General features: G+C 42.0%; 70 protein-coding genes and 1 tRNA gene (1 of these 71 cut by a window edge). 9 read left to right on the forward strand and 62 right to left on the reverse strand.

From position 1 onward, the window contains the following. Positions 1-195 precede the first annotated feature (195 nt). From KSZ58_RS10330 to KSZ58_RS10500, 35 genes are all read right to left on the reverse strand, one after another. On the reverse strand, positions 196-945 hold the full coding sequence (locus KSZ58_RS10330; RefSeq protein WP_118002526.1) for a phage terminase small subunit-related protein: 750 nt from the start codon (positions 943-945) through the stop codon (positions 196-198). Between the two features lie 466 nt (positions 946-1,411). Beyond that, positions 1,412-1,789: a hypothetical protein gene (locus KSZ58_RS10335; protein WP_118002525.1), complete on the reverse strand. Its 378-nt coding sequence runs from the start codon at positions 1,787-1,789 to the stop codon at positions 1,412-1,414. 3 nt (positions 1,790-1,792) lie between these two features. Beyond that, entirely contained in the window at positions 1,793-2,038 is a 246-nt protein-coding gene (locus tag KSZ58_RS10340) for a hypothetical protein (RefSeq protein ID WP_217752698.1), read from the reverse strand. A gap of 45 nt (positions 2,039-2,083) precedes the next feature. Further along, entirely contained in the window at positions 2,084-2,344 is a 261-nt protein-coding gene (locus KSZ58_RS10345; protein WP_118002523.1) for a DUF6618 family protein, read from the reverse strand. A gap of 10 nt (positions 2,345-2,354) precedes the next feature. Beyond that, positions 2,355-2,588, reverse strand: coding sequence for a hypothetical protein (locus KSZ58_RS10350; protein WP_118002522.1), 234 nt, complete (start codon positions 2,586-2,588; stop codon positions 2,355-2,357). Positions 2,589-2,615: 27 nt separating this feature from the next. Then, a complete protein-coding gene (locus tag KSZ58_RS10355; protein WP_217752699.1) occupies positions 2,616-3,125 on the reverse strand; it encodes a hypothetical protein in 510 nt (169 codons plus the stop codon). Positions 3,126-3,267: 142 nt separating this feature from the next. Further along, positions 3,268-3,468, reverse strand: a complete 201-nt coding sequence (locus KSZ58_RS10360) for a hypothetical protein (protein ID WP_118002520.1) — start codon at positions 3,466-3,468, stop codon at positions 3,268-3,270. A gap of 529 nt (positions 3,469-3,997) precedes the next feature. After that, positions 3,998-4,456: a hypothetical protein gene (locus KSZ58_RS10365; protein ID WP_217752700.1), complete on the reverse strand. Its 459-nt coding sequence runs from the start codon at positions 4,454-4,456 to the stop codon at positions 3,998-4,000. A gap of 86 nt (positions 4,457-4,542) precedes the next feature. Then, the gene (locus KSZ58_RS10370; protein ID WP_217752701.1) at positions 4,543-4,896 is read right to left on the reverse strand and encodes a hypothetical protein; all 354 of its coding nucleotides are present in this window, start codon (positions 4,894-4,896) and stop codon (positions 4,543-4,545) included. Next, the gene (locus KSZ58_RS10375; RefSeq protein WP_142419619.1) at positions 4,874-5,719 is read right to left on the reverse strand and encodes a hypothetical protein; all 846 of its coding nucleotides are present in this window, start codon (positions 5,717-5,719) and stop codon (positions 4,874-4,876) included. The genes KSZ58_RS10370 and KSZ58_RS10375 overlap by 23 nt, the downstream gene beginning before the upstream one ends. Continuing rightward, complete coding sequence (locus KSZ58_RS10380; RefSeq protein WP_055201022.1) at positions 5,716-5,907, reverse strand: hypothetical protein; 192 nt, start codon at positions 5,905-5,907, stop codon at positions 5,716-5,718. Before KSZ58_RS10380 ends, KSZ58_RS10375 begins: the two co-directional genes overlap by 4 nt. Then, complete coding sequence (locus tag KSZ58_RS10385; protein ID WP_065531528.1) at positions 5,901-6,221, reverse strand: hypothetical protein; 321 nt, start codon at positions 6,219-6,221, stop codon at positions 5,901-5,903. The genes KSZ58_RS10380 and KSZ58_RS10385 overlap by 7 nt, the downstream gene beginning before the upstream one ends. A 99-nt stretch (positions 6,222-6,320) precedes the next feature. After that, positions 6,321-6,482, reverse strand: coding sequence for a hypothetical protein (locus KSZ58_RS10390; protein WP_217752702.1), 162 nt, complete (start codon positions 6,480-6,482; stop codon positions 6,321-6,323). Next, complete coding sequence (locus KSZ58_RS10395; RefSeq protein ID WP_217752703.1) at positions 6,475-6,834, reverse strand: hypothetical protein; 360 nt, start codon at positions 6,832-6,834, stop codon at positions 6,475-6,477. Before KSZ58_RS10395 ends, KSZ58_RS10390 begins: the two co-directional genes overlap by 8 nt. Further along, the gene (locus KSZ58_RS10400; protein WP_217752704.1) at positions 6,827-7,132 is read right to left on the reverse strand and encodes a hypothetical protein; all 306 of its coding nucleotides are present in this window, start codon (positions 7,130-7,132) and stop codon (positions 6,827-6,829) included. The genes KSZ58_RS10395 and KSZ58_RS10400 overlap by 8 nt, the downstream gene beginning before the upstream one ends. A 45-nt stretch (positions 7,133-7,177) precedes the next feature. Further along, positions 7,178-7,666 (reverse strand): single-stranded DNA-binding protein, encoded by a 489-nt coding sequence (locus tag KSZ58_RS10405; protein ID WP_217752705.1) that lies wholly within the window; start codon positions 7,664-7,666, stop codon positions 7,178-7,180. Further along, positions 7,659-8,327, reverse strand: a complete 669-nt coding sequence (locus tag KSZ58_RS10410; RefSeq protein WP_217752706.1) for a hypothetical protein — start codon at positions 8,325-8,327, stop codon at positions 7,659-7,661. The genes KSZ58_RS10405 and KSZ58_RS10410 overlap by 8 nt, the downstream gene beginning before the upstream one ends. Then, positions 8,324-8,869: a hypothetical protein gene (locus KSZ58_RS10415; protein WP_217752707.1), complete on the reverse strand. Its 546-nt coding sequence runs from the start codon at positions 8,867-8,869 to the stop codon at positions 8,324-8,326. Before KSZ58_RS10415 ends, KSZ58_RS10410 begins: the two co-directional genes overlap by 4 nt. A gap of 114 nt (positions 8,870-8,983) precedes the next feature. Continuing rightward, the gene (locus KSZ58_RS10420; RefSeq protein WP_217752708.1) at positions 8,984-9,955 is read right to left on the reverse strand and encodes a DNA cytosine methyltransferase; all 972 of its coding nucleotides are present in this window, start codon (positions 9,953-9,955) and stop codon (positions 8,984-8,986) included. Next, positions 9,952-10,416: a hypothetical protein gene (locus KSZ58_RS10425; protein ID WP_217752709.1), complete on the reverse strand. Its 465-nt coding sequence runs from the start codon at positions 10,414-10,416 to the stop codon at positions 9,952-9,954. The genes KSZ58_RS10420 and KSZ58_RS10425 overlap by 4 nt, the downstream gene beginning before the upstream one ends. 197 nt (positions 10,417-10,613) lie before the next feature. Then, entirely contained in the window at positions 10,614-11,825 is a 1,212-nt protein-coding gene (locus KSZ58_RS10430; protein WP_217752710.1) for a DnaB-like helicase C-terminal domain-containing protein, read from the reverse strand. Continuing rightward, on the reverse strand, positions 11,812-12,648 hold the full coding sequence (locus KSZ58_RS10435) for a helix-turn-helix domain-containing protein (RefSeq protein WP_217752711.1): 837 nt from the start codon (positions 12,646-12,648) through the stop codon (positions 11,812-11,814). The genes KSZ58_RS10430 and KSZ58_RS10435 overlap by 14 nt, the downstream gene beginning before the upstream one ends. 3 nt (positions 12,649-12,651) lie before the next feature. Then, positions 12,652-13,182: a hypothetical protein gene (locus KSZ58_RS10440; protein ID WP_217752712.1), complete on the reverse strand. Its 531-nt coding sequence runs from the start codon at positions 13,180-13,182 to the stop codon at positions 12,652-12,654. Further along, positions 13,169-13,519: a hypothetical protein gene (locus tag KSZ58_RS10445; RefSeq protein ID WP_217752713.1), complete on the reverse strand. Its 351-nt coding sequence runs from the start codon at positions 13,517-13,519 to the stop codon at positions 13,169-13,171. Before KSZ58_RS10445 ends, KSZ58_RS10440 begins: the two co-directional genes overlap by 14 nt. After that, a complete protein-coding gene (locus KSZ58_RS10450; RefSeq protein WP_142419605.1) occupies positions 13,509-13,934 on the reverse strand; it encodes a RusA family crossover junction endodeoxyribonuclease in 426 nt (141 codons plus the stop codon). Before KSZ58_RS10450 ends, KSZ58_RS10445 begins: the two co-directional genes overlap by 11 nt. Then, positions 13,934-14,665: a hypothetical protein gene (locus tag KSZ58_RS10455; RefSeq protein WP_217752714.1), complete on the reverse strand. Its 732-nt coding sequence runs from the start codon at positions 14,663-14,665 to the stop codon at positions 13,934-13,936. Before KSZ58_RS10455 ends, KSZ58_RS10450 begins: the two co-directional genes overlap by 1 nt. After that, complete coding sequence (locus KSZ58_RS10460; RefSeq protein ID WP_055201048.1) at positions 14,659-15,090, reverse strand: hypothetical protein; 432 nt, start codon at positions 15,088-15,090, stop codon at positions 14,659-14,661. Before KSZ58_RS10460 ends, KSZ58_RS10455 begins: the two co-directional genes overlap by 7 nt. 18 nt (positions 15,091-15,108) lie before the next feature. Continuing rightward, the gene (locus KSZ58_RS10465; RefSeq protein WP_217752715.1) at positions 15,109-15,360 is read right to left on the reverse strand and encodes a hypothetical protein; all 252 of its coding nucleotides are present in this window, start codon (positions 15,358-15,360) and stop codon (positions 15,109-15,111) included. A 17-nt stretch (positions 15,361-15,377) separates the two neighbouring features. Further along, positions 15,378-16,247 carry a recombinase RecT gene (locus KSZ58_RS10470; protein WP_217752716.1) on the reverse strand — a complete coding sequence of 290 codons (870 nt, stop codon included), beginning with the start codon at positions 16,245-16,247 and terminating at the stop codon, positions 15,378-15,380. Further along, positions 16,234-17,175: a YqaJ viral recombinase family protein gene (locus KSZ58_RS10475; RefSeq protein WP_217752717.1), complete on the reverse strand. Its 942-nt coding sequence runs from the start codon at positions 17,173-17,175 to the stop codon at positions 16,234-16,236. Before KSZ58_RS10475 ends, KSZ58_RS10470 begins: the two co-directional genes overlap by 14 nt. After that, positions 17,175-17,450 (reverse strand): hypothetical protein, encoded by a 276-nt coding sequence (locus tag KSZ58_RS10480; RefSeq protein WP_217752718.1) that lies wholly within the window; start codon positions 17,448-17,450, stop codon positions 17,175-17,177. The genes KSZ58_RS10475 and KSZ58_RS10480 overlap by 1 nt, the downstream gene beginning before the upstream one ends. Beyond that, positions 17,437-17,901, reverse strand: coding sequence for a hypothetical protein (locus KSZ58_RS10485; RefSeq protein WP_217752719.1), 465 nt, complete (start codon positions 17,899-17,901; stop codon positions 17,437-17,439). Before KSZ58_RS10485 ends, KSZ58_RS10480 begins: the two co-directional genes overlap by 14 nt. A 10-nt stretch (positions 17,902-17,911) precedes the next feature. Next, the gene (locus tag KSZ58_RS23480) at positions 17,912-18,136 is read right to left on the reverse strand and encodes a 3D domain-containing protein (RefSeq protein WP_217752732.1); all 225 of its coding nucleotides are present in this window, start codon (positions 18,134-18,136) and stop codon (positions 17,912-17,914) included. Between the two features lie 63 nt (positions 18,137-18,199). Continuing rightward, complete coding sequence (locus KSZ58_RS10495) at positions 18,200-18,472, reverse strand: hypothetical protein (RefSeq protein WP_217752720.1); 273 nt, start codon at positions 18,470-18,472, stop codon at positions 18,200-18,202. A gap of 147 nt (positions 18,473-18,619) precedes the next feature. Beyond that, on the reverse strand, positions 18,620-18,826 hold the full coding sequence (locus KSZ58_RS10500) for a hypothetical protein (RefSeq protein ID WP_217752721.1): 207 nt from the start codon (positions 18,824-18,826) through the stop codon (positions 18,620-18,622). A gap of 76 nt (positions 18,827-18,902) precedes the next feature. On the opposite strand from KSZ58_RS10500, the gene KSZ58_RS10505 reads away from it, so the two are divergent. Next, on the forward strand, positions 18,903-19,469 hold the full coding sequence (locus KSZ58_RS10505; RefSeq protein WP_217752722.1) for a hypothetical protein: 567 nt from the start codon (positions 18,903-18,905) through the stop codon (positions 19,467-19,469). On the opposite strand, the gene KSZ58_RS10510 is transcribed toward KSZ58_RS10505, so the two are convergent. The 5 genes from KSZ58_RS10510 to KSZ58_RS10530 are packed head-to-tail and all read right to left on the reverse strand — an operon-like array spanning position 19,447 to position 21,324. Next, on the reverse strand, positions 19,447-19,671 hold the full coding sequence (locus tag KSZ58_RS10510; RefSeq protein WP_217752723.1) for a hypothetical protein: 225 nt from the start codon (positions 19,669-19,671) through the stop codon (positions 19,447-19,449). The two genes, KSZ58_RS10505 and KSZ58_RS10510, sit on opposite strands and share 23 nt — an antisense overlap. 53 nt (positions 19,672-19,724) lie before the next feature. Continuing rightward, positions 19,725-20,057: a MarR family transcriptional regulator gene (locus tag KSZ58_RS10515; protein WP_233104371.1), complete on the reverse strand. Its 333-nt coding sequence runs from the start codon at positions 20,055-20,057 to the stop codon at positions 19,725-19,727. Further along, positions 20,050-20,271, reverse strand: a complete 222-nt coding sequence (locus KSZ58_RS10520) for a hypothetical protein (RefSeq protein ID WP_065531542.1) — start codon at positions 20,269-20,271, stop codon at positions 20,050-20,052. Before KSZ58_RS10520 ends, KSZ58_RS10515 begins: the two co-directional genes overlap by 8 nt. A gap of 12 nt (positions 20,272-20,283) precedes the next feature. Then, positions 20,284-21,057 carry an antA/AntB antirepressor family protein gene (locus KSZ58_RS10525; protein WP_118003290.1) on the reverse strand — a complete coding sequence of 258 codons (774 nt, stop codon included), beginning with the start codon at positions 21,055-21,057 and terminating at the stop codon, positions 20,284-20,286. A gap of 54 nt (positions 21,058-21,111) precedes the next feature. Continuing rightward, entirely contained in the window at positions 21,112-21,324 is a 213-nt protein-coding gene (locus KSZ58_RS10530; protein WP_065531544.1) for a helix-turn-helix transcriptional regulator, read from the reverse strand. Between the two features lie 128 nt (positions 21,325-21,452). Between KSZ58_RS10530 and KSZ58_RS10535 the strand changes: the two genes are divergently transcribed. The 5 genes from KSZ58_RS10535 to KSZ58_RS10555 all read left to right on the forward strand — a co-directional run bounded on the left by KSZ58_RS10535 (position 21,453) and on the right by KSZ58_RS10555 (position 26,758). Further along, a complete protein-coding gene (locus KSZ58_RS10535) occupies positions 21,453-22,295 on the forward strand; it encodes an XRE family transcriptional regulator (RefSeq protein WP_217752724.1) in 843 nt (280 codons plus the stop codon). A 166-nt stretch (positions 22,296-22,461) separates the two neighbouring features. Beyond that, entirely contained in the window at positions 22,462-23,691 is a 1,230-nt protein-coding gene (locus tag KSZ58_RS10540) for a tyrosine-type recombinase/integrase (RefSeq protein WP_217752725.1), read from the forward strand. Between the two features lie 233 nt (positions 23,692-23,924). Beyond that, positions 23,925-25,592, forward strand: a complete 1,668-nt coding sequence (locus tag KSZ58_RS10545) for a Na/Pi cotransporter family protein (RefSeq protein ID WP_009269444.1) — start codon at positions 23,925-23,927, stop codon at positions 25,590-25,592. Positions 25,593-25,872: 280 nt separating this feature from the next. Continuing rightward, on the forward strand, positions 25,873-26,346 hold the full coding sequence (locus tag KSZ58_RS10550; RefSeq protein ID WP_008819023.1) for an ARMT1-like domain-containing protein: 474 nt from the start codon (positions 25,873-25,875) through the stop codon (positions 26,344-26,346). Then, positions 26,282-26,758 carry an ARMT1-like domain-containing protein gene (locus KSZ58_RS10555; protein ID WP_009587856.1) on the forward strand — a complete coding sequence of 159 codons (477 nt, stop codon included), beginning with the start codon at positions 26,282-26,284 and terminating at the stop codon, positions 26,756-26,758. The genes KSZ58_RS10550 and KSZ58_RS10555 overlap by 65 nt, the downstream gene beginning before the upstream one ends. Before the next feature lie 193 nt (positions 26,759-26,951). Here KSZ58_RS10555 and KSZ58_RS10560 read toward each other — a convergent pair whose 3' ends face one another. The 3 genes from KSZ58_RS10560 to nadE form a co-directional block, all read right to left on the reverse strand. After that, on the reverse strand, positions 26,952-27,476 hold the full coding sequence (locus tag KSZ58_RS10560) for a GNAT family N-acetyltransferase (RefSeq protein WP_008819025.1): 525 nt from the start codon (positions 27,474-27,476) through the stop codon (positions 26,952-26,954). A gap of 55 nt (positions 27,477-27,531) precedes the next feature. After that, the gene (locus tag KSZ58_RS10565; RefSeq protein ID WP_002608352.1) at positions 27,532-28,734 is read right to left on the reverse strand and encodes an AI-2E family transporter; all 1,203 of its coding nucleotides are present in this window, start codon (positions 28,732-28,734) and stop codon (positions 27,532-27,534) included. A gap of 69 nt (positions 28,735-28,803) precedes the next feature. After that, positions 28,804-30,453: an NAD(+) synthase gene (nadE, locus tag KSZ58_RS10570; protein WP_009269447.1), complete on the reverse strand. Its 1,650-nt coding sequence runs from the start codon at positions 30,451-30,453 to the stop codon at positions 28,804-28,806. Between the two features lie 123 nt (positions 30,454-30,576). Here nadE and KSZ58_RS10575 point away from each other — a divergent pair, with 123 nt between their 5' ends. Further along, positions 30,577-31,308, forward strand: a complete 732-nt coding sequence (locus tag KSZ58_RS10575) for an RNA methyltransferase (RefSeq protein WP_008819028.1) — start codon at positions 30,577-30,579, stop codon at positions 31,306-31,308. Between the two features lie 166 nt (positions 31,309-31,474). Here KSZ58_RS10575 and KSZ58_RS10580 read toward each other — a convergent pair whose 3' ends face one another. From KSZ58_RS10580 to KSZ58_RS10600, 5 genes are all read right to left on the reverse strand, one after another. After that, the gene (locus KSZ58_RS10580) at positions 31,475-32,215 is read right to left on the reverse strand and encodes a tyrosine-protein phosphatase (protein ID WP_009269448.1); all 741 of its coding nucleotides are present in this window, start codon (positions 32,213-32,215) and stop codon (positions 31,475-31,477) included. Further along, positions 32,212-32,538, reverse strand: a complete 327-nt coding sequence (locus tag KSZ58_RS10585; protein ID WP_002608348.1) for a rhodanese-like domain-containing protein — start codon at positions 32,536-32,538, stop codon at positions 32,212-32,214. Before KSZ58_RS10585 ends, KSZ58_RS10580 begins: the two co-directional genes overlap by 4 nt. A gap of 9 nt (positions 32,539-32,547) precedes the next feature. Beyond that, the gene (locus tag KSZ58_RS10590; RefSeq protein WP_002608347.1) at positions 32,548-32,892 is read right to left on the reverse strand and encodes a hypothetical protein; all 345 of its coding nucleotides are present in this window, start codon (positions 32,890-32,892) and stop codon (positions 32,548-32,550) included. 1 nt (position 32,893) lies between these two features. Further along, positions 32,894-33,331, reverse strand: coding sequence for a peptidylprolyl isomerase (locus tag KSZ58_RS10595; RefSeq protein ID WP_008819030.1), 438 nt, complete (start codon positions 33,329-33,331; stop codon positions 32,894-32,896). A gap of 151 nt (positions 33,332-33,482) precedes the next feature. Continuing rightward, positions 33,483-34,448: a retropepsin-like aspartic protease gene (locus tag KSZ58_RS10600; protein ID WP_009269449.1), complete on the reverse strand. Its 966-nt coding sequence runs from the start codon at positions 34,446-34,448 to the stop codon at positions 33,483-33,485. A 277-nt stretch (positions 34,449-34,725) separates the two neighbouring features. Here KSZ58_RS10600 and KSZ58_RS10605 point away from each other — a divergent pair, with 277 nt between their 5' ends. Then, the gene (locus KSZ58_RS10605; protein WP_009269450.1) at positions 34,726-35,586 is read left to right on the forward strand and encodes a DUF4438 domain-containing protein; all 861 of its coding nucleotides are present in this window, start codon (positions 34,726-34,728) and stop codon (positions 35,584-35,586) included. Between the two features lie 278 nt (positions 35,587-35,864). Here KSZ58_RS10605 and KSZ58_RS10610 read toward each other — a convergent pair whose 3' ends face one another. The 11 genes from KSZ58_RS10610 to KSZ58_RS10660 all read right to left on the reverse strand — a co-directional run bounded on the left by KSZ58_RS10610 (position 35,865) and on the right by KSZ58_RS10660 (position 49,017). After that, entirely contained in the window at positions 35,865-36,566 is a 702-nt protein-coding gene (locus KSZ58_RS10610; RefSeq protein ID WP_008819033.1) for a Bax inhibitor-1/YccA family protein, read from the reverse strand. A gap of 76 nt (positions 36,567-36,642) precedes the next feature. After that, positions 36,643-37,395 carry an N-acetylmuramoyl-L-alanine amidase gene (locus KSZ58_RS10615; RefSeq protein WP_009269451.1) on the reverse strand — a complete coding sequence of 251 codons (753 nt, stop codon included), beginning with the start codon at positions 37,393-37,395 and terminating at the stop codon, positions 36,643-36,645. A 14-nt stretch (positions 37,396-37,409) separates the two neighbouring features. Then, positions 37,410-38,237, reverse strand: a complete 828-nt coding sequence (locus KSZ58_RS10620; protein WP_009269452.1) for a hypothetical protein — start codon at positions 38,235-38,237, stop codon at positions 37,410-37,412. Between the two features lie 451 nt (positions 38,238-38,688). Then, positions 38,689-39,135 carry a DUF188 domain-containing protein gene (locus KSZ58_RS10625; RefSeq protein WP_009269453.1) on the reverse strand — a complete coding sequence of 149 codons (447 nt, stop codon included), beginning with the start codon at positions 39,133-39,135 and terminating at the stop codon, positions 38,689-38,691. Continuing rightward, positions 39,128-40,327 (reverse strand): threonine ammonia-lyase, encoded by a 1,200-nt coding sequence (gene ilvA / locus KSZ58_RS10630; RefSeq protein WP_009269454.1) that lies wholly within the window; start codon positions 40,325-40,327, stop codon positions 39,128-39,130. The genes KSZ58_RS10625 and ilvA overlap by 8 nt, the downstream gene beginning before the upstream one ends. Before the next feature lie 307 nt (positions 40,328-40,634). Beyond that, entirely contained in the window at positions 40,635-42,335 is a 1,701-nt protein-coding gene (locus tag KSZ58_RS10635; RefSeq protein ID WP_002608338.1) for a hypothetical protein, read from the reverse strand. Between the two features lie 529 nt (positions 42,336-42,864). Further along, complete coding sequence (locus KSZ58_RS10640) at positions 42,865-44,559, reverse strand: proline--tRNA ligase (RefSeq protein WP_008819039.1); 1,695 nt, start codon at positions 44,557-44,559, stop codon at positions 42,865-42,867. 93 nt (positions 44,560-44,652) lie between these two features. Beyond that, a complete protein-coding gene (locus KSZ58_RS10645) occupies positions 44,653-45,882 on the reverse strand; it encodes a U32 family peptidase (RefSeq protein ID WP_002608336.1) in 1,230 nt (409 codons plus the stop codon). A gap of 8 nt (positions 45,883-45,890) precedes the next feature. Then, a complete protein-coding gene (locus KSZ58_RS10650; protein ID WP_008819041.1) occupies positions 45,891-46,784 on the reverse strand; it encodes a peptidase U32 family protein in 894 nt (297 codons plus the stop codon). A 513-nt stretch (positions 46,785-47,297) separates the two neighbouring features. Next, positions 47,298-47,373 (reverse strand) — tRNA-Glu (locus tag KSZ58_RS10655). A 285-nt stretch (positions 47,374-47,658) separates the two neighbouring features. Then, on the reverse strand, positions 47,659-49,017 hold the full coding sequence (locus KSZ58_RS10660; RefSeq protein WP_009269455.1) for a hypothetical protein: 1,359 nt from the start codon (positions 49,015-49,017) through the stop codon (positions 47,659-47,661). Positions 49,018-49,330: 313 nt separating this feature from the next. Here KSZ58_RS10660 and KSZ58_RS10665 point away from each other — a divergent pair, with 313 nt between their 5' ends. After that, positions 49,331-50,626 (forward strand): S1C family serine protease, encoded by a 1,296-nt coding sequence (locus tag KSZ58_RS10665; RefSeq protein WP_002608333.1) that lies wholly within the window; start codon positions 49,331-49,333, stop codon positions 50,624-50,626. Between the two features lie 281 nt (positions 50,627-50,907). Here the strand turns inward: KSZ58_RS10665 and malQ are convergent, their stop codons facing one another. The 3 genes from malQ to KSZ58_RS10680 form a co-directional block, all read right to left on the reverse strand. After that, positions 50,908-52,380 carry a 4-alpha-glucanotransferase gene (gene malQ / locus KSZ58_RS10670; RefSeq protein ID WP_008819098.1) on the reverse strand — a complete coding sequence of 491 codons (1,473 nt, stop codon included), beginning with the start codon at positions 52,378-52,380 and terminating at the stop codon, positions 50,908-50,910. An 8-nt stretch (positions 52,381-52,388) separates the two neighbouring features. Then, the gene (glgP, locus tag KSZ58_RS10675; RefSeq protein ID WP_008819099.1) at positions 52,389-54,647 is read right to left on the reverse strand and encodes a glycogen/starch/alpha-glucan family phosphorylase; all 2,259 of its coding nucleotides are present in this window, start codon (positions 54,645-54,647) and stop codon (positions 52,389-52,391) included. Positions 54,648-54,830: 183 nt separating this feature from the next. Beyond that, on the reverse strand, positions 54,831-55,330 hold the 3' portion of the coding sequence (locus KSZ58_RS10680; protein ID WP_009269456.1) for a TetR/AcrR family transcriptional regulator. 112 nt of this gene lie beyond the right edge of the window; 500 of the gene's 612 nt are visible here — the last part of the coding sequence; its start codon lies beyond the right edge, outside the window; it ends in the stop codon at positions 54,831-54,833.

Raw genomic sequence — 55,330 nt, forward strand, 5'->3', positions numbered from 1 at the left:
GACAAGATCCTTAATCTGCTTTGTCGAAATAAAAGATGTGTTCATAGTATTTTTCCTCCTGTAAGTATGTTTCGTATCTACATTCTTACCCGCTTTTTACTATTTACACATCTTTTGCTATATTCCCTATAAAGCCTTTATTTATCGTGTTTTGTGTTAAGGATGTATTAACATTTGGCTCTTTATAGCCATTTATCAGCCATCATCAGGCAGATTGTCAGCTTGCTCTGCTATCCGGTTGGCTATCTCGTTTTTGTCTGCTGTACTGCCCAGAACATTGTTGTGCGTTACTACGGTGTCCACCTGGTCTTTCATGTCCTGCCGGTTCTTGGATATGAACATGTATAAAACCTTGTCCATACGCCCCGCAATTGCTAGCTGTGTGTTGAACTCGTGAATACAAAGTTTTGCATTTTGTAATAGCTCCGCACGAACTGTTCCCGATTTTCCGTTGCACCAATCATAAAAACAAGTCTGACCAATACCTAAACATAGCCATAAACCTTCCATTGTTGGTATATAACCATCACGAATACATGTTTTAAAATACTCTACTATACGCAACTGACATTCATAATCTGTAGTAGCTTTAGATACTCCTAGACTACGTACTGAATTAGTTAATGTCTGTTGTACAAACAGCTTGAAGTCATCATCGTGCGGTGATTCTGCTAACATGTCGTTAAGAGTCTTCTTGCCTTGGTCTTCTTCTACAGCTTCCCATCTTGGCACTGGCTCCACGTTACCTTTCCCCTTAAGGAATCCTCTGGCTTTTTCCAGATCCACCGATCCATCCTCTGCCCTACAGCAGTTACGTTTATCAACCCAGTGGTATCTGGTCATCCAGCTCTTTACAGTGCCCTCAGTAGTGTTTAAGTCTTTGGCAATGTCCTTCAGTGCCCGACCTTTGCAATACTGGTAAAATCCTTTGTAATGTGGCTTCATGTTCTCACCTCACTTTTTTTCTTTTGTGTTATTTTCTTTTTTTAAATCTTTTAGTCTTTTAAAGATCTTTTAAAGCTTTTAAAAGACTACTAGCCTAGGTAGTAGCTATATACTCTACACATCACTGTTTTTAAAGCTATCTAAGAGCTGTTTAACCAGTGTAATGGTGTCTTTACGAGTGTAGTTATACAGCCTTGAAACAAGCTAGAAATCAACCAGAGAGTAATAAAAAAAGCAGCACTCACAAGAGCACTGCCTTTTATAACTTAGCCAAAGAATAACACAATTTTGAAGATTTGTCAACTTGATGAGTCAAGTGGAAAACTCAGTAAAATCAGGTGGAAAACCAAAAGAAAGCCGACCAGATCAGGCCGACTATTTGTAAGATTTTAAGACCCATTGCAGCATGCCAACGGCGATTGCTACAGGTGCCAAGATGCACCATCCCATTATTTTAAAAATTACTTTAATCATTTTTAACATCCCATCCCAAAATTGCTAATAACTCAATTTTTAATTTATCCCATGCCATATCGTAATGGTAGGATACGTAATCCATCATATCATTGATTTTATCAAATATAGATAAATCCCTAATATCACATGTTATTATTTCACCCCAGTTATCTTCTTTGCTTGCATCAACAACCGCAGGATAGCAGCAGTTTTCCCCACCTGTGTAAGTGAGATCATTACGGTTATATTCGTGGCAGAATATCCTATCACCTTGGCAGTAGTAATATGTATAACTGCCGATATACAGGCCGTCGTTATACCTATCACGCTCAAATAGTTTTACACCATTACTTTTTAAACTCTTGCATGTCATCACTTTATTATCCATTTATTATTCCTCTTTCTGCCCTGTTTCGGGGTCGTATGCGTGCACATTGCCATCAATAGACATATAAACCCATGCAGTACTATTACGCTCCTCGTAGGTCACAATAGCGTTGTTAATAATGCGCTCACGCTGTACATATAATCCAGCTGCAAAGCTGAGAACCGCCACAACGACGATTCCGGCAGCCAATAACATTTTATCTTTCATTTCCTCTGTTCCTCCGTCCCTGCCTCCCACAATAGGCGGCATACTCTGTAAAATACATAGATAAATATGATATTTTGTAAAGGCATGTTACACCTCCGCAAACGCTGCAATAGCAAGCGCCAGAACCTTTCCGGTATCATAATTTTTAACAGCATTGCCAATACTCTCCGCGTTGTAGCCAACATCCTTAAGTCCTGCCAGATCCCCACAAACACCATGATTTATTATCGCAAAATATCCGCCGTTTACATGCTCACCAAATACGATTAGATAATTAAATCCGTTGTAATCAATGGATATTTCTTTCGCTGAGGCATCGTAAACGCCTAATATGTTAGATTTCTTCATATTCTTTTCCTCATTCCCAAAATGGGTCATAAGCGAGCGGAATAATATACCATGTATCAAATGGTGGTATATTAGAGTTTACTGTGTTGATTAACAGCCTGCTCAAGGGGATATTAGAATCAGTGCAAAAGTCCCTTATAACTTGTTTACTTGCATCACTTAATCGTACATATAGATCAAATCTGTGATGACTAATATCCTCTGGTTTAATAACCTCGACAATCCGTTGATATAAAGTTTTCATGCTGTTGCCTCCTTTTTTCTCTGTGCTTTAATTGATTTCTCGCAATTCTTCCATTTGCTCTTCGGTAAAAATTCGCTCAAGCTGTTTATATTCCTTGATTACCGTAATATAAATTCTGTCGGCTGTTTTGCTATCTTCGTCATATCCAAATTCACAGCAAAATTCTTCAAAATTTCCAGGGTCATGTTTATTTAAACAAACTAAAATGTCATACTCTGTAGGTTTTGCGGCGGCTTTCTTTTCTTTTAACTCTTTTCTTGCTTTTGCTTTATCAGTAGATGCCAAGTAGTCATATTGACATTTAAAACGCTTCTTTGCATATTCGGAATGTGTCATTTTAGAAATTTCTGTATTATGGATAGAATCCCAAAATACAAACGACATCGAACCACGAGGAGAAGAAAGAACTATATTATAAAAATTTCTGTATTCCTTCTCTTTCCAGTTTGGGTTGGTGGTGCATCCGCCAAATTCAATATTACAAGTAGCCTTTGCTTTCTTTAAAAAATCTAAAGCCTGCTGTGTGTATTCATCCATTTTCATTTTCCTCCTGCTTTCGCTTTTGTCATTGTCTTCCTGCCGCACTAGGCTTAACACCTGTTTATACTCATCTAGTCGAGCAAACATCAATTTCAAACTTTTCTAGTGTTTTAAGTGTTATCGCTTCACTTTCTCTTAATTATCTTAATACCAATTCTATGTATTTTAGTAATGAACATCCATCTAATAATACTTCATTACCGTCATTATTTACTTTTGTATAAAACCCTAAATATCTTCCTGTTGTAACATCAATATCAACAATATTGAAATAATGTTGCATAGGAATTGAAGTTAATTCTAATTTTTTATAAATTTTATATTCATTTGCTTTTTTCATTTTGTTTTCCTCCTTGCCAACCTTAGCAATATGGTTTAAAATAGACCCAGAAGGCGGCTGTCGTGGGTTAGCCTTCTTTTTTTATTGTCTGGATCAATCTAGCTATAGCATTGATCAGCAGCCGCAGCTCTTTAATAAGCTGTGTCATGGCACCACCTCCTTGTATAATGTCCGCACGTCCCGGGATTTTGTAACGGCTTTATACTAAGGATTTCCTGCCACCTTCTGGATGATGCAAGACAGGTTAATGATTCGTGGTCATTGATTTGGTATCTCCTGCCTTGCACCTACATTATGCTATCCAGTCAACAACTTTTCACGGAATTTCGAATTTTTGGAAGGACGAAAAACGCCTTAAATAAAGGGTTTTCGTAAAATATGTGTGTACCCCCTATGCGCTAGGGAAAAGGGGGTGTAATAGGTAAAAACTGTTCCGGCCTGCCACGCAACAGCGAAAATTTCCTGAAAAATTTGTACAAGAAAGCAGACCAGTCACCTAGCCTACTTTCTCTATTGAGATTATGATTTTCTATTCTACATTCAGCATATGCCGGATTGCTGTATTGATACGATCATGATATGCCTGAGTGCTTATTCCAGCCTTCTCTGCAAGCTTGTACACGCTGATACCACGGCAGTATACGTTCAGCAGGGTTTCTTTCTGGTCTTTTGGAAGCCGGTTAAGGCGGTAATTTATCTTGTGTGTCTTGTCCAGACCTTTAAACTTCTGCATCCAGCGTTTAGCCTCAACATCATGAGTTGCGATTTCGATACTCAATTGTTGCAAATATGAGCCTTCTGGGAAGCTCACTGAACATCCATTGCCATAGCTATCATAAGACATACCAGACACTTTGCATTCCTGTTCAAGCAGCATTTGAAGTTCAAGAGCACTATGTAATTCTTTCTGTTGCTGATCCTGTGCAAAGTAATAGCACTCTAAGATTTTTTTCATGTAGCCAATTTCTTCTGTTGTTATCTCTACCATTTGTTTTCCTCCTATGCTATAATTAGCAATAGGTTATACATTGTTTCTTGACTGCTTTTGCGAGGGGCAGTCCTTTTTTATTACTCCTATGATGGTGCTTTTAATGCCTTGCCGCACTCAGAGCAAAATTTTGGAAATGGTTTATTGAGCATACCATGATAATTCACTTCCCTAATTCCAGTTCCACACGCTGGGCACACATACATTTTAAGCATGATAGTCTTAAGTTCATGCGGTTTATCGCCGTAATTTACAAACATATTTACTGGCTTTTCTTCAACCTTACAATCATCAGCAATCCTGTAATTAACATCAGTTATCGCCTTGTAAATCGCCTTTTGTTTGCTCAGTGGAAGGCTAAAACTTTGCTTTATCTCAAGCAGTTTATGAATCACCGCCTTGCGTGACAGTGTATTCCTACTCATTACTTTTACCTTCATGTTCTGGATTCCAATACGCTGAGTTTTTTGCTAGAGCCATGTCAATAAGGTAGAAATCATTTTCATCATTCATCATAATGTCGATACTCCATTTACCTTCAAGCCATGCACGAGGCATATGCTCAATAACCAATTTTTCAACTTCGTCTACATGCTGTTTAAAGTATTTATTTAACTGTGCTTCAGCATTTGAAAATACAGCCTTATCCTCTACGCTTAAATGTTCTTCACAGTATTGATAATTCCAGTAATTCACCGTATACAACAACTTCTGCTTATCAAAATCATAGAATACTCTAAACTCCGGACGAAGAGCCATGCCATTATATATTTCTCCAAAGTTTAATTTCGGATGAATATACTCTCTCAACACAATTTCATTAAATCCTTCTGCTCCAACAAGAAGTCCTGTATAATTTATATTCTCTAATTTCTTTACCACATCCTTCAAAGGCACAAAATCAATAATATGGCAGTCGGAAAATGTAAATTTATTTGAAAACACAGCATTTTTAATAAAGATTTCATCACTCTTTCTGTTTTTAATATGAAGGAAATCATCAAGCAATGGAATCAATATTTTTCGGCAAAATTCTTTTCTCTTTGCATTCATATCTTTGTCTTCGCCATAGATATATCCAATATATTTTCTTACATCATCATATGTAAACTGATAATAAGCACTTGCCGGTATTTTTAATCCGCAATCCTTAACTCTCTCATACCAGAAACTAAAATTGTTTGGATTACAAACCATTCTGAGCCATGTGTTATATGCCATGACATTCTCCGGAGGGAATTTAATTTCAGGTAATTTAATCATATTCTCACCACCTTATACTCATCCGGAGCAATGGATATCTGCTGCCTTTTTACCTCAATCACATGCCGGTAATTGTCATTCGGCCTATACTTCCCTGCTATTGTGTCGACAACTTCATACACCCTTCCTTTAATCGGCCGCAAGTTCTCCGATATATCGGTTAACTCATTTGTTATTCTAATCAACATCCTACCTTCTCTTTCCTTTCTTTCGCAGCTTGTCCATCCCTTTTAATTAAGATATCAAGTTGCCTTTGCATATCCATCATGATTCCTGTGTTAATCTCTTTCTGTTGCTGCATACCTGCCAGAAGAGCGTAATATATAGCCTGCTCCACGTAATCCATTAGTTGCTCTTTACAGACTGTGCCAACCTTAAATGACAGTAGATCATTCAGTTTCTTTTCAATTCCATAAACTGCTGACACATAAGGCTTAACACTCATCGGCACGTCAATATTCAATTCTCTTTCATACCCATTTTCAATATGATTGTCAGACAAATTATCACTCCGATCTTTTAATTCTAAATCATCTCTTGTGGCTCATATGCCTCTGGCAATGGCATCCAAGCTTTTACATAGTCTTTCTTCGACCGGTATTCATTGGTTTTCAATTAGCTCAATCGCTCGTTCATACACTTTGCTTTTCCATGTATGATCACACTTAGAATACATTGGACACTCTTCACAAATTTCATCGTGAAAATCACTTGCGGATTTTAAACAATGTAATACTATTTCTTTGTTTATTCCATCACTCATTTTCTTGCCCTTCTTGTGGTACTTCCCTGCGATAGAAACGGTTTTCTTCAAAATCTATGCAGAACCCATGTGCCGGATCATTTATGATTCGCCCCGCATATATAATTGCCTTTACTGGTTTCCAGTATAATAGTTCAAAAATGTAGATATATGACTTTATTTTATCATCCCAAACCCACATACCTTCTTTTAATTCTTCAATTTTTAGAGGTGGGTTGTCAGCTAACTCCTGCAAAATATCAACATCATCACAGTAAAAATCTGCAACCGTCCGTGGATGATAAAAGCCATCAGCTCGTTCATCGATGACGATTTTTTTTATAGCAAGTAATGCTTTTTGGTATTTATTCATTTTCATCACTCCAATCTATTGCCTGACCGCACTTTGGGCAGTAATCATATTTCTCATAATCCAATTCATAAGTTTTATCACAATTAGGACAGTCATACATGTCGTAAATTAATTGTCCTTTATCATCATAGCCATCACCCCAAATATTGGGTTTCTTGAGTGTTGCTTTATCTACTAATTCTTGCATAATATCGGCATCACGTTCTTTCGTAGTTGCTTTATCTTCCCCATAAAAATCGTGTGGAAAATCGTAGTCATCATCTAATATTCTATTTAGTGCTTCTTGATATTTATTCATATTCTCGCTCCTCGCTGGCTTATTCTCCCATGCAGCACGCCACCACTACATGGGTTTATCAAAAGGGAGATCATCACTGGCGATATCCAGTGTGCTGCTGCTTGTAAAGTCATTGGAGTAGGACTGGGAGCTGCTGTTGTCACTCTGGTAGCCCTGATTGCTTCCCTGCTCATAGTCAGGTACATAGGCATTGCTGTTCGCATTGCTTGCAGCAGCGCTTTTGCTTTCCAGAAACTGTACACTGTCTGCGACAACTTCTGTTACATAAACGCGTTTACCACTCTGATCATCAAAGCTGCGTGTCTGGATTCTTCCTTCCACACCGACCAGTGAGCCTTTATGTGTATACTGCGCTACGATATCCGCTGTTTTATTCCATGCTACCGTGTTGATGAAGTCAGCTTCCGGCTGTCCCTCCTGTTTGAAACGACGGGTGCAGGCTACTGTGAAGCTTGTGACGCTGACACCGTTTGCAGTCTTACGCAGCACTGGGTCTTTTGTGATTCTCCCGACATATATCACTCTGTTAATCATTCTTTTCACTCTCCTTCATTGCTTCCTCTTTACTGATAACTTCAAATTCATAGACCCATACCCAAGGGTTAGCATCCCAGCCATAAATGCTTAGTTCTGGCTTTTTTATGATAGAATCCCATAAATAAGCAAATGCTGCAATAGCATGCGTTCTGGCAGTTTCGTGCAGTGCATGCTTAATACTAAACGGGCATGCATTTTCCATAGTCCATGCTCCCTCTTTTATTGCTTGATCAGTAGTGATATCTTGCAATCGCTCTATACGTACATCTGTAACTCGAAGAAATAAACGTGCGGCTTCTTTGGGCATATGGATAGATGGTTTCCATTTCGGCAATTCTACCCAATGTATGTGTTCTTTTTCAAACCAGAAACCTTTTTGACCTTCCGTATAATCCGCTTTGTATAAATAATAACTCGCTTCTCCATCGTAATCGCCGCATGTTTCACGCACATACAATACATCGCCCTTTTTATATCTTGCTTGACTTTTAATATAAGCATCTAATACAAAATCAAATAGGAATCTATGATCATAAACTAGCGTTTCTCCATTCTTTTCAAATACATTAATTTCATGCTTCACGCAACGTCTTGTAACCGTCTTCCTGTCCTCTAAAATAGCCCGCACCATCTCGGTGTTAAACAATATAGGTTTCATTGTTTGGGCTTCCCATCATCTATAATTGCCTTTATTCTCCTGAGCTGGTCAAGGGTTAAATTCAGGCGATACCAATTACAACGATTAAAATAAGAAAGTAATGATCCCTTTTCCTGTTTATTTTCAACTTCCGATCTTGAAAGATACAAAATATAATCATATCCGTAACCATATCCTGTGTCTTTTTGCTTGCCATCACTGATATTAAATTTATACATTTCACCAAACTTCTCTGTTTCAATATATTTTTTTCCAATTTTTGAAATCTTAGTTTCGATGATATCTGTGCCATATTTAGCGGCATTCCCTACAGGTTCGATATACACAGTCTGTCCAACACTTAGTTCACTTCTTTCCATTGTTCTCACTTCCTTCTGACTCATAAAATTTACATGCTCTATCATTCGATCGGATATCAGTGGATTTACTGCCATTATTTCCGATTTTGCGGCACTTATGGAATCTTCTATTGCATCTTTCATATGAATAATGATACTTACAATCATCACATCTGTGCATGCCGTCATATCCAGCAACTTCACGGAATGCTTGCTTTATAGTCTTTTTGCCTCTTTTTTCATATTTCATTATTGAAAGATCGACAGCTCTTCCAAATAGGCTTTCTTGTTTCAAAATTTCACCTACTTTCTATAAACTCATAAATACTCCTGAATCATCGGTAGCTGCTTAAATATTGCTTCCATCACTGGCACGCAGATACTGTTTCCTGCCAGTGCTGAAATCTGGATATCTGTTAGCCCGTTCTCTACCATTCGCCAATAATCGGCATCATCAAATCCCATTAAACGCCAATGCTCTAATGCAGTCAGCATCCGTAATTTACCGTGATAATATATGGCAATACGTGGATGGGTAGTCAAGGTAGGACACACTTTCCGTCCTACCCTTCCTCTGCGTGTTTTGCTATTTGGAAATTCTACATTCACAGTGTCAAATTCTTCAACGATTTTATATCCAAGCTTCGTAGCTTCCCTAACACATAATTGTCCATCTTTCTGAAAAAATAGTTTTTTCTCATTCTCAGATAAAGCATTCAGTTCAAAATTCACATCGTAATCCAGATAATGGCGGATATCCTTTTTAAGTGCCTGTGGTTCCGGAAATTGATATCTACCATCAAGCATACTTACTGTATAAAGCCTGTCTCTAGCCTGAGCAGAACCATATCCAGAAGCTTTAAGAATGGCATATGAAGTTGTGTATCCAAGGGAAGACATCGTGTCGCAATAATGGTCAAAATGTTCAATGTGCCGGTGTGATATAAGATTCGGTACATTCTCCCAAATCACCGTTTTTGGTCTTCTTAACAATTCCTTTTCAATGATTTCAAGGGTTCTTTCATACAGGATTGAACGACCTGTATTTATGTTATTTAAGCCATTTTTACTGAAATCCTGACAAGGTGAGCCATGAATAAGAATGTCAACATCCATGTTCCATGTGCAAATATCTTGTGGCTTGTACCCATTGTCAAAAATACAGTTATATGCCTGTACCGCATACGGCAGTATTTCAACATAATCAATGGATTTGATATCCACACCAAGATTTTCAAGCCCCTTTCGTGGAGCACCAACACCACCAAACAATTCAAGCATCTTGATCATTTCACTATCTCCAAAATATCAGTTGGATCATTTTCAGTTCCGGCTAAGACAAATCTGCACTTCAGTCCTTGCTTAGCCAAATAGTTCAGAATTCTCTTTTTCCCATATCGTGATATGTACTTGCGTTCAATCACAGTCCTACCTTTTGATTTAAGCGTTGTTGCAACATAAGGTGGTAATACAACCTTCTCATATTTTCTTGGTTTTTCAGTTTCAGCTTCAAAATCTACTCCCATCATTTCACCTGCAACCTTCCAGAACTCCTTCTGCTTGATCGTACCTGTGTATATTTTCAAATAATTATTGATGCTTACCGGAGTAATACCTATCCGTTCTGCCAATTCACTTCGGAACGATTTATGCTCCTGCTCCCATTTTTTTAGCAATTCTGCTCTTTTAGCTATCCGCATATCCCTCACTCCCTTCTGATTCGTTATCAGCGCCTCATATGGCTGTTCCATGGCGTGTAACGGGCGGAAGTGAGCACCGATAAGGGGCAACACCTTTCACCTCGCTATAACACCGCTACACGTACAGATTACTTATCTTTGCTTAATGCAAATTCAATCAATGCCTCTTTTATCTCTTGTGGCGGAATCTTTTTTATTAGTTCGATATTAAAATCCCCTGATTTTATCATTTCATAAACTTTCCACATCTACATCACCTCAAATCTCTGAATCGCTTTATAGAACATGATTTTTAATTTTCCAAGCCTGCCACTACGGTTTTTAGCAACTATCAAATCATACTCTGGTGTCTGATCGTTGATATCGTTTGAAGGATTATGAAGAAAGAGTATTGCATGTCCAGACTGCTCTAGCTCACCGCTATCTTTCAGATTTGTTAAAGTAGGTGCCTCTGTTCCTTCCCTGTTAATCTGGGCGAGAAGAAATATCGTGCAGTTAAAATCCTTTGTCATAATCTGTAATTCTCTTGTAACTTCTCCTACACGCTCCCTATCATTTTGTCGTTTCCTCGTTGACACATAACCAACATAATCTATAAAAACAATGCAGTGTCCATCCTTACATTCTCTTGAAATTATTTTTCTAATACCATCAATACTTTTAGAACCATTGTATACCTTGATTTTTTTGCTACGCACAATGTTTATAGCCTGAATGATTTTATTACTCAGCGTTTTGTTCTGCCTTGCCTTTATTAGCTCATTGATAGGTACACCACTGTTAACACTGACTAATCTCTGATACAACTCCTTTTCTGTCATTTCCATGTTCATGTATAAACACTTATAATTCCGGGATAGATCATCAATCAAATTCAATGCAAAAGCAGATTTACCTACGGATGTTCTGGCAGCAATGATATTCATTGTATTTTCGATGAAACCAATTTTTTCTTGTAGACTTGCGAATCTCACAAACTTGATTTTTGCATTATCTGTTGTGACTAACTCATACATATCCACTGCGCTTAACATAGTTGCATTAGATTCCTGTGCAAAGGTAACACCAACTTTTGATATTTCACTGACCATTTCATCATATGTAATTTCTTCTTTATCACACTTTGCCAAAATCTCATGTGCTTTACGCCTTTTGTATACTTCTTGCAACCCATCGACATAGGCATAAAAGTTTTTTGAGCTAAAGTATTGATCTTGAAGCGCAAACAAATAATCTGGAAGCTTATAGATATCTTCATTTCTTTTTGCAACTTCAATAAAATCAACAATACCTTTGCTTTTGTAAATATCTTTCATACTTTGGTAAATTCTACGATGTCTAATATCCGTGAATATCTCTGGATCTAGTTCAGACTCTTTCAGCATTTCATCATTTACCATGAGAATGGAGAGTACCTGTTGTTCTAGGAGATAACTTTTGTCAGAATCACAATAATTCATATTCCGGTTGAGCCTTCTTATTTGTCTGACTATTCTTTCCATTTTGGATAGTATAATCATCCTCCCAGCATCTTTGATTAAACCAGGTAGAGCCATTCTTTATGAAGCGCATTTCTGTATTCGTTGCTTTGATATATTCACAATATGCAATAAGGCCTTTCTTCACTTCCTCAAACTTAGCAGGATTCTTCTTTTTCTTGCATTCTCTTTCATAAGACTTAAATGCATTAGTCTTACCTTTTTTGTTAGGATAAAGCTTCCATAATTCTTCAAATTCATCATGAATTTGCACATTATATTTATATATATCTATCTCTAACTCTATCTCTGGTGTAGATTTGTCCGGACATTTGTCCGTTTCTTCTTTTCCTGTCAAATCAAATTGAATTTCTTTTATATTTCTTTTATTATAAGTATTTGATTTATAAGTATTTAATTGTTGGTGGTTTTCAATGGTCTGAAAACATGTGCCTTGATTATGTGCCTCTTGATATACGATGTCTTGACACGCTACCTTTTCATCTTGTGGAAATTCATAGATATTGTACTCATATTCAATGATTCCACTATCTGTTTGATTAGGATATAACTTACGTATGACAACATAACCTGCTTCTCTTAATTCTTTCAAAGCATTTTCAACAGCTGTTCTGCCTTCTCTGGATATTGCCACCAGACCGTTGATTGAATAATCCCAATCATCAGGTAACCCTAACATCATGCTAAGCAAACCTTTTGCTTTTAACGATAAATCCTTATTTCGTAGATGGTGGTTAGGCATGACAGTATAGTCTTTATTCAGATGCCTTTTATATGAAGCCATACCTTATGCCTCTTTTAACAAATCCGGAATATACCACGGTTCTTCGTCTTCCCATTGACACCATGTAAAGGGTTCTTTGGAAAAGAGCTGGAAATTGGCAGAATCACTAATTTCATGGCAGTATTCACTTACCCAAACCAGTTCATTCTTTATTGGCTTTCCATCATGTGCATACAAGTCTCCACCTTTATCTCTAGCAATCCAACAACTTCTATATGCAGGCTTTAAAGCTTTTAGGAATTCTTTTTCAAATGGAGCTAATTTCGGCAATTCCTTTCTTTTCCAAATAGAGATTAGACCATCTCCATTTAATGTGCACTTTTCCAAATCTGGTATAAACACTTCGATTATGTCGCATTCTGTGAACTCACAATCTGTCATATCATCATTGTATTCTTTGAATTCAAAATATCCACATTTGTCAATAAATATGCCATCACTTGAACTTATAGATACGTGGTCTCTCATAACAAGAGACATGTCACCATTCCTTGACTTAACCCACATACCCGTTTTCAAATCACTCAGTTTCATTTTCTTCATCCCCTTCTTTCACTGCCCCCTTACCCCCATGACTTTTCGCTTTTGAGCTAACTTTTCCAAGAAAATCAATGTATAGAAACTGATACAACATTTCAAAACGCTCTGTGTACGTTGCAATGGTATCTCCCTGCTCGATTGGCATTCTCCGGAGGATTGCGTATAGGCAAGTCAAAATGTCGCTGTAATAGCTCTTATTACGCCACTGTAAAGTGTTCGTTTTTTCTGATATATAAGCTTCCTGTAAAATAAAGCTGTCGTTATCACCATTCAAAATGCGTAGTTTGTCATTAATTTGTAAAGTGATAACTTCATTGCTTTCATCGTTCATGTAGTACCTCCTCAATCGTGATTTCTACCCTTGGGATATCACTGTAATACTTATTTACTTCAAGATGCACAATCTGGCTGTCATCGGCATAGGCAACCTTATTCAGTGCATCACATATGGCTTTAGCAATGTTATCTGCATCAGGGCGCTTTGTGTGCTTTATCAATCCAGTGTTCATCAACTCTTTTTTCTTTCTACTGGTTGATTTTGGGATAGAGAAGAAAGCATCAATTCTCATTGACACTTCCCCCTCTAAAGGATTATTCAATCCACGGCACGCTTCAGCATATGAGAGCTTCACTAAATTCTCATAATTCGTTGTCTTGGTCGGAGTATATGATCTTACAAAATTTCCCTGTCTGCTGAACTTAGGTCTTCCTTTTGCTACTGGTTCACCATAGACGGTAAATTGCATTATCCGACTACTACCACTGTGCCATTTGCAATTTCTTCAGCAAGAGCTTCACGCAGATAATCCGATGTGTTTCGCTGTGCTTCTAATTTCCACATTCCTCCATCAGCTTCATAAAGTGCCATTTTACCGCCGTCTCGAACACGTAACAGGAATCTACTTTCTGGCTGAGTTAATTCGGTAAAAGTACGGTATGGAGCAAGTCTCACAATTGGGTTAATCTGGAATTCTTCCGGTTTTTTGATGGTGGTGCCGCTCACCTGAGATACTTTCAGTCCAAATCCATCATCCTCCATTGAAACCTTCGATTCATCGGTAATGGATGATACAATAGCGACCAACTTATTCAAATTGTCAGTTTCAACAAAGCAAGTTTTCAACTGGATTACAAATGATTCCATGTCCATCCAATGATCAAATGATATACGAGGCAATAAAGGTGTTGTTTCGATCAAAACATTACGTTCCAGACGTTCATTGAGTCCGCTATATACATCAATTTCTTTATATCCAACATTGACAACATACGGAAGCACAAACTTACAACCACTGATACAATCTTTAATATAGTCTACTGTGGAATCCAAACTATAAAGTCTCATTTTAGATGCCATGTCTGTAGGTATGCGGTGTGCATCTCCTTTTACATAAGTTTCACCGTTAATATCTTTTACGATGATTTCCTGTGAATCGGTAGCTAATCTAGCTACATACTGCAATGCTTCTTTTAACATAATGCTTCTCCTCCTGCCCTATTGGCTTCTTCCTTTGTGATGATTTTTTCTGCTTCCATGCCGATTACAAATACTTCCGGTTCGATGATGTCACCTTCAAAATTGATCTGCCCTGGTGCCTGCCCTGTCATTTCCTTTAAAACATTAACCACTTCACCAGTTTCTTTATTCTGCTCCATGACATTGAATAACGTTGTTTCGATTGGGTTTGCCGGCACAAGTTTTACCGATGCCTGAACCGCCATTTTGATTTCCTTTCGCTCATTCTGCGGAGCGAATTCCAACTTTATCGTGATAGCTCTTTTTTTTCTTTCGTCAGTATTCATATCATTGATATTTGCCAATACCTGTTCTAATGCATAATCAGCCTTCTCCATGATTTTTCCATGACATGCTTCGATAATTGATTTCTTTGTCTGTTTCATTTTGTTCCCTCTCTTTCCTTACTCCTGCGGCATTTCAAATACATTGTTTAGATATAAATATGTACCATCCTCCATGGCCGGCGTACCAAGAAATCCTTTAATTTCGCACATAACTTCCTTAGCCCGCTCAGGTGACGCATAATCACCAAGTACAACTTTGCTGTCATCTTCCCATGTTTCATCATATCCAAGTATTTCTGCATGGCACTGCTGAAACTTTTTGAAAATTCCTAAGTATTCTTTATCCTGAGATTCTATATACAAACTCATACGATTCCTCCATTCGTTTACACTCCCTTTAACACTGGATTTCCATTTGCGTCTTCTTTCACCTCTCCTGTAGCCGGATCTATATCATAGTCAATTTCAGATTCATCATAATCTGCATCGAAAAATTCATTAGGAATAGAAGACATATCATCACTTATATTTGCTTTAATAGTTTCATCTTCATTTATTGCTTTAGCAAAATCTGTTTTCATCGGCGCATATTTGAGCACTTTTTTGATAACAGTTTTCTTTGCCATTTCATCAAAATTATTTTTCCAAGGACTAAATGATGATTTATAAGCTTGTGAGTATTTTTTTGCATGTTCTTCAACATCTTGAACACTCATAACTTCAAATCCTTCTCCACCATTTACAAGTTTAAATACAGCATAGTACCACACAGCTTTTCCTCTATTTTCTTTAGCTGGCTTATGAATTAACTTGGGGTTTAACCCGAATTCAAATTCAAATTCATCCCCTTCATAGACTGTCTGTGCCATAATTGTTTTTACATCACCACCACGATACGCAAGATCAATCAAGCCTTTATACCCTATTTGAAACTGGCACTCAAGTGTTCCCTTGTTCTTATAGGGGATTAAATATGCTTGTCCAAGTGGAGTATTAGGTTCTAGACCTAATTGTGCTGCATTCATCATTGCTCCTAAAAATGATTTTGGAGTGCAGTTCTGTAGTTGAGGAGTGTTTGAAACAGCAGATAAGGCAATGCGTGTGAACCTTTCAGGTGTCATAACTTTTGGTAATGCTTTAGCAATTTCAGGTTGCATCACTGTTATGTAATCTTTTATTGACTGCGGTTGCTTTTTCTTATCTGTTACCATCCCTGCCGTTTTACTTATAATTCCTTGTTGATTAGTTGTTGTCATTATCATTTTCCTCCGTGACTTCAAATCTTCTTAAAATAACTTCTTTTATAACTTTTGCATATATTTCTGGATAATCTTTTTTAAGTCTCTTATTGTCAATCCTGCTTTGCTTTAGATTTTTCCATTTGATTGTGTATCTATCTACAAATCCAATTTCAGATTTTCCCATATCATTTTTTATGGAATTTTCTATTTGTTTTCTTTCTCTATCTAGTTTAGAAATAAACTTTTTTATTTCCATGAGCCTCTGCAAATCCTGCTCATAATTCTTCAAATCTACTTCTGTGCTATCAGAAATCGGAAATATTTCATTCAAAGTTTCAGATGTACTAAGTGATCCGTCTATCATTGGTTCAACACCATTTTCGACACAATCCCAAAACTCTTTTTCCAAAATAATTAAATTATTTATCTCTGTATCATCCCAATTTACTTCAAACCAATAGAAATCAATCCCTAAAACAAGAACAGCAATGTACCATTTCTTTTTACCAGTAACCGCCATATAATGCATGCACTGAATATAGTACTGAATGGGGATATCTCCTTTATCATATTTAGTTCTTGTGAAAGCAGAAGTAGTTTTACACTCTAAACCAGCATCTTCACCAACTATCAATCTATCTACGTTCGCCAACATAAACGGGTACTCTACTGACTGATAGCTGAAAGATGACTTCCGTACCTTTTTTCCTGTTGACTCAGAAAAACGCTCAGCAACATAATTTTCCAAATCTCTTCCAAGACGCATTGACTCATTATCTATATCTTTTTTAATAAGACCACGCTTCTCACACCAGAGTGTATACGGCGAAACCCAAGGTGATTTTCCAATAGCAGCTGCCGCATCTGAACCGCCAATACCTGATAGACGGTTTTTTAACCATTGATCCTGCGTGTTCGGTAATTTATGTTTTATATAAGACATTAAAATATCTCCTCAACACTTCTTATTTCTCTTCTTTCATCAGAGATATCACCATATTCTCTGCTTTCATTATCCACATACTCTAATATGCATTTTGTATGTGCCAATGTATTATCTGGCAACTTATATACAAGTTGTGATGATGCAAATGGTTCATTACACAAAGGGCAACATTCAAAATCAATCATCGCTTTAGTTTCCATCATCCTTTCTTCTTTTTTCTCCTGCTGAAAGTCGATGTTATCCAGAACTTCGTTGGTCTCAGTTTTTTGCATGTTCAATACCTTCTTTAACTGCCATGTTAATTAAATGAACTGGTATTCCTTGCTCAATGAGTACCGCGATAGCAGTGGATAAACCAGTTAAAAGAATTGCGTCGATGTTCAACTCTGATTCATTTTCTTCTCCTTCCTCGCAAAACACCTCTGAAAACTCAACAATCTGAGTGTGACCAACGTGTTCTTTTGTTCCATAAGCAAGCCAATAATCAATGCTTTTTCCGAAATTCGATTCAGCTATGGCTCTTGTGAAAATACCTAAATCATCTTTTTTCATGATTCCTAAGCATGTATTTTCGCCATATTCAAAATACACTGCCATATCTAAAGCCAAATATATGCCATTTTCTTTACTCATCTGTACAAATGTCATGCACTGTTCTTCTGTAGGTGTGTGGATGTAAAGTACACCATCTTTAAACTTCTTCCAGAATTCTTCTTTTGTCATATTTTTTCTCCTATTTTTCCATGATATAGACTTCTTTGTATTTCACACCAAAGCTGTTTTGCTCAGTGCCTACCCAGATATCTATGATATTTCCTTTGATTGCACCGCCCACATCCTCTGCCGTGTAGACGATGCCATCAATGAGGACTTTACTTCCTGGAGGTATAACGTTTGGGTCAACAGCTATTGTGTGGTTTAGCCATGCTCTATGCTCACCATCACAGGGTTTTGCGATTGTATCACCCCATTCATCTTCGCCTGCATAATAGGCTGTAAGCTTAAAAACTCCTAATGATCTTCATTTCGGTTGTTCAGCCAGTTTCCTTTCTAACTTTTCAACCTTTGCATCTAGTTCTTTATTTTTCGTGGTCATTCTTTTTAAGTCCTCTTCCAACTCCACCGCTCGGGTTTCTGTTGTAGTGACTTTCTTCCGGTATATATCAATGCTTTCTAAATTCATGTGTATTGAGTATGTAAATACGATGTTAAGTGTGATGCTGAGCGCCAACACAAGCATTGTCCATAACATTCGTTCTTTCCGTTTCACTTCTTCGTTAACATGTTCTTCCATTGACTTCTCCTTTCTTCTTGTAATTCCCCCGATTAGCGTTAATTGCTGAATATGTTAAACTCGGTTGGTACTTTCAAGGTGAGTCAGTTGATACCGATTTCCCACATTCATTCTTATCATTCATTTGTGAAGGTGATGATAAACTGCCTATTCCTGATTCGTCTCTTTACAAAGGATAAATAAATTCGCATGAAGCAATACTCCATCTTTACTATCTGGATTTAGTATCACGCTGAATCCAGATTTTTTTAAATTCTCTACCTCTTTTGGACAACTTGTAATCACGATTTTATCAATCATCAATCCTTGCAAATCATACGTTATTGAAGCTTTATCATTAATTGAAGATTCCATATGCCTTGTTCTTCTCCTTTCATATTGTTTTTATCTTCTTGGCATACTATAATTAACCTTATAAAGAGGTGGTAGTATGCATGAGCTTGACTTAAATTTTTATTCGTTCATTTTTTCTTTCATTGCGATTTTGATTTCTCTATATACACTATATAAATCAAGGAAACGTCTAAGTGTGCATCTGCCAGAAGAATATTTCATATTGAATGAAATATTTACTGACCCACAAGCCGAACCAATAACTGAATATACATTGGCATCTTTCTCTTTTTTATTAGTAAATCCAAGTCCGACTGACATTGGATTCTTTGATTTAATGGTTCTTGATGATAAGAATAACCCTATAGACTATCTAACAAAATTTAATGTAGGTCTAACACCACAAGATAGCGGACTTGTTTATTCTTATATAAATAATTACAGATGCAGATTATATCTACTGGACAGTAATTTCGATATATTCAAGAGCAATCATTTCACACGTTTTGAAATACCTGTCAATGTAACGAATCTTGATACATCATCAATAACAATTAGGTTTAAAATAACCAAAGAAACTCTAATCCCAAATTCAATAGACCGTAACAGGAAGCGTAAAAATTTCAAACAATACTCTGTTACTATTCCTTATCCTCAAAAGTAGATTTATATTCTTTGAGGATTTTTTCATATCTTTCAGCTTTTTCCAATTGTTCTCTTGTTGGCTGTAAATAGAAACTATTGAATTTAATGTTCCCATAGGTTCTTCGCTCCAAACTTTCAAACTCGTTATCTAAAGCACGCACCCTTATATAACAAATCACGGATATCATTAAAGCAATGATGGAAATTACCAAATAAACCATTGTTTTTCTCCTTTCCCCGCTCTATAATAAGATTGACTTGTTATTCGAGTCGCTTAATGTTTTGTCGCATCGTCATTGGTCGTGGGGTGCGACATTTTTTGTGGCTTGAAATAACACTTTTCGTCAAAATACGCTCTTGGTACTCTACCTGCCCGTGTCACGAAACCACGTTCCTTCAATTCAGCATTCATTTCTTGCAGGATCGCATAGGCTGTAGATTCTTTCACGCCTAATCGTTTTACAACTTCATCAACAGTGACATAATCAGGAGATTCGTATATTGCGATAACCTCTGTACCAAGACATTCCTGTATAATAGGAAAGACGGTATCTTTTACATGAGACAGCACATAGTCCATGATTTCTTGCTTTTCTTTTTTAGTCACTGCCTACACTTCCAATATGATGCTTAGAGCAGTCTTCGCAATAGACTGAAGTACTTGCGAAATCATATTCATCATCACAAATTATTTCTTTTAGCGTTTCGCTGTCTAACTGCACTTCTCTCCCACAATCTGGACATGTACAATAGAATTCATCGTCGCAAATGTTTACTTTTATTTCTGCTTCATTTCCGATATTCTTTTTTAGATAAATCATGATTACTCCTTCCTACGCAACTCCGTATTTGATTGCAAGCTCTTTTACGATAGCCACATATCCTTCGATGAGCTTTTTGTCCTCTGCGATGATATCAAGATTGTTCAACTTATCTCTGCGTGATTTGCATACACCCTCATCTGCCATACGTCTACGTTTGTTCATCAATCTTTGTTTTAGATTCACTCCCATTCGTTTTTCTAACAGCTGATAGGCTTCTCTTAGTACTTCTTGATATGCTGAACCACTACCAAGTTCATTTCCGATTTTGCGGATAATCTTTCCTGTTTCATCACGCCATGAAGTAGAATCAAGTGCAACTACATTTCTGATTCCCTGTAAATCTGACTTAACATCTGCAAGTTGCTTTTGCTGTTCTTTCTGCTGAATCTCCATGTTAATGAGCAATCTCAGCTCCGGTGATAAATTCCGTAATCCGACTGCTGTTTCTTTTGCCTTGTTTTCAACAGTTACAAAATAGCTTCTTGCTTCCTCGCCCTTTTCATTCTTTGCTGTCATTGAGAGCTTTTTGGCGAAGTCGGCTGTAAGCTTGTAATCATCTGCAAATTTGCCTCTTCCTTCACTCGTCGTTTGGTACGAGTGAAAATCTTCTCCCATAACTGCAAATTCATTTTCTGTAATATTCCTTTTCAACCACTTAGAATAATTACTAGGATTAAGTTCCAAAAACTCATACAACTTTCTGGCAGTAGTCATGCCTTTCTCATCAATACCTAAGGCGATCTCAATAGGTGTCTGATTTGTCACATTCATTGTTTCGTTCATGTATTCTCCTTTCATCACATTACAGTTTAATCGTAGTAAAACTGTATAAAAAAACTATGATTTTCTGGGTGAGCAAAGCATTTCTTCAGGTATTTCATAAAGAGCAGACATTTCTTTATGCCTATCCCATTGTGGAATCACCTTACCAGACTCATAGCCTATAAGCGTTTTTTCGCTTATGTTGAGTTGTTTAGCAGCATCTTTCTGTAATAATCCTTTATTGACTCTCGCAGCTGCATAAGTAATCCTGACATCTTTTCTGTCCATCTTATCACCTCCCACAAACAATATACTACGATTTAACTGTAGTGTCAACAGTTAAAATGTAGCTTTTTGATTTTTAGCTTGCTTAAACTACAGTTTTGCTGTAATATAAAGATGGAGGTACTCTAAATATGGAAACAAACGCAAGAGATGTATTTATACAGAATATAAATCGCATTATGAAAGAGAAAAATAAGTCACAAAAGCAAATATCCACTGACCTCAAAATTCCTTTATCTACTGTCTCTAGTTGGGTGAATGGTCAAAGTTATCCTAGAGTTGATAAAATGCAAAAGCTAGCTGATTATCTTAATGTCAGTATGCGTGCTTTGACTGATAAGACAGATCAGATTTCTAATGAAGAAATTTTCTCACAGAATTTAATGCATTATATGAAAATCAAAAATGCTTCTGCAAAAGAAATTTCAGAGTTCTGTAAGGTCAGTGAAAATGAATTTGAAAAATGGTTATGTGGTAAAGTGATGCCAAAATTAAATAAGATTCAGATTTTATCAGTATATTTCAGCTGCTCTATTTCTGATTTAATCGAAATCAAGGATAACAACATTTCCAAATCTCATGGTATAAAAATACCAGTCCTTGGGCGTGTTGTTGCGGGAATACCCATTGAAGCGATAGAAGAAATACTGGATTATGAAGAAATATCTGAATCAACGGCACGTACTGGTGATTACTTTGCGTTACAGGTCAAAGGGGACAGCATGGAGCCTCGTATGTACGAAGGTGATGTTGTAATTGTCCGGAAGCAAGAAACCGTTCAGACAGGCGATGTGGCGATCGTATTGGTAAACGGTGATGAAGCAACAGTCAAAAAAATCAGAATCATGGATAGTGGAATTATGCTCATACCTTTTAATACAAAATATGATCCATGGATTTATACAGCAGAAGATATTGAACGACTCCCGGTTAAAATAATTGGTAAAGTTGTTGAGTGCAGGCAGAAATATTAAATTATAGACGATGTATTTCTAAAAAATAAAAAAACCCCGCTCCTATTGGCGTAGGAACGAGGGTGATAGTAGGTATTGGCGTACCTCTATCGGTACAATAAACGAATGACCACGAATCATTGCTTTTATTGTACCTTCATTATACATAAAATGGAGGTATTTTTCAATGAAAAAAGAAACAGGAACAAGACGCCCTAAAGGCACAGGATCAATCGCATACCTTGGAGAAGGTCGCAGGAAACCTTATGTAGCAACTTTCAATAAAAAGTCCATAGGCACTTTTAAAACAGCTGAGGAAGCTGATATAGCTCTTTTAAAACATCAATTAAAACTAACAGAACTGTACCCTTCCTTTTTGGGTGAAACAGATTTCCTAAAAACAGAATACGCAAAATTTCTGCTTGAATTCCAGAAAAAAGGTATTCTGGACATGCAGATTAATAATTTGAAAGATATTGATTTTTATAATAGTTTATTCAAAGATAAAATGGTTTCACTGGGAAATGTTCTAATGAACCAAAATGCAAAACAAGAAATAATTTTATCTGATGTCCCAACATTTTCTGAAATTTGGGAATTAGAATTTGAACGCTTATCAAAGATAAATTCAGATAGTTGGAAAAGGTCAATGTCTGCTGCATTCAAAAGTCTTTATTCTTTGCATGACTTACCAATAAACATTATAAAAACAAAAGAATTACAAGATGTATTTGATATAAGAATGGGTAAGCCTAACTGTGGCAAAAGTACTTTAAGAAATATGATAATTGTGTGCAGAGTAGTTATCAAATATGCTATAAAAATGGATTATGTGATTAAAGATTACTCGCAATTTGTAATATTTAACGCAACATCCAAACCACGTAATAGAAGAAAACCATTCTCTATAGATGAAATCAAGATGCTCTTTAAGGATGATACAGAAAATTCGAAAATAATATTATTGTATATCTTTACAGGCGCAAGACCAATAGAACTAATAAGTATGGAAAGAAAGAATATACATCTCGATGATAATTACATGATAGGTGGTGCAAAAACTGAGGCAGGTAAGAATCGTATTATACCTATTCATCCATATATTAAACCAATAATAGAATATTTCATTTCTCAATATAATTATAGATATCTTTTTACTGATGAAACAGGTAACACGGCTTATATACAATACAAAACAGCTTTTAGAGATTGCATGAACGATTTAAAATTACAAAGCCATATTGAACCTTATGATACTAGATATACATTCTCTACACTTGCAAAAATGTATCATGTTGATACCGCTGCACACAAGAAAATAATGGGACATTCTTGCAATGATATCACAGATGATATTTATACACATGAACCTATAGATTACTTAGTAAAAGAGATCACAAAAATAGCTATTAAGTGATCTTTTTTTGTTAGCTTATGTTAGCTTATCGATCAATATAATATATGAAATATGTACGAAATGTTAAATAATATCCTAAAAAACAATAATATATAGAATATTTATAATAATTTTGTTAAGAAAAAGTTAAAATCTTAACAGAGTCTTAACAAAACCTATATTGTATGAATATCTGTTTCCCGATATACTAAAACTATGTTCGTAACAATACTCGAACAGGAGGTTATGTATTCATGACATTTGATAGTATTCTGAAATTATTTGGGGGCCTTGCCCTGTTCCTGTATGGTATGCATATGATGAGCTCCGGTCTGGAGGGAGCTGCGGGAGATCGTATGAAAACCATTCTGGAAAGACTGACCAGCAACCGTTTTCTGGGCATTATCGTGGGAGCGGCCATCACAGCAGTAATCCAGAGCTCTTCTGCCACTACCGTTATGGTTGTCGGCTTTGTGAATTCACAGCTGATGACATTGAATCAGGCAGTCTGGATCATCATGGGTGCCAATATCGGTACGACGATCACCGGACAGCTGATTGCCCTGGATGCATCCAAGATCGCACCGCTTGTGGCTATCTTCGGTGTTGTACTGGTCACGTTTCTCAAAGGCAAGAAGGTCAATGCCTTCGGCGAGATCTTTGCCGGTCTTGGTATCTTATTCATCGGTATGGATATGATGAAGGATGCCATGGTTCCGTTACAGCAAAGTGAGGCATTCATTCATGCCATGACAACAATTTCCAACCCTGTTCTGGCAATTCTGCTGGGCGCTGGCTTCACTGCTCTGATTCAGAGCTCCTCTGCTTCCGTCGGTATCCTGCAGGCACTGGCTGTCAGCGGTCTGATTCCGTTAAGCAGTGCCATCTATATCATTTTCGGACAGAATATCGGTACCTGCATCACATCGGTGCTGGCATCACTTGGCGCCAATCGAAATGCCAAGCGGGCAACCATTATTCACCTGTCCTTTAACATTATCGGTACAATTGTCTTCATGGCGTTTGCGGCTCTTGTTCCGTTTGTATCCTGGATGGAAAGTGTTACCTCCAATCCTGCGGCACAGATTGCCAATACACATACGATATTCAATATCGCCACCACGCTGCTGCTGATACCGTTCGGTTCCCGTCTTGCCAAGCTTGCGCAGGTAATCCTTCCTGTGAAGCAGGAGGAAATTGAGGATGCAGGCTACAACATACCGCTCACCTTTGTAGATGAGGACAATATCGGTTCCGTGCCGATCGCCATTTCCTCTTTACGTAAGGAAGCAATGGCAATGCTCCAGCTGGCAGAAACAAATCTTGCGGAATCCATGGATGCCTTATGCGGGAATGCCTTCAGTCTGGAGAAAATTAAAAAGCGCGAGAAACGCATTGATTATATCAATTACGAAATCACCAATTATATGACGCTGGTCAGCTCTCTGAAAATGAATGAGTCTGATTCCACGACCTGCAACGCCTTATACAAATGCTTTTCCGACATCGAGCGGATCGGCGATCATGCAATCAATATCATACAGTATTCCACCGATGAGGATAATAAGCTTTCAAGCTCAAAATACATAGAGGATGAATTGCATCAGCTGGCTTCCCTTCTTTCCAAGAGCTTCTCACTGCTGTCAACCTACAGCCTGGATTCTCAGGATGAATGCTTTGAAAAAATCGAACGGATCGAGGATCGCATTGACGAGCTGACCGCAAGCTATCGACAAGCACAGATTGAGCGACTGATGGAGAAAAAGGTCAATGCCTTGGATTGTGTCATCTATTCTGAAATCCTTACAGATGTGGAGCGTGTATCCGATCATATCATGAACATCATTCAGGAAGCCAAGCGCTGTAACTTCACACTGAGTGATGAGGCTATACAAAGCGACCCTGCCCTGTCTGCAGCCTGAGACACCGAATGGTGTCTTTTTTCATCCCTTCCTTTTTCAGCTGTGTCTGATATATCCGTTTATAGGGTCCTACTTATGTATACAGTCAAATGCTGAACCGGTATGCGCATCCTATGCATACCGGCTGATATCAAATTCACAGCAATCTGCAGGAAGTGCTTCAAATGAACACTTTACTTTCTGATACAGCCTGCAGTTATGATAAACCCTTCACAGGATAAGGAATACAAGGTGTCTTTTTGCGCAGGAGCATGCTATACTTAGAGACAGAGGTGATGTTATGAATATCAGTTCCCGCTGTATTCTATGTCTTTTAAATAAAGAGGAGGCAGGCATACGGGCCTGTTTGGATGAGCATCAGAAAGCAGAGTATCTCAAGGACGTCATGCGAATCATGCTGGAGGCAGACCCCGCAGATACAATGCCTTGGATTTCCGATCAGATTCGTCAGCTACAGCCACCTGTTCCAAGAAGTCTTCCGGATTATGCGAAAATAAAAACGTATTTCAATACCATCCTGCTGGAAATGGAGCCGATGCTGAAAAATGCCATTGAGCAGGAGGTTGATCCTCTTTCCTATGCTCTGCGGCTTTCCCGCTGCGGCAATTACATCGATTTTGGTGCTATGGATCATGTGGATGAGGACATTCTGCGCTCCCTGTTGAAGCAGGTAAAAGAGGAAACACTGGATGCAAGTGTCTATCAACGCTTCCTATCACAGGCGGCAAATAGCAGCAGTGCTCTATCTTTGTGATAACTGCGGAGAAATCGTACTGGATAAGCTACTCATACTGCAGCTGCAAAAGCACTTTCCGCATTTACAGATCACGGTCATGGTACGCGGCGGCGAGGTGCTCAATGACGCGACGATGCGTGATGTCCGGCAGATACATCTGGATGAGGTGTGTCCATGTACAAGCAGCCAGGTACCGCTTGCCGGCTGCGATTTGCGTCATATTGGTGAAGACGCACGAGCACTACTTGCATCCAGCGATATGATTATCGCCAAGGGACAGGCAAACTTTGAATCCCTGTATGGCTGTGGCCTGCCAATCTATTATCTGCTTTTATGCAAATGCGACTACTTCTGCGAACAGTTCCGGATGCACCATCTAAAGGGTATCTTCGCCTATGAAAAGACACTGGAAATATCCAGTGCAAAGTAAGGCGGCGCATGGAACCACGCTATCCGCTAAATCAGGATGTTCAAAACCTTTATAGAGTCTCATCGTAACAGATGATAAAAGGCTTCTTAAACCATTGCGTACAGCAATGCTTTAGAAGCCTCTTTTTCTTATCCGATTCAGGAGATTCCCCATTCACTATCCTATACTGCATACAGGCACTACCCGCTTACTTCTATTCAAGCATTTCATTGAATGCCTTAGACGCTTTGATACTTTTGCATAACCGCTTCATATATACCACCTGCGGCTGGCGGAAGCGTATCAAAGACTCCCGCATTTTGAAGCCCAGAGCCTCCAGCAGTCTGCATGAGCGAATGTTCTTCTTTTGCGTTTCTGCTAGGATGCTTTCCAGCGTTCCCTGTTCTGAAAGAAATACAAGAACAGCGTGGATTGCCTCTTTCGCATAGCCCTGTCCCCAAACCTCCGGTGCAAACTGATAGGAAATCTCCTGCTCCATGCCATTATGATAAGGTCCGATTTCAATCAGTCCCAGTAAGGTAGAATCACTTGTCCTACGCACTGTAAAGCCCTGATTGTCTATCCCCATCATTATATTGCGGAGCTTTTCCTCTGCCCTGGCCTTATCATAAGCACCACCAAGATAGGTACGTACCTCATCATCTGTAAAAAGAATTCGTACATCCGCCAAATCCGATTCCTTTATTTCATATATACTGCATCTATCTGTTTTCAGCATATGATCCTCCCAAAAGAAAAGCGGTGCCTGTTGAACACAGTATCCCCGCTTGCCTTTATTCTTCCAATTGCTCCATACGCTCTTCAATCTCCAGCGCTTCCTTCTTCATTTCTCTGGAAATACTCTCCAGATCAATTTCTTTTTTCTTTAAACGGTAATTTACAAATTCCTTCACCGCCATATAAATCACAGCAAAGCATGGTACACCGATAAACATACCGATGATACCAAACAGTCCGCCCCCTACACAGACGGAGAACAGAATACCGATACTTGGCAGTCCCAGCTTATCCCCCAGAATCAGCGGTCCCAGAATATTGCCGTCAAACTGCTGCAGGGCGAAGACAAAGAGTGCAAAGTATAATGCGGTAATCGGATGTATGATGAAGAGAATTACAATCCCCGGTACAGCACCGATAAACGGTCCGAATACCGGAATCATATTGGTAACACCGACGATCACCGATAACAGCAGTGCATACGGAAACTGAAAAATCAGAGATCCGATATAGCAGAGGATTCCGATGATCAGAGAATCGATCGCCTTTCCCACGATAAAGTTATTGAAGATATCACCGCTTGCCAGTACCATACGATGCAGATACTCGCTGATTTCCTTCGGAAACAGTGCATAGTTGATTTTTTTTGCATAGCCGGACAGACGTTCCTTGTCGATCAGCATATACAGACCAGCCATAATACTCAGCAGGATGTTCAGCAGTGTGCTTCCAAAGGCATAGGTGGCCTTTGCCATCTGCGGTAGTGCATCCGTTACAAAGCCGGTAAGCTTTTCGAAGAAATCGGTATCCGTAATGTAATTGGTGACCTGCTGGGTATCAATGGCATACTTTTCAACAAAATCCAATGCAAATTTCTGGAAATCCTCCACATAGCCCGGAAATGCCTTCACCAGGGAAAAGATGCTGTCAAACAGCTGCGGCAGCAGCAGTGCCAGAAAGGCACATACAATGATGATTCCAAGCAGAACCGCCAGTACGGCGGCAATGCTTCGTTTATGCTGCGGCTTCATGCGGAGCCTTCCAAGCAGCTTTACTTCAATCAGCTCCATCGGTTTATTTAACAGAAATGCTATCGCAAATCCAAGGATAAACGGTGTTGTCAGAGAACAGACGCGTCTGAGTGAGCGAATGATGAAATCAATTTTATCGAAAGCGAAATATATGCTGATTCCTATGGCGATCACAATCACATACAGCCATATTTTCTTTCTCATGTCCTCGGTTAATCTAAATTTCATATAAATCGCCTCCATCCCTATCTATTCTATCATGAAAATTCTGTTTCATTTCTTACAAATTCGAAAGTATTAGTCATTCAGGATCCTCTGCTTCAGCTCTTCAAACACATAGCGGTCCTCACGCATCTGCGCTTCCCTCGTATTGGCCAGTGTTCGTTTATGCACACTTAACAGCGGTGGCAGCTGAAGACGCTTGAAAGCGTTTTTTGCCCTGGTGGTCAGCAGCCACTCCAAATCCTTTAAAAAGGTATCCGGGTCATCGAGATGATAATATTTCATCCAGCGTGCAATGTCCTGCTTCCAGATACTGCCGTCTGCATAGCTCTCCATAAATGAGCGAAGGCTGAGGTCTGTACCCAGATGCTCGATGAGATAATCATGATAGAACCATTTCATCGGATCAAACTGTGCATCCTTCAATTCCGCACTCGGCGGCATTGTCCAATCCATCCCATGCTCATGCACGCACGGCAGCAGATTCAGCGGCACCACCTCTTTGCCGAAGTGCGCATTCAATGCTTTTGACAAATCAAACAGCTGCACCTTGGTCAAATCACCGATGAGCGACAATGCCCCGATGCTGTCCCCGTAGAGGGTACAATAGCCCAGAGCGGTTTCCACCTTATTCCCATTATTCACAACAACACCGCCAAGAATACCTGCAAAGCCGCTTAACAGATAACCGCGGGAGCGTGCCTGTACATTTTCCATTACCAGCGAAGGCATTGCTTCCACCGCGTAGCCGTATTCCTTATGAAACAGCTCAACACTTGCCTGCACGAGTGTTTCCATGTTTCCCTCCTGATATGCAATGCCCAGAGCCTTCGCCTCCGCAGCAGCATTGGAAATGGTCGTCCTACTGTTGTGGCGTGTTGCTATGTTATAGCCGTAAACACGCTTTGGCCCCAGGGCGGCAACCAGCAGTGCAGCCGTCACACTGCTGTCCAACCCACCGCTCATACCGACGATCCAGGGAATTGCACGATTGAATATCTGCGCATCAAAATCCCGGATTCCCAGAAGCAGCGCATCCAGCAGCTGCGGCTGTGTGGATTCCACTTCCCTTGTTTCCGCAAGGTCTACAATCTGCATTTCCTCATGAAACCAAGCAGCCTGATAAATGGTATTCTTCTGCATGCGGACACCGCTGCCTCCGGCCATGACCACAACATCCTTGCCACTGTTCTGCATTCCGAGGGCATTGGCATAAATGACATTGCCCTTTAAGCTGTATGTCTGATCAAGCTCGTACATTGCGGCATCCAGATTGATATTGATATCTGTTAGCTGAACCTCACGTCCAAAATTCAATGCAAAGACGTGTCCCTTAAATTCAATGGCGCTGTTGATCGGGTTTTCCTCGAAATAGCGCGCATCATCCGTAAAGGGCGTATTCCGCTTAACCCGCATATGTGTCTGCTTGCGATACGCAAAAAATGCCGCATTGAATCTTCTGCGATTGCGATAGCGGATATTTCCCCAGACAATGGCAATATCCTCACTTTCCGCAAGCAGTGCTTCATTGAAGCTGTCCACATAGCGGCACCAGTCATCATCCAGCCACAGATCACCGAGCAGATATCCGCTGACGGCATTCTGCGGAAATACAATCATATCCGCCTGTTCCTCTCTGGCCTTCTGAATCATCTGTTTCATATAGGAAACGTTTTCCTCACATTTTCCCTGTTTGACATGCATGGTCACAACGGCAACCTTCATGATATCCCTCCTCATCTTCAACATGAGTATCATACCATGAATCGTACGAGAATTGAAGAATTCCCTTTTAAAGTTGCGGCATCTCCTATATAATATAGAAACAGGAAAAGTGAGGTTTGTTGTATGGAACAATATATCGTAGAGGGGAATATCTCTGTAAAAGCCGTTTTACTCGCTCAGAAGCGGGACATTATAAAAATCATCGTCGATGAGAAGAAAAAGGATCGCGATACCGCCTTTATTCTTCGTCAGGCAGCACAGCGCAATATCCCGATCGAACAAAACAGCCGTCAAGCTATTGATGAGCTTGCACAGGGAAAAACGCATGGCGGGCTGCTGGCACTTTGCGGCGAGCGCCGCTTTCAGACACTGCAGGCTGTCGCTGAAAAGGATTCAGTTTTTCTGGCACTGATCGAGGGGGTGGAGGATCCCTTTAATTTCGGCTACATACTGCGTACGCTGTATGCGGCAGGCTGCGACGGCGTCATCATTCCACCGCGGAACTGGACAACTGCTGCAGGAGTTGTTACCAAAGCCAGTGCAGGCGCCAGTGAATATCTGAATCTGATTGTCGCAACGGATATGGAGGCTCTGCTTCAGGAAATGAAGCAGGCAGACATACAGCTTATATGTGCACAGCGCAAGGATGCAATCTCCCTGTATGACTATGCCTTTCCTTTAAAGCTGTGTCTGGCAATCGGCGGTGAAATGCGCGGGTTGAGTAAGCATGTGCAAAATCACAGCGACCAGAATCTGTTTATTCCCTATCGTCAGGATTTCCGCAATGCCATGACGGCAGCGGCATCTACGGCAATCTTCGCCTTTGAGCTTGTCCGTCAGAAAACAGCAGACTAACCATCCAAACCATGCAGCTTCGGCTGTATGGTTTTTCTTTTTCATATGCGCCGATACAAAAAAACTGTATCTGCAGGAGAATGTCGCAATGACATTTCAGACCTGCACATACAGTGGTATTTGCGTAGCTGTCCGTAAGCGTGAGGTTCCTGCATGCACTGCCCCGTTACGGCTCCTGCAGCAGTGCAGACAGCTCTTCCAGCTCATCCTGACGCATGCCGATGGATTTCAGATAGGAAAAACAGCCTGCTTCATCCAGCATGGTGAGCAGCGGCTGCAGCATGTCCGGTGTGCTGTCAAGCAATGCGCGCACTGCCGGGATCGCCATTACATCCGCCGGAAGCATCCGGTTTACACCCAATGCATTATAGGTGTCGGACACCTGATAATCCGCAAGGATATCCTCATTGCATACACCGCACAGCTTCAGCAGGAGTGCTGCCAGTATGCCGGTGCGATCCTTGCCTGCCGTACAGTGAAACAAGACTGCATGTCCCGCTTTCCTTGTATTTCGTATATGGCGAAGTGCTGCACATACCGCCTCCGGTACGGCTCTCACCATATCCACATAATCCAGCTTCATACTGTCAAGAAACCTCTTTTGAGCCTGCTCATCCAATGAATCCGCAAGCGGCACCTCCTCCTTCATAAAGGGAAGCGATACCCGCGCAATTCCATAGCGCTCGCTGTCATAGGGTGCCTGTATCTGTTCCGTTTTACTGCGAAGATCCAGAATCAGCTGAATATCAGCTTCCTGCAGCTTTTTCCAGTCCTCCTGTGTCAGGTTATTCAGCATATCACTGCGATAGCAGCACTGCCATGCCGTTATCGTTTCCCCACAGGGATAGCCGCCGAGATCCCGTACATTGCCGGCTCCCTGCAAACGCATACGGCGTGCTGTCCTCATTTCTGACTCCCCGTTTTTTGTTCATAGGGCCAGTGAACGATACCGCCGATGTTATACAGCTCATCATAACCAAGAGCCCGCAGCTTCTTCAATGCCGTCCTGGAACGCTGCCCGCTGCGGCAGTACAGATAATGCGGCTTCCCTTTCGCCACAACAGCAGCTGCCCTGTCTTCCAGCTCACTCAGGGCAAGGTGATCCGCTCCGGGAATATGACCATCCCGATATTCATCCGTTTCCCGCACGTCGATCAGCTGGATGTCTTTCCCTGCATCCAGCTCCTGCTTTACTTCCTCCATTGTTTTATCAAAAGAAAATCCAAACATAGCCGCCTCCTAATCCACGAACAGATAGCCGCAGAATATATATAGCATATTGATGTAAAAGGACCCCATGCCAAGGTATGCAAACCAGCGGTTCACAATGGCAAGATCCAGATAACCCAGCTGCATAAAGAGCAGCAGCAGAACGATAACGATTGCGACCACCTTGCGAAAAACAGCATTGCTTCGCTTTTTACGATTCAGTGAAACACCGAACATAAACAGAGAAGCAACCATGATGATGATCAGCAGCGTATGCACAAAGCCGCCCTTCAGCCAGGTTTCCACCAGCTTGGTAAGAAAGGCTGAAAGTACGATGATCAGCAGCGGTGTTCCCAGTCGTTTGACATCATCCATTTTATACTTCCTCGATGACCACTTTTTTCATAACATCGCCGTTGCGCATATTGCGTACAGCGCCCAGATTGTCTGTCACCTTGCCGAATACGGTATGTACCCCATCCAGATGCGGCTGCGGACAGTGGCAGATAAAGAACTGACAACAGCCGGTATCCTTACCGCGATGTGCCATAGACAGGCTTCCATCCTCATGCTTATGCGGGTTGTTTGCCGTTTCACAGGGTATCGTATAGCCCAGATCCCCGGCACCGGTTCCATATGGGCAGCCGCCCTGCGATACAAAGTTTTTAATGACACGGTGAAAGGTTTTGCCATCGTAATAGCCCTCCTTCACCAGCTTGACGAAATTCTCAACGGTGCGCGGAGCATCCTCCGGATACAGCTCAAAGGGAAGCTCTGCCCCGTTCTCCATTGTTATTGTTCCATGGTATATCATGTTCATTCCTCCTATTTCATTCTATAAATATACTATAATCCGACAAAAAAAACAACCGCCGGGAAGCTGAGGCGGTGAAAAGCATACAAACGGAAGCGTCGGTTCAAACTCCTGCAGTTCCCTGACTTTCAGCCCTCCAAAAGGAAAAGGGTTATGCCAGCAGTACCATATTGGCACTGTTCAGGATGCGTATTCTGCGCTTTCTGAAGATTTCGTTTCCGAATACTCCGTCAAATGCAAAATCATCAAACAGCCTGACCCGCCCTGTCATCGTATCCTTAAGGGTGATTTCAGCCTTATCCAGATAAAGCGTCCATTGCTTGATAATCTTTAAATCCATCCTTTCCAGTCCATGCACGCCAAAACCCATGGCACTGCCTTCATGTACAACCGTGAGCGCATGCTCCTGAATCGCCTGTTCCCCAATCCAGCTGACACGGGAGCCGCTGTCAAAGCCAAACAGCGAAATCTCCTGATCGGCTCGTTTTACCAGAAAGCAGGGAAAGCTTCCCTTCAGCATATTGGGATAGGGGATCCGAAACCTGTTTTTCAAAACGATGAACTGCTTTGCGACATCATCCAGCTCAAAGTCAAGCTGATGCAAAATATCCCAGCCAAGAATTCCGTCAAAGCCGAACAGATCGATGTTACCGAAGCGCAGGGAAAAATCTGAGGAATCCAGTGCAATCATCGCCATGTTTAAAACCTCCAGTCCCCCCAGCTGGACGGAGTCCGCCACCAGCCCCTGCATATCCCGCCGGGTTCCGCCGATACTTCCAATCTGCAGTTTACCTCCTGTTTTTTTCAGCTTCAGCTGTGCAATTTTTTCACTCTTGATGCCGCTGATCTGTGCTCCTGTATCCACAACAAAAACAGCCCGTACATGATTGATATAGACTGGAATTGTAAACAGTCCGAAGATATTGCGGGAAAGCGGAAGGGAAAATTCACGCTGATAATAGCGCAGCTCCCATGCATGTTCCTTCCCCATCACCTGCTCCTGCGCTTTTAATAATGCACTCGGAAACAGACCAAGGGATATCCGTTTCCTCTGTTCCTCATATTCTGACGGCTGCACATGAGCGGCAGGATGACTTTGTACCTTACAGCTATGCATGCCATCACCTCCTGTCTTTTGTGTTCGATTATATCATAAGCATATGTGAGAATTGTGGGTTACTTTCCTTATGGTGCGGATTTTTATCAATTTCTCAAGTTTTTCGATTGCAGCTGCCTGTTCAAGCAATTCCGGTACAGCCTGCTGTACACGCATCCTGGCATAAAATAATGAAAGGTTGGAAAGAATACCCACAGATTACGTTTTCATGTTGAAGAGTTCTTCATGGTATAGTAAAATGGATGCATGGTAAAAACATGGAAAAGGAGTGATTGATATGCAGACAAATAAAGCTTCACTGCCTGTGATGAGTGTTCAGGGAAAGGTGGATCATCCCATCATGAGCGGAAACGGATATCGTGTCGGTTATGACGGATATGGCAGAATCCCGATGGCGACAGGCGGTATTATTTACAACTATAAAATCGGTGATTCCTGCATGGGTATTGCAGGAGATCACATAGAGCCGGGCGTTAGTCTGAAGAATCCTGTAGAAAAAGAAAACAATGCACTGCAGGCCTTTGCCTGTATCGGAAACAAAGCGAAGGTCATCAGCGGCGATGCAAAGGGCAAAGAGGGCTATGTGACCGGGAAGCATGGCGGTATTGATCATGTAATGGTTTATTTCGATGAAGAAACGCTGGAGCTGATGACAACAGAGGATAAGGTGCTGATCAAAGCCTGCGGACAGGGACTTAAACTGATTGATCATGAAGAGATACAGCTGATGAACATCGATCCAGCGCTGTTTGAAGGACTGGGAATCGTGGAGGAGGAGCAGGGAATCAAAATACCGGTTGTGACCTGTGTTCCGGCCTATCTCATGGGAAGCGGTTTGGGAAGTGCGACCACCATGCTGGGAGATTACGACATTATGACGCAGGATGCACAGGCAAATAAGGAATTCGGAATCAATGAGCTGCGCTTTGGTGATCTGGTCATGATTAAGGATCATGATAACCACAACGGTCCGCACTATCGCAGGGGAGCGGTATCTGTCGGTATTGTTGTGCATGCGGATTCCTATACAAGCGGACACGGCCCCGGACTGGCTGTGATTATGAGCAGTCGGTGCGGAAGCATTGAGCCGATTCTGGATCCAAACGCGAATATCGCAAACTATCTGCATATAAAATAACTATACCAGCTGCAGCATATTGGATATGTGCTGCGGCTGTTTTCATATGCCGGTATCATCGATGAACCATCTAAATCAAAAGCGGATTGCAGAAAACCGCCATATAGGATACACATATACGCCTACTGTATACACCTGCCTATTCAGAGAAGATTATGATTTCATACGACGAGTACCCTCATGCCTTATGAAATGTTGGCTATTTTGTATACTGTACACAAAAAAATGCTTCCATACCGTTCTCATGACGGCGGGAAGCATTCTATTAACCTATACAGCTAGTCTCTGTTTCCTACAAAACGCAGAATATACAGAAAGATATTGATGAAATCCAAATACAGCTCAAAAGCAGAATAGATCGAAAGCTTTTTCAGCATTTCTTCATCCCCTTCATAGCTTGCATACAGTGCCTTCATCTTCTGTGCATCATAGGCAGTCAGTCCGGTAAAAATCAACAGACCGATGGCACTCATCAGCATTGTGCTGGTATCAGCCCCCATGAACATCATAATAACCTCAGTGATGATCAAAGCAAGCAAGCTGCCAAAGAGAATCGGTCCAAAGCGGAGCAGATTCATTTTCGTCGTATATCCGATGACAGCCAGACTTCCGAAATACACAGTCGTCATCAAAAACGCCATAGCCAGTGTACCCGGCAGGTATACAAGAGCAAGCGTTGAGAAGGTGATACCGGTCAGCATAGAGTACGCCAGGAATAAAATCTTGGCACTTGTGGCGGACATCTTCATCAGACGTGCCCCCAGAGCGATGACCACACCGAATTGTGCGGCAATCAGAATCAGTGGCGCAAATCGCATCGTATAAATATAATAAATCAAATCTGTGGAGTATACAGCAAAGGCAGTAGCCGTAGTCACCAGAAGACCCAATGTCATCCATCCAAATGTACGTACAGCATGCTTCTGCAGGCTGGTTGCTGCATATTGCGGCTCAAAATAATCTTCATTGCGTTCAAACATAAATATTCCTCCTTTTCCTATAGTATAAGTCATATTGTATCATTTTTACAGTAAAATAGAAAGATTTTGCGGTATTTTATGATTCTTTGTCAAATGCATGCACAATACCATCCGCAATCGCCTTAGCCATTGCCTCCTGATTCTTCTCTGATTTCAGATAGGACAGGTCACCATCATTGGATAAAAAGCCTGCCTCCACTAAAATTGTCGGAATATCGGTATATTCCATCAGAGAAAGCGGGGCGTCCGCCTCATCCTTCAGCCCTCTGCTTTTCATCCCCTTCAGACCCGTGAGCTGTTTATTTACCTGCTTTGCCAGTGCCCTGCTTTTCGCATCACTCTCTCTTACCCAGATTTCCGCACCTCTTGCGGAATCCTGCGCTGTATCCGAAAAATTCATATGAATCGATATAAAATAATCCGCTTTTGATGTGTTGGCAATGCGGGAACGCTCCAGCAAATCCTTTTCATTATCCGACGGCCAGGACACCTTGTCCTGCACTCGTGTATACACAACATCCACATCCTGCTTCTCCAGCAGCTTTCCGATTTTTTTCGTCAGCTGCAGTGTAATGTTTTTTTCCTTTGTGCCATCCGCCGCAACACTGCCGTCATCATAGCCGCCGTGACCGGCATCCAGAACAACCCGTCGCTTTGTGACCTTCTTTTCTTCAGCCTGCTTCTGTGTACGGATAACCAGTGTTTCTGCCTGCTGCTTTTTATCTGCTTTTTCCTGTGCATAGGCATTTCGTATAAAGGGTACGATTACGAAACAGAATACAATGACAGAAAAGAACAAAGCATGTCGCTGTACAAAATTCTTTTGCATGAAATCACCTCATGTTAGTTATATAAATCTTTTTTCAGCTCCTGAATCTCCTCATATGCCGGACTTTCCTTATCCAGCCGTGAGGCATAACGCTCCAGAAGCCTGCGTGTACGTTTTTCATCATCATCCAGATATGCCAGAGCATAATGCAACACCACGTCGGTTACATCACAGTGTGTGGCTAACAGCTTTTGAAACATCTGTTCTCCTTTTTTTGATTTAAGTGCGATATATGCCTTTGCCTGCTCATACTGCATCCCGACACGGAAGAAATCGCTCGTTTTGGAAAATACATGCAGAAACTTATCGACAAATGCGATAAGTACGCGGTACTGTTCCTTGTCCCTGCGTCCCTGCTCCATCAATAGATCCAGCAGAAAGGTAACCACACCAATCATATCCAAGCCATCGTTAACCTGATACATCATAGCTTCCAGGCTGTCAATATGAAATCTTTTCGCAGTTTTAAACAGCAACCGGAACTGTTCCAGCAAATCCGCCGCAACCTGTTCACTGCCCTGTTCCATCAAATCCAGAATCGCATCGGATATAAGACCGTAATGGGTAAAGCCGAAGTCCTCTCTTCTTGCAATCTCCAGCACCGCTTCATCGATGAAGGCTTTGGGGAACGTTGCATGGGTATCGTCAATCTTCTGTGTTTCAAAGATAGCATCCGCGACTGCAAGATCGTTGTAGGTGGCTTCCAGACGCCCCCGAATACCCTCACAGGTAAGCGTACACCCAAGCTCCGTAAGATACGTATTGATTTCTTCACTGCGCATACCTCTGATTTTGTTCACCATGTCCTGCGACGTAACCTTTTGCAGATACAGCTCTTTCATAAGATTCACTCCATTTCTCGTTCCTGCAGCTTCCCGGGGTGGTACCGGGCTTGATTGTCCGATGCTGCTTATCTTTGGAATTTTCAAATCCCGAGTCATAACGATATCATTTTTTTTACAAATTTGCAACCCATGTTCTCTCTGCCATCTTTTGAAAGGCCTTTCTCCGAATGACTGACACAGCTGACAGCTTACCATACCGTGGATGGTGTTCTTTATGAAAAATATTGCTGGTGAAGTGTATGCAGTGCGCAGACAGCTTGCAATTTCCTTGATTGTTCAGGCATCCAAACACCCGGTCTTGACAGCGACTTATACAAAACAGTGATTCACTATGAGTCTGAATGCAAAAACACAGAATCGCTTCCACTGGACTGTGAAATGGTTCTGTGCTTTCTATTATGGTATACCCCATTCAAACAAATGGGGAAAACAGCCGGTATATCCGTTTTTATTTATCCTGCAGACTTTCACACAATGCATACAGACCATCCAGAAACCGTTCATTGTCCTGCTGTGTCCGCTTTTTCGCATGATTTCCGTAATTGCCATGCTTACGCTCCACACTGCCGACATGACGCATTGTGAGAAGGCGATTGATATTTTCCGTTGTATAGGGGACTCCATTGCAGGAGATCGGATATCCTTCCTTACTGAGAACCAGTGCAGCCAGACCGTAATCCTGCGTAACAACAATATCTCCCTTTTTTACATGCGACAGCAACAGAAAATCCGTACTGTCTCTTCCTTTATCCGCCATAAGGATAACGACATGCTCATAGGGAAAGACATGGGAGGTATCACATACCAGTGTTACAGGAAAACCGAAATCCTCTCCTGCCTGCAGGGTTTCCTCAATCACCGGACAGCCGTCCGCATCGATATAAATATCAGACATGCTCGACCAGATGCGGGTCATAGCCGTTGTTTTTCAGAATTGCAAGCACATCTGCGATATGCTTGTTATCATTGGTTTCAATAATAACGCCGACTCTGCACTGATTAAACAGCATGGCATTCTGAATACGGTTATGATTTACAGAAATGATATTGGCTCCGGTTCTGGATATCAGCTCAATCATACGGGACAGATTCCCCGGCTTATCCATAACGTTCATATTGATGACTGCCTTGCGTCCGGTCTTCATCAAGCCGAGGTCGATTATTTTAGACAGCAGATTGACATCGATATTTCCTCCGGAAAGAACTGCAACGCATTTGTGATGCTTTAGATCCACCTTACCGAACATCGCCGCCGCAACACTGGTGGCTCCGGCTCCCTCAGCGACCATCTTCATTTTCTCTAGCAGTGTCAGTATGGCAGCCGCAATTTCCTCCTCACTGACGGTTACCACCTCATCCACGTACTTGCTGCACAGCTTATAGGTCAGCTTTCCCGGAGTTTTTACAGCGATTCCATCCGCGATCGTACTTACATTCTGCAGCTTGATAATCTCCTTCTTTTCCAGCGACTGCTTCATGCTCGGCGCATGCTCGGACTGTACGCCGATAATACGGCAGCTGGGACGCATTGCCTTGATTGCAACGGCGATCCCGCTGATCAGACCGCCCCCGCCAATCGGTACGATTACCGTATCCACATCACTGAGCTTATCCAGAATTTCCAGACCGATCGTTCCCTGTCCGGCAATGACATATTCATCATCAAAGGGCTCCACGAATACTGCGCCTGTGATTTCCTGCAGATTCTTCGCATACTCATAGGCATCATTGAAGGTATCTCCCTGCAGCTCCACCGCAACACCATAGCTTCGCGTTGCTTCAATTTTAGACAGCGGAGCGGTTTTCGGCATAACGATCGTTCCCTTGATTCCCATCTTCATGCAGGAATAAGCGACTCCCTGTGCATGGTTTCCGGCACTTGCGGCTATCACGCCCTTCTCGCGCTCCTTTTGTGTCAGAGAATGCAGCTTATGGTAAGCTCCACGCAGCTTAAAGGCACCGGTTCCCTGCAGATTTTCCGCCTTGATCCACAGATTTTCATGCAGCTTATCCGCATGCACCAGCGGTGTTTTGGAAATAACATCCTTCAATACTTCCTTGGCATCATAAATATTTGAAATATCCATACGATTTCCTCCTGTATCCTTATCTGTATTGTACTATGAATATCACCGTTCGAAAAGAGTGTTTTTCTACAATTTGGATACATTTTATTCACATTGTTTTTATATTGCATACAATCATCTATGTTATGCATACATATTTGTTTCATCGTATATATATCGTAGAATCCTGTATATCGTATCTGTTTCAGTATTCCCCGCCGATGTTCCTTCATACCAATAGCCGCGTCCGTCCGCAGCCATTCTCCTTATGGAAGTATAACCGTAAAAAAACTGCCGTCTCCAGTTGGAGAACAGCAGCTTTACAGACTTAGTCTTTTTCGATGAAGTCCAGCAGCTCCTTGGCCGCAATATTGATACCGTCACGGTTTTCTTTATCAAGTCCCAGGTGGGTGTAAATTTCTCCGACGAAGCAGCCGCTGTCGCGCAGTGCGACAAACATCTGGTCAATCAGAGGCTCACAAACCTCCTGCTGCTGCATCGGTCCAAACGGGTTCGCAAAGTAGGTTGTGGAAATACCGACCTCCTGTGTCGTTCCCTTGGCCATACGTTTTCCCTCCTTGCAGGTTGCCTTCGCATCCTCAAGAGTATCAAAACGATGCAGCCCCAGCTTATCATCATAGTTATTTGCATAGGCAAATAAGTCAATTCTATGATTCATCGCTACGATTTCATATGGTGCAGCCGGTGTGATAACACGGGCATTGTTGCTGGATTCCGGATTCATGAAAATGGAGCGGTCCATATCACGGTACGGGGTTCCCGGATCAAGATCATCCAGACGGATAAAGGCACCGATTTCCGTACCCTGTCCATAAGGAACACCGTCCTCCAGATGAATGGTACCCATATCATCAAAGACAACCTCAATGTCCTTAATGACATCCGCACCAGCAATTTTCAAGGCTTCAATGGATTCGGACTTACCTGCTCCGGAATCCCCCATCAGCATAATACCCTTGCGTTTTCCGCTCTTTAAGGTAATATTGACGAATGCTCCGTGAATCGGCAGCCAGCCCTTCTGCATTTTTCTTACGTTGTGCAGTGTCAGTGTCATTTTCTTCAGATAACCGAAGTATTCAATACGTTCATGATAGCTGACACATCCGATCCATACATCATCCTCGGCATCATAATGGAAGGTTGTCTGTTCCTTGTCATCCTGATTACCGAATAAACAAATCAGATCCGGTTTTTTGCGGCACTCATCCTCATTCGCCAGCTCAAACAGATTTGCCAGAGATACGGCAGAGGAAATAAAGTCACGGTGGAAGTAGATAAAGGCAAGCAGGCTTCCGACCTTGCATGGGTAACAGAACCATTCATCCGGTGTTCCGGTAAATTCCGTAATCGGATTGGTATCCCGTTCTGTAAACATCCCGGTACGCTTGTTTGACTTCGGATGAAGGATCATCGGTGTCCGCAGCATAACGGACTGAATGAATTCGATATCCTTTAATGCATCGTATTTAGGGCTCAGCTTTGGATTATCAATGTTTTTCACTGCAATCGATGCATTGGTACCAGCCTGCAGCTGACGGTATACACGGTTTTTTCTTCCCATGATCTGTTCCTCGATGTTACGGTACAATCCAAGAATCAGACTGGTAAAGCTGGAATCTGCGCCTACAAAGGTCAGATCCTGCAATGCATTCCCCTGTCCGATCGACATTACGGAGAATCGCTGATGCTTTTTCCAGAAGTTGTACATTTCCTCCACGAACTCCAGCAGCTTCGCTTTATCGTTCAGATATGGAGAATCCACCTCTTCCGCTTTGAATACACGCAGCATGCGGAACAGCTTCAGAATTTCAAAGGTTGCCTCTCTGGTTGTTTTGCCGTTCAATGCGTAGAAGTATAAAGCCTCGTTATCAGCTTTTAAGTAATCCAGGTAGTTATGAACATAATTACTGAACGTGGAAGAATTCAGCAGCTGGTCACCGGAATGTGCGTATCCTGCGCTGTAGTTCAGTATTGCAAGTTCTTTTGTTAAATACAATGTCTCTTTCATAATCTGCTCCTTTCAAATTCAAAAATGAAGTTGGAAAATAAAGTTAAATAACCCTATCGGGTTATATTATACAATAAAAAGAAAAAATAAGAAAGTAGTTTTTGTAATATTTTCATTTTATGAAAACTTTTTCAATTCCAATTTCTGTTTCGCAGCTGTGCTCACCTGTCGCACAGCATACTGGTAACGATTACATGATATGCGAGAGCCGGGAAAAGTATACCGCAATTTTGTCACACGATCGTAAAAAGACCGTATTTTTTTGAAATCCTGAAGCACTTCGGTCTTCCATATAATATAGAAAGCGATGATGGGGATTCTCATCATCAAATGATCCAACCGTATTTCACCTGTAGCTGTAAGGTACCTTTCCCATGTACCTTACAGCAGTTATTAAAAGCTTCAGCACTTGCATAGGCAGCCTGCTCTTCGCATGCATCACTTCGCGCTCTAAGCTTTAGAAAAAAGTCCGAATCCCCTTCGAACTTTTTCACAGCATATTCAGACTGCCTGAAAATCTCACGCAGACTTATTTCTGTAATTCCTTCTTGACCATGTCAACAATCTCATGCAGGGAAACATCACTGCTTTCATCAGCTGTTCTGGCACGGAATTCCACATTGCCGTCCTTGATTCCTCTGCCGACGGTGATGCGGTATGGAATACCGATCAGCTCCATATCCTTGAACTTCACGCCCGGACGTTCCTTGCGATCATCCAGCAGAACATCAATGCCTTCTTTTTTCAGTGCCTCATACAGTTCATTTCCAATGCGCATCTGTTCATCATCCTTGCTGGACACAACCACCACAGCGACCTCAAACGGTGCCACGCTTGTTGGCCAGATGATACCGGATGCATCGTTATGCTGTTCCACGATTGCCGCCATGCAGCGCTCCAGACCAAAGCCATAGCATCCCATTTCCACAGGATGCAGCTTATTGTTGACATCCTGATATTCCAGACCGAGTGCCTTTGCATATTTGGTTCCCAGCTTGAAGGTGTTGCCGACCTCAATGCCCTTACAGAACTTCAGCGGTTTTCCGCATTTCGGACAAATATCCCCTTCATGAACCTGCGCGATATCCGCAACGGTTTCCACTGTGAAATCCTTCAGGTTTACATTTTTGATATGATGATCGGTTTTGTTTGCTCCGACGATAAAGTTTTTCATATTTGCCACTTCACGATCCATGATAATCGGACACTCCAGTCCAACCGGACCTGCAAAGCCAACCCTTGCATGAGTAACACGTTCCACCTCATCAAAGGACGCAAGCTCCATTTCATTTGCCTGCAGCAGCTTCAGCACCTTGGTTTCATTCAGCTCCCGATCCCCCTTCAACAGGAAGGCCATCGTTTTCCCATCAACGGAATAAATCAGTGTTTTCACAAAATCATTTACGGATTTCTGGAAGAATGCCGCAACATCCTCAATTGTTTTCGCATCCGGAGTTTCCACGATTTCCATATCCAGCGCCTCTTCATCGGATGGCCTGCCGGTATCGATAACCTCGGTGATTTCCAGATTACTGGAGAAGTCACAGCCCTCACAGGTCACCACGACATCCTCCCCGATTTCGGTGATTGCCTGAAATTCCTCAGACAGAGAACCGCCCATAGCTCCGGTATCCGCCTTGACGATCTTATAGTTCAGATTGCAGCGATCCATGATATTCTTATATGCTTGAAACATCTTCATATAGGATTCCTGCAGACCGGCTTCATCAATATCAAAGGAATACGCGTCCTTCATGATGAATTCACGCACACGGATCAGTCCATAGCGCGGTCTTGTCTCATCACGGAATTTTGTCTGAATCTGATACAGGTTATATGGAAAATCCTTATAGGAGCTTCCCTTCATCATCGCTGCCATGGTAAACAGCTCTTCATGGGTCGGTCCCAGCACATAATTTTTCTGATAGCGGTCCTTTAATGCAAACATATTGGAGCCAAAAGCCTCACGGCGTCCGCTTTTCTCATAAATTTCTTCCGGTATCATGGCAGGCATGAGCAGCTCCTGTGCACCAGCGGCATCCATTTCCTCACGTACGATTTCCTCAATCTTTTTCAGTACACGTTTCCCCATAGGCATAATCATATAAATTCCACTGCTGCTCTTTTTGATCATTCCCGCACGCACCAGCAGATTCCCGCTTGTACTGTCTTCATCCTTCACGTTTTCCCGCAATGTATAAAAATACGACTTACTCAGTTTCATAATCTTCTCTCCTTAGTATCCTTTATAAAGCACTGCGATATCCGACACCTTCGTTATGCCGCAATACCGCATACCCACATATCCACACACCGTTCAGTATATACCGGAGCGATTCCTTGTCACAACCTTGCGAATCATGGCGTCCTTTTCCAGACGCAGGGGTACATGGGTTCTGATTTTCTGCATTGGTGTTTTGGCAACGTCCAAGAGATTTCCATCCATATCATAGAGCTCCTGCAGCTCAAAACGTGTGGCGGATATCGTCGGTCCAAAAACCTCCGCAGCGATATGTCCGCGAAAGTTATTGCGCACCTCCAGCGTTGCCATGCCACTTTCTTCCTCATAATCCAGAACATAGGCGATAAATTCCTGTGTCACACCGGCTCCGTTGACACCGTACAAATGCCCGTGAAAGCTCGGCATACCCTCATAGAAGCCGCACCCGGTGGGTCGGTTTTCCGCCTTTGCCAGTTCATTATAATACCATTCCATCCGTTTGTCACTCAGTCTTCCGCCTTCCGCATAAATTTCATCAATCAGCATGCGGTAGGTTTTGATCAGGGTGGCGATGTAATACGCGCTTTTCATACGTCCTTCGATTTTCAGACTGGCGATACCCGCCGTAATCAAATCCGGAATATATTTGGCAGCCATCAGATCCTTGCTGGACATGGAAAACAGATCCTGTTCATCATGCAGTGCACGATCTCCCTCATACAGACGATATTTCCAACGGCAGCTCTGCGCACACCCACCGCGATTGGCATCACGGCCCGTCATATTGTTGCTGAGTACACAGCGTCCTGAATAGGAGATACACATACCGCCATGGATAAAGACCTCCAAAGGTACCTGCGTATGAGCAGCACTTGCTTTGATTTCCTCCAGCGTAACCTCACGGCCGAGAACGACACGATCCATGCCTTTCTCCTGCCAGTAATTTGCGGCGCTGGAATTGGTGGAGGAATGCTGGGTGCTAACATGAACCTCCAGCTTCGGTGCCCATTTTTTGGCACACATCATGATGCCGGGAGAGGCAGCGATGATCGCCGTTACACCGATTCGCTCCAGCTCCATCAGATATTCCTTTAAGCCGTGTAAATCCTCTTCATGGGGTAGCATGTTCACGGTCACATGCACATGGGCGCCATGCTCCTTCGCAAAAGCAACCCCCTCTGCAATCTCCTTTAATCCGAAATTACTGGCACGGGAGCGCAGGGAAAACTGCTTGCCTCCCAGATATACAGCATCCGCACCGTACAATACCGCAATTTTCAAACGCTCCAGATCACCTGCCGGAGCGAGCAATTCTATCTTCTTCAAGCTCTCACCTACTTTACCTTGCTTGTTTTCGTATAATAGAAGCCATGACTCACATGATCCTCTTTGTATTTCTTTTCATATTCCTGATAGGTCTGACGGCCGTCCCGCACGCCCTTTAACACATCCTGATACAGACGAAGCGCTTCACATACATACTCGATATCATGGAAGATACCGTCAATGCGAAAATGCCGTACACCCGCTTCATACAGCTCCCGTATTTCTTCAAAGGAGACAAGTGTAAATCCGGTAAACACATGGGTTCCAAGCGCATCCTCAACAATCGGCATATGATCATCCCGTGTTTCCTCCATCAGATACAGCTGATGATTGTCCGTTACCGCTTCCTCTTTCCCCAGAAACTCCATATAGGCACTCAGCAGCTTCCGCTTGGAATGCATCATATTCAATCTGCCATGCAGAACGACTTCACATTCCCCCTGTACATCCCGTGCCACTGTGCACATTTCCTGCAGGGTGATTTCCTTGGATATGGTTGCCATGCGGATTCCCTCATCCAGATAATACTGCATATCCATGGCATTGGTAATCAGGGTGTCCGGGTTGTAAATAAGCCGGTCCTTCATATCAAGACGCGCTGCCTCATAAAGAACACCCTCGTCCCCGTAATAGATGCCTTCCACATCCAGCTCCTTCAAAAGCTTCAGAAAGTCACGCAGCCTCTCCAGCTCCTCCTCCACAAAAATGCGGTTGACCAGAACATACATGCTGATTTGACAACGGACACATTCCGCTTTGATATCCGGCAGCTCCTCTATTGGAAAACAGGCAGCTCCTCTCGCCGAGAAAAACGGTACTGCAATCTGTACACTCTGCGCACCTGCCGTCTTTAATTTTTCTATATCACCAAACGCAAATGGTGTTGCGATGAAATCAACCATAACGTCACCTTTCCTTTATGTGTCATGTGCACGAAGGCACCCGCTAACACTGCTTTTTATTATAATATATTCTGTACAGAAAAGGTAGGGAAAACATCTATTTCAAACAAAAAACCGCTTTTCATACCGTTGATGACCATGATGTATCCGCGGTGTACATGGAAGAAAAATGTCCAAGGACATTCCGAAAGACAAAAAGCAAAGATAGATAAATAAAGAAGGATTTTGTATAATAATATGGGTGATATATATTTCCGCTTTTGAAAACAAACATACAGTTATTGCGACGGGATATTGTGACTCTTATTTCCCAGGGTCAAAGTAACATCATAAGGCTCGTTTTGTATGTTTAAAAAAGTAAAGAATAGAAATCATGTATTATCCCAACCCGTACACAAGCACATAAAAAAGCACACTACGCAAAAGATGGTTCTTAATCATCCATACAGAGTGTGCCTTTTATATGCAACAAATAAAAACTCACACAAATTCATGTGTGAGGTATGGTTTAAATGGTGACGCGTACGGGATTCGAACCCGTGAATGCTTGCGTGAAAGGCAAGTGAGTTAACCGTTTCTCCAACGCGCCATACTTCTAACTGCCTGTATAGTATAACAAATAATATTCCCTTACGTCAAGCATTTTCTTCATTTTTTAGAAAAAAATATTCCCATCAGGATTCTCTCAGAAAATCCATGTATAACGTCTCTCATGAGAAACACCCACCAAATTTATAAATGACCTATTATGTTATCATGTTTTGTAAGCTCCATATCGTAACGTAAATCCTGCAATCACTATCTGCATCGGATTTCAGCAAAGCAGCATAAAGAAAGACCGGTAGATCATACGATTCCCGGTCTTAGCTTTCATTTATTTGTTAATGATATCCATGATGTTCTGGTAGTACGTATAACGTCCGTCAACATACTGCAAGGACTCATAGGCAAGTGCCTTCGCCTTGTTGAAGTCGATGTCTTCATACACAGAAGCAAAACGGTAATAAATATAGTCCTTAATCTGGTTGTCACGCAGGATATAGCCATAGCATTCATCACCATGACCGAAATCACCATGCTTGATGTAAAGGTCTGCAACATCCAGCAGGATATTCAACTGATATTTCTCATACAGATCACTGTACTGGGAAAGCACGGCAAATGCAAAGTCCTCATAGAATTTTACATCATCATACTGCCAGCCTGGTAGAATTGCATATGCAAACTGGAAGAAGTGTGCTACAAACGCATCCACATCCGCACCGATCAAATCACTGACGATCGCTGCATCTGTAATGTTTTTGCGCTGCCCGATCATCAGCAGCTTCTCACACACCTTGAACTCCTTCAGGTATTCCGCAGCATTTGCTTCCGCATCTGCTGTCATCTCAGCCTTCAGACATGCCGTGATATCCTTTTTCAGTTCTTTATAATCCATAGCCTTTACATCCATGGTATCCGCTACCTTTTCCAGAACGACAGAAATCAAATCCGTATCAAAGCCGTCCTTATCAAATGTGAAGCCCTTTTCCGAAAGAGCATTTCCATCGATGATGTTTTTCGCAATTTGTTTACTGTCTGCCTCATCAAGCAGGAATCTTGTATAGTCCTCGTATACATGCTGCACACCCATTGCCTGTGCCTTTTGAATTGCTTCATCCAGGGACAGTGCTGCATAAGCCTCCAGCTTTTCCTTATCTACCTTTTTCGGTGCTGCTTTTTTCGCTGCTGCCTTCTTTTCCTCAGTCTTCTTCACAGCCTTTTTCGCTGTCGGCTCTGCTTTTTTCGCTGCTGCTGTTTTCTTTGCAACTTTCTTTACCGGTTTATCCTCTGCCTTTACTGCTTCCTCTTTGCTTTCTTCTTTTTTCGTTGTTTTCTTTGCCGCAGTTTTTTTCGCTGCCGGCTTTTTCTTAGTCTCCGCTTTTGCTTCTGTCGGCTTCTTTTCCTCAGCCTTTTCTGTAGTTTTTGCTGCACTTGTTTCCAGCTTCACAGTTTCCTTTGTTTCGATTTTCTCTGGTGCAGGTGCTGTAGTCAGCTTTTCTGCTTCCTTCGCAGTCGTGATTTTTTCAATCTTTTTCGTTGTTAGTTTTTCCGGTTCCTTCTCTGCTGTTATTTTCTTCGCTTCCGGTTCCGCTGTCAGCTTCAGCTGTTCCTGTGCTGTCTTTGATTCTGTCTTAGCTGCAGCCTTGGCTGTTTTCTTTGTTAATGTTTTCTTTTTTGTAGTTTTAGCCATGTGTTTTTACCCTCCGACATTTTCACTTTTCTTATCTTATGTTAATCGCATAATACAGACGACATTCATTTCTTTTCAGAAAATCCCTTTTCATTATAGCACAACATGTCTGTATGGTTAAGGAAGTTTCCGTGTTTTTCTTTGTAAAATCTTTTATTTTCGATTTTTTCCGGCATGTTTTCACACATTCCATCCAGAATTCATAAGAAATTCACACATTTACTATATTTTTCTGAGATAATGTTTTTGTAAAATAAGACTCGTAAAATGACTATGTCACTTGTAGTCTTATGCATAAAAGGAGGACACACATATGGAAGACTTTGAAGTATATGAAGAACATAATGAGGAAGATGTTAAACAAAATTCGTTCAATGAAAAATCAGAAAACACGGAAATGAACATGGATGATGCAGCTGCAGGGGCACCTTTGCAGAAGGAAAAAAAGCCATCGTTTATGAAGCGTCACAAAAATGCCTGCATCATCAGCGGATGTCTGCTGATTTCCATCGGAGGCGGATTTGGAGGAGCAACACTGGCATATCAGCTGAGCAAATCGAATGGAAACGGAACCGTGCTTTATCAGGCAGTTGAGAAAACGAATTCTTCCAAAAGCAATACAGCAAACGCGACCAGTATGTCAGTCAAGGATATCGCGAATGAGGCCATGGAAAGCGTTGTGGAGATAAAAACAGAATCCGTTTCCACGAATGAGTTTTTCCAACAGGCAGTTCAGTCAGGTGCCGGCAGCGGTGTCATTCTTAGCAAGGATGGATACATCGTGACAAACAATCATGTAATTGACGGTGCAAGCAAAATCAAGGTAACAACCAAGGATGGAAAGTCTTACGATGCCAAACTGATAGGCAATGATTCCTCCACCGATCTGGCTGTTATAAAGGTCGAGGCAAGCAACCTAAAGCCTGCTGTACTGGGCAACAGCTCCAAGCTGGAAGTCGGGGATACCGCAGTTGCGATTGGAAACCCACTTGGTGAACTTGGCGGCACCGTGACAAGCGGCATCATTTCCGCACTGGACCGGGAAGTGACGATAGATAATCAGACAATGCATCTTCTACAGACAAATGCTGCTATCAATCCGGGAAATTCCGGTGGCGGTTTGTTCAATGATCAGGGTGAACTGATCGGTATTGTTAATGCCAAATCCAGTGGTTCCAATATCGAAGGTCTTGGTTTTGCAATTCCTATCGACCGTGCAAAGGATGTTATCACAAATCTGATTGAAAACGGTTATGTAAAGGGACGCGCATCTCTGGGAGTTACACTGACCCTGGGTACCAGCAACAATCCATTCAGCTCCGATACCAGCACACAGGTCTATATCGCAAGTGTCGTGGAAGGTAAGGCAGCTGATAAAGCAGGACTGCAGGCCGGCGATCAGATTTTAAAAGTAGATGACAAGGACGTAGAAAGTATTTCCGATGTTAAAACCGTGGTAAATTCCCACAAGGCTGGAGAAACTATGAAAATTACCGTCCTGCGGGATCGTTCCACTAAGACCTTTACAGTCACACTTGGAGAAGCTGACAATACCACTTCCTCCTCGGATGAGGGCACTTCCCGGCAGACGCCAAACCAGAATCGCTGATACTTATCAGCTCGCATATTTTTCCTAACGCAGCAATAAAACAAAAAGCTTTTTCATCCATGAAATCTAAAATGTATGAAAAAGCTTTTTATGCTGTATCGTTTTTGGTTCCTGATCTACAGCCTGTTCAAAGGAATTCAGTATGTATGTAAAACGAATTGAAAACAGAAAAACAGTGAAGATATCTATCATCATAACGAAAAGGGCAATCCGGTTCTATCCATACGACAGACAGGATACCCTTTTTTCAGCTTCCATGTTCAATATATTGATTATCTCAATCAGCTGCGCCCGCCTGCTTGCATCCATTCTCCCAGCTTTGGCAGCAGTGCATAAAATTCCTTGAGGTTTTTCACCTTCCACTCCCAGTTCGGACTGCCGATCGTTCCCGGTGTATTGAGGCGCCCCTCACTCTTTAAGCCAAGAATATCACTCATTGGCAGGATGACCACATCGGCGGCACTATCCAGACAATAGCGAATCACCAGTTCGTGAAACATTCGGTTATCATAGCCGCAGTTATGGAAAAATCTGCGCAAGGCGATACGCCGATTCTGTGTCAATAGCTGATAAAAGCCCTCCAGTGTATCATTATCATGCGTTCCCGTATATAAAACGATATGCTCTTTCCGCGGCTTCTTCAAAAGCTTAGGCTGCAGCTCAAAGGATATGACATTCATGCCCATCAGGTTGTAATGATCACGCAGCTTGCCAACCTGTCTGCGCAGATCGCCCAAATCCTCTGCAATTAGACGGATTTCCGGGAATCGGCGGAACACCTCATCAAAAAACTCATAGGATGGTCCCATGATCCATTCTCCATCCTTTGCAGTCGGACAGGATGCCGGTATTTTCCAATAGGTATCAAAGGCACGGAAATGATCCAGACGGATGATATCATACTGCTGCTGATTCCAGGCGAGCCGTTCCATCCAGAAATCATAGTGATCCTTTTTCATCTGCTTCCAGTTATAGATTGGATTTCCCCAGCGTTGTCCGTCGTCACTGAAATAATCCGGCGGTACTCCTGCGATATGACTTGGATTTCCCTGCGGATCCAGCAGGAAATCCTCCTGATTCTGCCAGACATCCGCACTGTCCAGTCCGACATAAAACGGAAGATCGCCCATGATTTCCACACCATGTGCGTTCGCATATGCTTTTACCTGATTCCACTGCTTATAGAAGATGAACTGCAGAAACTGTTCATAACGGATTTCCTCTTCAAACTCCTTCAACGAAAAGCGGCGGTTGCGAATCCATTCACGCTGCTCCTTTGGCCACTGTGTCCAGCTTGCCATCTGATTATGCTTTTTCAGCGTTATGAAAACAGCGTATGGATACAGCCATGGAGCAGTGGAACAAAACAGCTGGTATTCCTGAGCAAAGGTATCCTGCATCTTCAAAAAGGTCTTGTATGCCTTTTTCAGATACGGTGCCTTGAAAGCACGAACCCCGTCATAATCCACCTTTTCTGAAAATTTATTATAATTGCGGATAGAGCTTTGCTTAAGCAGTCCGTAATCTGCCAGTGTATCCACACTGATGTAGATTTCATCCCCTGCGTACGATGAAAACGGCTGGTAGGGCGAATTCCCATAGCCTACAGGGTTCAGTGGCAGAATCTGCCAGATGCGGATATGCTGTTTACTGATGGCATCTATGAGCCGATAGGTGTGTTTGCCGAAATCACCGATTCCCTGATTTCCCGGCAATGACGAAATAGGCATTAAAATTCCAGTTTGTCTCTCCATAATTCCTCCTATCCTAAGTTCCAGATATCACGGTCATAATCCTCAATCGTACGTTTGCTGGAGAAGAAGGAGCTGCATGCGATATTGTGCAGCATTTTCCGTCCCCAAAGCTTGCGGTTCTCATAATCCTTCAGCATCTGTTCCTTACATGCTATATACTCTCTGGTATCCAGCAGCGTCATGAACCAGTCCTTGTTCAGCAGCTCCTGATAAAAGCGATGCAGCGATTTTCGATCTCCTGTCGCAAGCATTTCCTCTCCGATCAGATAATCCACCAGCTCCTGCAGCAGAGCATCCTGTTCATAATAATCCCGTGAACAGTAATCTGCCTTTTCATAATGCGCAATGACCTCTTCACTGCTTTTTCCAAAGATATAAATATTGTCTTCCTCAACCAGATCGGCAATCTCCATATTGGCACCGTCCCGGGTTCCCAGCGTCAGCGCACCGTTCAGCATAAACTTCATGTTTCCTGTCCCGCTGGCTTCCTTGCTTGCCAGTGAGATCTGCTCGGATATGTCGCTTGCCGGAATAATCAGCTCCGCTTCGCTCACATTGTAATTTTCAATGAAGCAGACCTGCAGATACGGAGATACCCTGGCATCGTGTTCAATGATATCCTGCAGACAGAGCAGCACATGAATGATATCCTTGGCAATCGTATATGCAGGTGCCGCCTTGGCTCCGAAAATACAGGTGATCGGCCGCTTTGGCAGATTTCCTTTGCGAATTTCCTTCAGTTTATAAATAATCCACAGCGCATTCATCTGCTGGCGCTTGTATTCATGCAGCCGTTTGACCTGCGTATCGAAGATACTGTTGGGATTGATTGCCACCCTCTGCTTGTTGCGGATATGTGTACACCATTCCCGTTTCTTTTCCTGCTTAATGTCCTGCAGATGTGCAATGACGTCCGCATCCTGTGCATAGGCATGCAGCTCTGCAAGGCGCTCATCCTGCCAGGAATCCATATGCAGCAGCTCCATCAGATACGTATACAGCTGTGTATTGCAGGCATGCAGCCAGCGTGTAAAGGTGATACCATTGGTTTTATTGTTAAATTTTTTAGGATACAGCTCATAAAAGGCATGCAGCTCGCTTTGCTTCAGTATCTCTGTGTGCAAAGCCGCAACCCCGTTGACGCTTTTTCCAAAATGAATATCCATATGTGCCATATGCATGCGATTGTCCGCATCGATCAATGCCACACCAGCTGCACTGCAGCGCTGATCTGCTGCGGTATCCAGTGCCTGCAGAATGCCGCACAAATGCGGAACTACGGTTTCCAGATAGGACATCGGCCAGGTTTCCAGAGCCTCCGCCAGAATCGTATGATTGGTGTATGCACACGTTTTTTCAACAATGCGCACCGCCTCCTTCATACGGATTCCCTCCTGCATCAGCTGATATATCAGTTCCGGTATGATCAGAGATGGATGGGTATCATTGATTTGAATCACGGCATGCTCATACAGTCTGTGCAGATCATGCCCCAACTGCTTCTGTTCCTCCAGAATCATATGCGCACCGCAGGCTACCATGAAATACTGCTGGTAAATGCGAAGCAGTCTGCCCTGCTCATCACTGTCATCCGGATACAGAAACAGCGTCAGATTCCGTCGGATATCTGTTTTATCGAACTGAATGCCCTCTTTAACGATGCCCTCCTCAACACTTTCCACATCAAACAGATGCAGACGGTTCTTTTTCCCGTCAAAGCCGATAACATCCATATCATAGCGCACGGGCTGCAGGGTACAGCATGGAAGCTTAACCTGAAAATCAACCGGCACCCTTTCAAACCAGCTGACCGTGTCGATCCATGCGTTTGGCAGCTCTGTCTGCTTATGATTTAGAAAGCGCTGTTCAAACAGGCCGAAGTGATAATACAGACCGATCCCGTCCCCGCACAGATTCAGCTCTGCAATGGAATCCAGAAAGCATGCGGCCAGTCTTCCCAGACCGCCGTTACCAAGACTTGGCTCCTGCTCAATATCCTGTATTTCCTTCCATGTACAGCCATATTCCCCGACAAGAGTCTTTACATCCTCCAGAGCATGCAGATGAATCAGATTGCTTGTCAGCATTTTTCCCAGCAAAAACTCTGCGGAGATATAGTACAGCTTCCGCTTTGATACAACAGGCTCCAGCTTTGCCATCTGCTTGCGCACCGCACGGTTGATTGCCTTGTAAAGTGTCCCGGCAGTTGGCTTGCATCCCGCTGCATTTCGTATATCCTGAATCAGTTCCTGTCTCATGAACGTCATAAATTGCCTCCTTCACACAAATATGTAAGCGTTTATCATTTATCAATATTTTAACACAAATCACTAAGGAATACGTGAAGAATTTAAAAAAAGTACAGTTTTTTCAAATTTCTGTACTTTTTATTCATTTTTCTGTGAATTTCGTGCTATCCGCATCGTATGTATACCTGTTTTGTATGATAATCACAAAGAAATGGACGGATTCGCAAGATATGCCTGCAAATATCCCTCTGCCATATGATAGATATAGTCCCGTACATTGATTTCTCCGTTTCGGATACACCAGTAATAGATTACCCCCCTGCTCATAATCAGCAGCTCCTCCAAAAGCTTTTCGATATCCGTATCCGTTTTCAGACAGCACTCCCTCACCGCACGCTGCAAAAGACAGCGCAGACCGTCGGGCAGACCGCGTGCATTGGACGCAAAAAAGGTATTTCCATTGTCGATTTGCGCCTTGTACACATTTTTGATACTGTCAATCCCCATCGTTTCCGCATAGCCGCATTGCTCACACAGATACTGCAAAATCGCTTCCAGCGGCGGCAGCTGCCTGCAGACAGGCAGAATATCGTTCACGAAGACATCATCCACATCGCGGTACAGCTCCACAATGATGTCGGATTTCGTTTTAAAATGATGATAGAAGGCACCCACGGATATGTCCGCTTCTCTGCAGATCA

It is taken from the genome of Erysipelatoclostridium sp. DFI.2.3 (assembly GCF_019132535.1).
GTDB classification, from domain to species: domain Bacteria; phylum Bacillota_I; class Bacilli_A; order Erysipelotrichales; family Erysipelotrichaceae; genus Clostridium_AQ; species Clostridium_AQ innocuum.

Excerpts from the sequence above, each read along its gene's own strand:
- KSZ58_RS10330 (WP_118002526.1), bottom strand. The coding sequence starts at position 945 with ATGAAGCCACATTACAAAGGATTTTACCAGTATTGCAAAGGTCGGGCA.
- KSZ58_RS10335 (WP_118002525.1), bottom strand. The coding sequence starts at position 1,789 with ATGGATAATAAAGTGATGACATGCAAGAGTTTAAAAAGTAATGGTGTA.
- KSZ58_RS10340 (WP_217752698.1), bottom strand. The coding sequence starts at position 2,038 with ATGCCGCCTATTGTGGGAGGCAGGGACGGAGGAACAGAGGAAATGAAA.
- KSZ58_RS10345 (WP_118002523.1), bottom strand. The coding sequence starts at position 2,344 with ATGAAGAAATCTAACATATTAGGCGTTTACGATGCCTCAGCGAAAGAA.
- KSZ58_RS10350 (WP_118002522.1), bottom strand. The coding sequence starts at position 2,588 with ATGAAAACTTTATATCAACGGATTGTCGAGGTTATTAAACCAGAGGAT.
- KSZ58_RS10355 (WP_217752699.1), bottom strand. The coding sequence starts at position 3,125 with ATGGATGAATACACACAGCAGGCTTTAGATTTTTTAAAGAAAGCAAAG.
- KSZ58_RS10360 (WP_118002520.1), bottom strand. The coding sequence starts at position 3,468 with ATGAAAAAAGCAAATGAATATAAAATTTATAAAAAATTAGAATTAACT.
- KSZ58_RS10365 (WP_217752700.1), bottom strand. The coding sequence starts at position 4,456 with ATGGTAGAGATAACAACAGAAGAAATTGGCTACATGAAAAAAATCTTA.
- KSZ58_RS10370 (WP_217752701.1), bottom strand. The coding sequence starts at position 4,896 with ATGAAGGTAAAAGTAATGAGTAGGAATACACTGTCACGCAAGGCGGTG.
- KSZ58_RS10375 (WP_142419619.1), bottom strand. The coding sequence starts at position 5,719 with ATGATTAAATTACCTGAAATTAAATTCCCTCCGGAGAATGTCATGGCA.
- KSZ58_RS10380 (WP_055201022.1), bottom strand. The coding sequence starts at position 5,907 with ATGTTGATTAGAATAACAAATGAGTTAACCGATATATCGGAGAACTTG.
- KSZ58_RS10390 (WP_217752702.1), bottom strand. The coding sequence starts at position 6,482 with ATGAGTGATGGAATAAACAAAGAAATAGTATTACATTGTTTAAAATCC.
- KSZ58_RS10395 (WP_217752703.1), bottom strand. The coding sequence starts at position 6,834 with ATGAATAAATACCAAAAAGCATTACTTGCTATAAAAAAAATCGTCATC.
- KSZ58_RS10400 (WP_217752704.1), bottom strand. The coding sequence starts at position 7,132 with ATGAATAAATATCAAGAAGCACTAAATAGAATATTAGATGATGACTAC.
- KSZ58_RS10405 (WP_217752705.1), bottom strand. The coding sequence starts at position 7,666 with ATGATTAACAGAGTGATATATGTCGGGAGAATCACAAAAGACCCAGTG.
- KSZ58_RS10410 (WP_217752706.1), bottom strand. The coding sequence starts at position 8,327 with ATGAAACCTATATTGTTTAACACCGAGATGGTGCGGGCTATTTTAGAG.
- KSZ58_RS10420 (WP_217752708.1), bottom strand. The coding sequence starts at position 9,955 with ATGATCAAGATGCTTGAATTGTTTGGTGGTGTTGGTGCTCCACGAAAG.
- KSZ58_RS10425 (WP_217752709.1), bottom strand. The coding sequence starts at position 10,416 with ATGGAACAGCCATATGAGGCGCTGATAACGAATCAGAAGGGAGTGAGG.
- KSZ58_RS10430 (WP_217752710.1), bottom strand. The coding sequence starts at position 11,825 with ATGAATTATTGTGATTCTGACAAAAGTTATCTCCTAGAACAACAGGTA.
- KSZ58_RS10435 (WP_217752711.1), bottom strand. The coding sequence starts at position 12,648 with ATGGCTTCATATAAAAGGCATCTGAATAAAGACTATACTGTCATGCCT.
- KSZ58_RS10440 (WP_217752712.1), bottom strand. The coding sequence starts at position 13,182 with ATGAAACTGAGTGATTTGAAAACGGGTATGTGGGTTAAGTCAAGGAAT.
- KSZ58_RS10445 (WP_217752713.1), bottom strand. The coding sequence starts at position 13,519 with ATGAACGATGAAAGCAATGAAGTTATCACTTTACAAATTAATGACAAA.
- KSZ58_RS10450 (WP_142419605.1), bottom strand. The coding sequence starts at position 13,934 with ATGCAATTTACCGTCTATGGTGAACCAGTAGCAAAAGGAAGACCTAAG.
- KSZ58_RS10455 (WP_217752714.1), bottom strand. The coding sequence starts at position 14,665 with ATGTTAAAAGAAGCATTGCAGTATGTAGCTAGATTAGCTACCGATTCA.
- KSZ58_RS10460 (WP_055201048.1), bottom strand. The coding sequence starts at position 15,090 with ATGAAACAGACAAAGAAATCAATTATCGAAGCATGTCATGGAAAAATC.
- KSZ58_RS10465 (WP_217752715.1), bottom strand. The coding sequence starts at position 15,360 with ATGAGTTTGTATATAGAATCTCAGGATAAAGAATACTTAGGAATTTTC.
- KSZ58_RS10470 (WP_217752716.1), bottom strand. The coding sequence starts at position 16,247 with ATGACAACAACTAATCAACAAGGAATTATAAGTAAAACGGCAGGGATG.
- KSZ58_RS10475 (WP_217752717.1), bottom strand. The coding sequence starts at position 17,175 with ATGTCTTATATAAAACATAAATTACCGAACACGCAGGATCAATGGTTA.
- KSZ58_RS10480 (WP_217752718.1), bottom strand. The coding sequence starts at position 17,450 with ATGCAAAAAACTGAGACCAACGAAGTTCTGGATAACATCGACTTTCAG.
- KSZ58_RS10485 (WP_217752719.1), bottom strand. The coding sequence starts at position 17,901 with ATGACAAAAGAAGAATTCTGGAAGAAGTTTAAAGATGGTGTACTTTAC.
- KSZ58_RS10495 (WP_217752720.1), bottom strand. The coding sequence starts at position 18,472 with ATGGAAGAACATGTTAACGAAGAAGTGAAACGGAAAGAACGAATGTTA.
- KSZ58_RS10500 (WP_217752721.1), bottom strand. The coding sequence starts at position 18,826 with ATGGAATCTTCAATTAATGATAAAGCTTCAATAACGTATGATTTGCAA.
- KSZ58_RS10505 (WP_217752722.1), top strand. The coding sequence starts at position 18,903 with ATGCATGAGCTTGACTTAAATTTTTATTCGTTCATTTTTTCTTTCATT.
- KSZ58_RS10510 (WP_217752723.1), bottom strand. The coding sequence starts at position 19,671 with ATGGTTTATTTGGTAATTTCCATCATTGCTTTAATGATATCCGTGATT.
- KSZ58_RS10520 (WP_065531542.1), bottom strand. The coding sequence starts at position 20,271 with ATGATTTATCTAAAAAAGAATATCGGAAATGAAGCAGAAATAAAAGTA.
- KSZ58_RS10525 (WP_118003290.1), bottom strand. The coding sequence starts at position 21,057 with ATGAACGAAACAATGAATGTGACAAATCAGACACCTATTGAGATCGCC.
- KSZ58_RS10530 (WP_065531544.1), bottom strand. The coding sequence starts at position 21,324 with ATGGACAGAAAAGATGTCAGGATTACTTATGCAGCTGCGAGAGTCAAT.
- KSZ58_RS10535 (WP_217752724.1), top strand. The coding sequence starts at position 21,453 with ATGGAAACAAACGCAAGAGATGTATTTATACAGAATATAAATCGCATT.
- KSZ58_RS10540 (WP_217752725.1), top strand. The coding sequence starts at position 22,462 with ATGAAAAAAGAAACAGGAACAAGACGCCCTAAAGGCACAGGATCAATC.
- KSZ58_RS10545 (WP_009269444.1), top strand. The coding sequence starts at position 23,925 with ATGACATTTGATAGTATTCTGAAATTATTTGGGGGCCTTGCCCTGTTC.
- KSZ58_RS10550 (WP_008819023.1), top strand. The coding sequence starts at position 25,873 with ATGAATATCAGTTCCCGCTGTATTCTATGTCTTTTAAATAAAGAGGAG.
- KSZ58_RS10555 (WP_009587856.1), top strand. The coding sequence starts at position 26,282 with ATGCAAGTGTCTATCAACGCTTCCTATCACAGGCGGCAAATAGCAGCA.
- KSZ58_RS10560 (WP_008819025.1), bottom strand. The coding sequence starts at position 27,476 with ATGCTGAAAACAGATAGATGCAGTATATATGAAATAAAGGAATCGGAT.
- KSZ58_RS10565 (WP_002608352.1), bottom strand. The coding sequence starts at position 28,734 with ATGAAATTTAGATTAACCGAGGACATGAGAAAGAAAATATGGCTGTAT.
- nadE (WP_009269447.1), bottom strand. The coding sequence starts at position 30,453 with ATGAAGGTTGCCGTTGTGACCATGCATGTCAAACAGGGAAAATGTGAG.
- KSZ58_RS10575 (WP_008819028.1), top strand. The coding sequence starts at position 30,577 with ATGGAACAATATATCGTAGAGGGGAATATCTCTGTAAAAGCCGTTTTA.
- KSZ58_RS10580 (WP_009269448.1), bottom strand. The coding sequence starts at position 32,215 with ATGAGGACAGCACGCCGTATGCGTTTGCAGGGAGCCGGCAATGTACGG.
- KSZ58_RS10585 (WP_002608348.1), bottom strand. The coding sequence starts at position 32,538 with ATGTTTGGATTTTCTTTTGATAAAACAATGGAGGAAGTAAAGCAGGAG.
- KSZ58_RS10590 (WP_002608347.1), bottom strand. The coding sequence starts at position 32,892 with ATGGATGATGTCAAACGACTGGGAACACCGCTGCTGATCATCGTACTT.
- KSZ58_RS10595 (WP_008819030.1), bottom strand. The coding sequence starts at position 33,331 with ATGATATACCATGGAACAATAACAATGGAGAACGGGGCAGAGCTTCCC.
- KSZ58_RS10600 (WP_009269449.1), bottom strand. The coding sequence starts at position 34,448 with ATGCATAGCTGTAAGGTACAAAGTCATCCTGCCGCTCATGTGCAGCCG.
- KSZ58_RS10605 (WP_009269450.1), top strand. The coding sequence starts at position 34,726 with ATGCAGACAAATAAAGCTTCACTGCCTGTGATGAGTGTTCAGGGAAAG.
- KSZ58_RS10610 (WP_008819033.1), bottom strand. The coding sequence starts at position 36,566 with ATGTTTGAACGCAATGAAGATTATTTTGAGCCGCAATATGCAGCAACC.
- KSZ58_RS10615 (WP_009269451.1), bottom strand. The coding sequence starts at position 37,395 with ATGCAAAAGAATTTTGTACAGCGACATGCTTTGTTCTTTTCTGTCATT.
- KSZ58_RS10620 (WP_009269452.1), bottom strand. The coding sequence starts at position 38,237 with ATGAAAGAGCTGTATCTGCAAAAGGTTACGTCGCAGGACATGGTGAAC.
- KSZ58_RS10625 (WP_009269453.1), bottom strand. The coding sequence starts at position 39,135 with ATGTCTGATATTTATATCGATGCGGACGGCTGTCCGGTGATTGAGGAA.
- ilvA (WP_009269454.1), bottom strand. The coding sequence starts at position 40,327 with ATGGATATTTCAAATATTTATGATGCCAAGGAAGTATTGAAGGATGTT.
- KSZ58_RS10635 (WP_002608338.1), bottom strand. The coding sequence starts at position 42,335 with ATGAAAGAGACATTGTATTTAACAAAAGAACTTGCAATACTGAACTAC.
- KSZ58_RS10640 (WP_008819039.1), bottom strand. The coding sequence starts at position 44,559 with ATGAAACTGAGTAAGTCGTATTTTTATACATTGCGGGAAAACGTGAAG.
- KSZ58_RS10650 (WP_008819041.1), bottom strand. The coding sequence starts at position 46,784 with ATGGTTGATTTCATCGCAACACCATTTGCGTTTGGTGATATAGAAAAA.
- KSZ58_RS10660 (WP_009269455.1), bottom strand. The coding sequence starts at position 49,017 with ATGGCTAAAACTACAAAAAAGAAAACATTAACAAAGAAAACAGCCAAG.
- KSZ58_RS10665 (WP_002608333.1), top strand. The coding sequence starts at position 49,331 with ATGGAAGACTTTGAAGTATATGAAGAACATAATGAGGAAGATGTTAAA.
- malQ (WP_008819098.1), bottom strand. The coding sequence starts at position 52,380 with ATGGAGAGACAAACTGGAATTTTAATGCCTATTTCGTCATTGCCGGGA.
- glgP (WP_008819099.1), bottom strand. The coding sequence starts at position 54,647 with ATGACGTTCATGAGACAGGAACTGATTCAGGATATACGAAATGCAGCG.